This is a genomic window from Rathayibacter sp. AY1B7 (assembly GCF_002932735.1).
Classification (GTDB): domain Bacteria; phylum Actinomycetota; class Actinomycetes; order Actinomycetales; family Microbacteriaceae; genus Rathayibacter.
This window is the reverse complement of record NZ_PSWK01000014.1, coordinates 1-55936: the sequence shown is the minus strand read 5'-3', so window position 1 is coordinate 55936 and position 55936 is coordinate 1. Positions and strand designations below refer to the sequence as shown.

Here is a 55936-nt window from a genome sequence, read left to right as displayed (position 1 = left end):
GCGGACCGCCTGCCCGGGCATGATGAACGTCCGGCCGACGTAGCGGTTCTTGTAGAAGCCCTCGCGGTACTCGATCCCGAGCTTCTGCGCGACCTGCATCGCGGCGGGGCGGGAGGAGTCGGGGATCGGCATGACGACGTCGATCGCTCCGCCCGGGGTGTACTGCGCGATGGTGTCGGCGAGGCGGTCGCCCAGGCGCAGGCGCGCCTCGTAGACCGAGATGCCCGACATCACGGAGTCGGGGCGGGCGAGGTAGACGTACTCGAACGAGCACGGGATGAGTCGCGGGTCCTTCGCGCACTGGCGGCTGGCCATCCGGCCGTCGGGGGTGATGAAGACCGCCTCGCCGGGAGCGACGTCGCGGACGATCTCGAAGCCCTGCGCCTCGAGCACGAGCGACTCGGAGGCGACGACCCAGTCGTCCGGCGCCCCGGTGCTGCTGCGGCGGCCGACGATGAGCGGGCGGATCCCGAAGGGGTCGCGGAACGCCAGCAGCCCGACGCCGGCGATCAGCGCGATGGTGGCGTAGGAGCCCTCGACGCGCTCGTGCACGCGGGCGACGGCGTCGAACACCTCGTCGGCGTCGAGGTCGCGGCCCGACATCGAGGCCTGCAGCTCGTTCGCCAGCACGTTGACCAGCAGCTCCGTGTCGGAGGTGGTGTTGAGGTGGCGGCGGTCGATGCGGAAGAGCTCCTCGGTGAGCTCGCGCGTGTTCGTGAGGTTGCCGTTGTGGACGAGGATGATGCCGTACGGCGCGTTCACGTAGAACGGCTGGGCCTCCTCCTCGCGCTCGGCGTTGCCCTTCGTCGCGTAGCGCACGTGGCCGAGGCCCATGGATCCGAGCAGCGAGCGCATGTCGCGGGTGCGGAACGCCTCGCGGACCTGTCCCGCGGCCTTCTTGATGTGCAGAGTGCTGCCGTCGGCGGTCGCGATGCCGGTCGAGTCCTGGCCGCGGTGCTGCAGGAGGGAGAGGCTGTCGTAGATGGACTGGTTGACCGGTCCGGAGGACACGATCCCAACGATTCCGCACATGCCGGAGGGGCTCCCAAGGGGATAGCAGGGGGGTTTGACGGTCCATCCTGGCACGCGGGGGACTCATCCCCTAATGGTTCGCCGTGGGCGGATCCGTGGTCGCGGGGGTGCTCAGGGCGGCGTCGACCGGCGGATCGGCCGGGCGGTCGGTCGGGGAGCCGCGCGGCCGCTCAGCTGCTCGGAGCCGTCCAGGCGCCGGCGAGGCTGCGGTCCAGGACGCGGCGCCAGCCCTGCGGAGCCGCGGACTCGCGGCTGGTCGTGCCCGCCATCCAGAGCAGGGCCATCAGGTCGTCGTGGGTGAAGTCGGGGGAGAGGGATCCGTCGCGGTGGGCGGCCTCGACGAGACCCCGGCCGAGCTCGATCGAGCGGTCGCAGGCCTCGATGAGGGCGACTGCGTCGGGGAAGCGGCGCAGCATCGCGTCGTTGAGGGCGGGGTCCTCCAGCTGGAGGTCGATCATCCCGGAGACGAAGCGCTCCAGGCGTCCGCGGGAGGACCGCTCGGCGAGAGCGCGCTCGGTCAGGCCCTTCAGCTTCTCGCCGGCGACGGCCGGGACGACGGCGTCGATGAGCTCCTCACGGGAGCCGACGCGGTTGTAGAGGGTGCCGATGCTCACGCCGGCGTGACGGGCGATGTCCTCGAGGGGGGCGGCCAGGCCGCGGGAGCCGAAGACCTCGAGGGCGGCGGCGTGCAGCTTCTCGACGTTCCGCTGCGCGTCCCGGCGCAGGGCCTTCTGCTCGTCCACGTGATCCTCCCGATGATCTTGAGGCGCCACTCAACTTATGATCCAATGAGTGTTGAGGCTGACCTCAACTTAGCAGCCCCGCTCATCGCGCCCCGGGGCGCACGACGACAGGACCTCCCATGCCCCTTCTCACCGTCATCGGCGCGGGCCCCGGCCTCGGCCTCGAGATCGCCCGCGTCTTCGGCCGGGCCGGCTTCACCGTCGCCCTCGTCTCGCGGAACCAGGAGAAGCTGGACGGCCTGGCCGCCCGCCTCGCCGAGGAGGGCATCGAGGCGACGGGGTTCGCCGCCGACATCGCGCAGCCCGAGACCCTGACCGCCGCGCTGCGGGCGATCCGTGCCGACCTCGGTCCGATCGACGTCCTCGAGTTCTCCCCCGCCGACTCCGCTCTCACCCCGGTCGGCGTCCTCGACGTCACGCCCGAGAACCTGCAGCCGCAGATCGACTTCTACCTCGGCGGCGCGCTCCGCGCCGTCGGCGAGGTGGTTCCGGACATGATCGCCGCCGGCAGCGGGACGATCCTCGTCACCACCGGCGGCGGCTCCGTCTCCCCGCACGCGGCGCTGGCGAACATCAACATCGCCGCCGCGGGCCTGCGGAACTGGGTCCTCAACCTCCACTCCGCGCTCGAGCCCCGGGGCGTCTACGCCGCCCACGTGGCGATCACCGCACTCATCGACGGCGGCCACCCGGACGCGGCGGCCGAGGTCATCGCCCGGTCCTACCTCGACCTCCACCGCAGCCGCGACCGCGCCGAGCTGCACTACGTGGCCTGGGACTCGTGACCGCGGGCGCGGAGCGGGAGCCGCCGGTGCGGCGGACCCGGATCCGCGCCGCGGCGGGAGAGGGCAGTCGGTAGGGTCGTCGCGTGAGTGATGAGACGAGCAGCTACGCCCGCGCAGGAGTCGACACGGCGGCGGGGGACCTCGCCGTCGAGCTGATGAAGTCGGCGGTGTCGGCGACGCACGACAGCCGGGTCCTCGGCGGGGTCGGCGGCTTCGCGGGCCTCTACGACGTCTCCTTCCTCCGCGACTTCCGAGCCCCCCTCCTCGCGACCTCGACCGACGGCGTCGGCACCAAGGTCGCGCTCGCCCAGGCGATCGACAAGCACGACACCATCGGGCAGGACCTCGTCGGCATGGTCGTCGACGACATCGTCGTGGTCGGCGCCCGCCCCTTCTTCATGACCGACTACATCGCGTGCGGCAAGGTCGTCCCGGCCCGCATCGCCGACATCGTCGCCGGCATCGCGCGCGCCTGCTCCGAGACGGGCACCGCGCTCGTCGGCGGCGAGACGGCCGAGCACCCGGGCCTGCTCGGACCCGACGACTACGACGTGGCGGGCGCGGCGGTCGGCGCGATCGAGGCGGACCAGGTGCGCGGCGCCGACCGCGTGCGCGACGGCGACGTCGTGGTGGCGATGGCCTCCTCCGGACTGCACTCGAACGGCTACTCGCTCGTGCGCCACATCCTCGCCGAGCGCGGCATCGGCTTCACCGACCGCTCCGAGGAGCTGGGCGGCGTGGTCGGCGAGGTGCTGCTGGAGCCGACCCGCCTCTACACCCGGCCCCTCCTCGACCTGCTCGACGACGCCGAGCTCGGCCCGGCCGTCCACTCCATCAGCCACGTCACCGGCGGCGGGATCGCGGCGAACCTCGCGCGGGTGCTGCCGCGCGGCTCCTGGGTCGAGGTCGAGCGGGCGAGCTGGAGCCCGTCCGACGTGTTCCGCGCGCTCGCCGCGATGTCCGGCGCGACGCTCGAGAGCACCGAGGGCACCTGGAACCTCGGCATCGGCATGTTCGCCGTGGTCGCGGCGGAGGCGGCCGACGGCGTGATCGCGCGCCTCGAGCGCTCGGGCGTCCCGTCGTGGGTCGCGGGCCGCGTCTCGACGGCCGCGCGCGGTTTCGAGGGCTTCGAGCAGGGCGCGAAGGGCGTCGACGGCGGAGCGGTCCGCCTGGTCGGGTCCTACGCGGGCTGATCCCCGGAGGTGCCGCGGATCAGCGCGGTGCGGCGTGCGCGCGCTCCCAGGAGTGCTCGTGCCGGGTCAGCAGCCACGAGCCCGCCGCGCAGAGGGCGCAGGCGGCCGCGGTGGCGAGCAGGGCGGTCGCCCAGGTCGGGGCGTCGCGGCTGACGAGCAGGTTCGCGGAGGCGACCAGCACGCCGAGACCGGCGCCCGCGCTGGTGCCGAGCACGAACGGGCCGTCGCGGCGGCTCGCGACGCGCACCGCGACCATGCCGGCGACCGCTCCCGCGCCTCCGACGACTCCGATGCCCGCGCCGGAGGCCGCTCCCATGAGCAGGCCGAAGCTCACCAGCCCGGGCGGGCCGTCGGCGGCGAGGACGCCGGGCAGGTAGAGGACCAGGGCGACGGCGGCGCCGACCGCGCCGCCCACCAGGATCGCGCCGACCAGCAGGGCGGCGGTGACGTAGCCGACCCGCGCGACAGGCCGCGCGGATCCTCCGGGTTCGAACATTCGCGACTCCATCGACGCGGGCCCGCGGGGCAGCGGGCGGTCCTCGGACAGTACGCCCGAACGCCCCTCGGCGGAACCGCCGTCGGGGATCGGCGGGACTAGCGGCGGAGGGTCTCGCTCGGGAGCTCGCCGAACCGCGTCGCGTAGTGCTGGGCGAAGCGGCCGCCGCTGATGAACCCCCAGCGTGCGGCGACGTCGCCGACCACCAGCGAGCCGATCGATCCGGCCGAGAGCTCCTCGTGCGCGCGCTCGAGGCGGACGTCGCGCAGGTAGTGCCGCGGGGTCTCGCCGAAGGCGCGCTGGAACGCCAGCTGCACGCCGCGGACCGTGAGCCCCGCTGCGTCGGCGATGTCGGCCACTCCGAGGGGCAGATCGGCGTTGGCCTGCACGAACTCCACGGCCCGGCGGAGGCGCCGCGCGCTGACCGAGGGCGGCACGGCCGGCAGCGGGGCGATGCGGTGGGCGAAGGTCTGCAGGGCGGCGAGCGCGGCGATGCGGGCGACGCCGTCGCGCTGCAGCACGGTGGGCGTGTGCGCGGAGGCGAGGGTGTCGCGCAGGAGCCGGATCGCCGCCCACCAGGCGGTCGTGTCGCGCGCCACAGGGGCGAACCGCAGCGGGCCGGGCTCGGTGCCGTGCAGCTCCGCGGCGATCGCCTCGAGGTGGGCGGCCTCGAAGTGCACGAGCGCGTCGCGGTACTCGAGGGCCTCGAAGCCGAAGGGCCGGCCGCTCGGGAACATGGCCGGGCGGCCGACGACGAGGCGGTGCTCGTCGCGCCCCAGATCGAGGGAGGCGCGCCCGGCGGTCAGCCAGAGGGCGACGTAGACGTCGCTCGGGGCCACCGTGCCGCGCACCCGGCCCAGGAAGGAGGCGGAGTGGAGGCTGACGGGCCCGGGCCCGGTCGTCGTGTAGCGGAACGCGAACGGCACGACCGAGCGCTCGGCCCGGAAGCCGGAGCCGTTGTACGAGCCGGCGTAGAAGTCGCGCGCCTCGTCGAGGTCGTTCCCGCGACGCTCCGACCGCCACACGGGCAGCCGTGCGGGCGGGGAAGTGCTCATCCGGTCAGTGTCCCAGGGGGCACCGACATTCTGCACTCAGTGGCGGAAAGCGGGAGAACGTGCTCAGCCGAGCGACCCGCGCTCCAGGTCGGGTCGCTCGCCCGCCGGATCCCCGTCCGCACGCGAAACGGGGCCGCCCCGAGGGGGCGGCCCCGATTCACGGGAGGAGTCACGCACGCTTCTGGTGCGGCTCCTCGACGAGGTCCGTGTCGTCGCCGTCGTCCTCGGCGTCGATCCACTTCGAGTAGTCCGGCTCGTCCGGGTGGCTGAGCTCGCGCTCGAGCGCGCTGTAATCGACCGCCGGGCTGAACGACTTCAGCTCACGGGCGATCTTGGTGTTCTTCGCCTTCTGACGGCCGCGCCCCATGGGTGACCCCCTCACGATGACAGGCCAGACGGGCAGTGAGCCGGCTGGGGAAAAGAGCAGACAGGGAAAGTTGAAATCTACGCGGTAGTTTAGCAGACGGGGGACACGCCACCCCGGGCCTCGATCTGCCGGACGGCCGCCCATCCTCGACCGCGTCAGGAGCACCGTGGACAGCGTCGCCCCACCGCGTCCCGTCGTGGTGATCGGCGCGGGCCAGGCGGGTCTGTCCGTGGCCTACTACCTGCGCCGTCTCGGCCTCGTCCCCGGGCGCGACCTGATCGTCCTCGACCGCGGTCCGGAGCCCGGCGGGGCCTGGCAGTTCCGCTGGGAGGCCCTGCGGCTCGGCTCCGCGCACCGCGTGCACGATCTCCCGGGCATGGAGCGGATGGGGTTCTCGTTCCGCACGGCCGATCACCGGCGACCGGCACGGGACGTGGTCCGCGAGTACTACGGGCGCTACGAGGAGGAGCTCGGTCTCGAGATCCGCCGTCCGGAGTCGGTGCGGCGCGTCACGAGTGCGACGCCGCACGACACGGGGTCGCCGCTCGTCGTCGAGTCCGACCGCGCGGTCGAGCGCGCGAGCCTGCTCGTCAACGCGACCGGCACCTGGGGATCGCCCTTCGTCCCGCACTACCCCGGGCGCGACCGCTTCCGCGGCGTGCAGATCGACCCGACCGAGTACGTCCGCGCCGAGGACTTCGCCGGGAAGCAGGTGCTCGTGGTCGGCGGCGGCACCTCGGCGATCGGCTTCCTGCTGGAGCTCGAGCGGGTGGCGCGCTCCCTGACGTGGGCGACGCGGCGACCGGTGGTCTACCACGACGGCGAGCAGCTGGCGATGGAGTCGGCGGTGGAGGCGGTGGCCGAGCAGGACCGCGCCGCCCGCGCCGGGCTGCCCCTCCCGAGCATCGTCCGCGGCACGGGCGTGCAGCGCACCCGCCGGGTGGTCGCCGGGATCGAGCGCGGGCTCCTGCACGAGCGGGGGATGTTCTCGTCGATCGAGGAGGAGGGCGTGCGCTGGCCGGACGGCTCCTTCACGCGCGCCGACGCGATCATCTGGGCGACGGGCTTCCGGCCGGAGCTGCGCCACCTCGCTCCGCTCGGGCTGCGCGAGCGCGAGGGCGGCATCGCGGTCGCCGACGGAGCCTCGCTGACGGATCCGCGCGTCTTCTTCGCCGGCTACGGCCCGACGGCCTCGACCATCGGGGCGAACCGCTCGGGCCGGCGCATCGCGCGCGCGGTCGTGGCGCGCCTGCCCTGAACGCGCCTGCCCTGAGCCGGCCTGATCTGAGCCGGTCCGCCCTGAGCGGCGCGGCGCCTCAGATCCTGCCGTCCCAGTCCACCGGCACCACGGAGCCGCGGTAGCGGATCCCGTCCACGCGGATCGGCCCGGCGAGCGCGGGCGAGAGCGGCGCGACGACCAGGGTGTCGCCTCCGGGAGCGAGCCCCAGCGCCGCCGACAGCACGGCGACGGAGGCGGCCGCCGACCAGGCCTGCGGTCGGCAGGCCGCCGGGTACGGCACCGGCGCGTGCACCTCGGCGGCGGGGTCGCCCGAGTGCAGCTCGGGCATCCGGTAGCCGAAGCCCTCGGCCGCGGCGATCAGTCCGCGCGAGAGGGTCGTCGCCGCCGCCCCGAAGCCCTCCCGGGCGAGCCCGGTGACGGCGATCGCGGTGTCGTGGGCCCAGACGGAGCCGCCGTGGTACGACAGCGGCCAGTAGCCGCCCGAGCCGGTGTCCAGGGTGCGCAGGCCGAAGCCCGAGTCGAGCCCGGGGGAGACCAGCAGCTCGGCGACCCGGGCGGCGTGCTCGGGGGAGAGGATGCCGGTGCCGAGGAGGTGGCCGAGGTTGCTGGTGATCGTGTCGACCGGGCGCCCGGCCGCGTCGAGCGCGATCGCCGGGTAGCCGCCGTCGGCGTCGTCGATCCAGAACGCCTCCGCGAAGCGCGCCTTCAGCGTCGACGCCGCCTCGCGCCACTCCGAGCCGTCACGGCCGAGGTGCTCGAGCAGCGCCGCTCCGCCGACCATGGCCTCGTGGGCGTAGGCCTGCACCTCGCAGAGCGCGATCGGACCCTCCGCGAGCGTGCCGTCGCGCCACTGGATCGAGTCGCCCGAGTCCTTCCAGCCCTGGTTGGCGAGCCCGTGCCCCGTGGTGTCGACGTACTCGAGGAACCCGTCGCCGTCCGGGTCGCCGTCGTCGCGGAGCCAGCGCAGCGCCGCCTCCAGAGCGGGCAGCAGCTGGGCGCCGGCAACCACTACCCGCTGCAGCTCGCGGCCGCGGTGCTGATGTCTATCCCGGTGGCCGTGCTGTTCTTCGTCTTCCAGCGGCGGATCATGAACACGACCGAGGGCGCGGAGAAGGGCTGACGCGGGTGCTCGGCGCGGGGTCCCGATGAGCCGCGCGTTCGGCTCTCGACCGGCAGGTGCCGGCGTCCTGATCGGGCAGTCGGAGCGCCCTCGCCGAGGCTGATGCGCGGCATCACGAACAGCGATCGGCTGCGAACTGTCATGCCCGTACAGTTTCCTCAGCACTCGAGGAGGAGAGCATGACGAGCAGCACGAGCACGAATCCGATCGCCGTCCTCGGCGCGGGCCCCGCCGGCATGGCCGCGGCGCTCGGGCTGAGGAAGGCGGGCCACGAGGTGGTCGTCTACGAGCGCTACCGGCGCGCCCGTCCGGCGGGCAACATCCTCAATCTCTGGCCGCCGCCCATCAAGGCGCTCCAGGACATGGGCGTGGACATCGTGGACCTCGGCGCACCGTGCCACACGACCTTCCGCAACGCGAAGGGCCGGGTGCGCGCCGACGTCGATCTGCCCGCGCACGTCGTGGACCAGTACGGAGGCGGATTCATCGGGATGCTCCGCCCCGACCTCTACGAGCGGATGCTCGCCGCGATGCCGGCGGACACCATCGAGTTCAATCGTCAGGTCGACAGGATCGACGACCACGGGGACGGGGTGACCATCACCTTCTCGGACGGAGTCCGCGTCGAGACGCCCCTTCTCATCGGCGCGGACGGCATCGACTCGATGGTCCGGCGCGGGCTGTGGGGAGCGACTCCGAAGCGCCCCCACGACCTGCACATCATCGGAGGGTTCACCTTCGCGGACTCCGTGGAGGCCGAGCCGAACGAGGTGGTGCTGAGCCACAACCGGACGGTGCAGGGGACGTACACCTCGATCCGCAGCCGTGGTCGCTCGGGATACCAGTGGTGGGTCCTGGAGGCCTGGGGCGACGACCAGGCGGCGCCCGCCGATCTGCGCGCTCACGCCGCCGCCCTCGCGGCAGGGTTCTCCGGTCCGCTGGCGCAGCTCGTCGCCGCCACGCCCGGCGAGAACCTCCAGCGGTGGCCGATCCGCGACATCGAGCCGCTGGCGCAGTGGTCGAAGGGACGCATCACCCTCGCCGGCGACGCCGCCCACGCGAGCTCCCCCTACGCGGCGTACGGCGCGGGCATGTCCATCTGGGACGGGTACTTCCTCGGGCAGCTGCTCGCCGGCGTCGACCTGTCCGACAGCGCGGCGGACGGCGGTGCTCTCAGCGAGTACGACCGCAAGCGGATCCCGCACACGAGGGAGCAGGTGCAGTCGGCGTACATGCTCGGCAGGCTCTTCCATCACGCGCCGGCGCCGCTGCGGCCGATCCGCGACTTCCTGCTGGACCACACGCCGTTCCTGCAGAAGCAGGTCGGCGAGCGCAATCCGCGCGAGATCATGGCGCAACTGGAGGAGATGGGCGGCGGCATCCTGTCGCGGGCATGACCGGGACTCCGAGTGCGGTCCGGCCGCCGCTGCAGGACCGCAGCCGCGCGAGCTGGGCCCGAGTCCTCGACGCGGGCCTCGCACTCCTCGAGGAGGACGGCGCGGACGCCCTCACCGTCGCTGCAGTGTGCCGGCGCGCACAGATCTCGCCTCCCTCGCTCTACGCGCGCGTCGACGGACGGAGCGGCCTGTTCCACGCCGTCTACGAGCACGGCATGACGGGCGTGGCGCGGTCGGAGGACGAGCGGCTGCGAGCCGTCGACGGATCCGCTCGTGCTGTCGTGGACGCCGTCACCGCGGTCTTCGACAGGCACCGGGCCTTCCTCCGTGCGGTGATGGTCGCCTCGTCGAGCGACCGCGCGCTGCTCGAGCGGGGCGCCCAGGAGTCCCGCCGCTTCGTGGACCGGGTGGCGCAGGTGCTCCCGACCGCCGACCCCGAGGCGGGGCGATCGGCCGCTCGGGCGCTCTACGAGGCGAACTCCTTCCGCACGCTGCACGGCGATGCGTTCTGGAGCCCCGGCGGAGAGCATCGAGACGCGTTCATCGATCGGACGACCCGGCTCGTGGACACGATCCTCGGCTGACGCGCTCCTACCGCCGGACCTGGGCAGGCCGTTCGCCGGACCTCGCCGTGCCCCGACGCCCCTCCTGGGCTGCTCGACCGGCAGAGGCCGCTCACGCTGATCGAGCAGCGCGCGCAGCGCGCGTATCGAGATCCGCTTGTGTGCAGCGGATCTCGATACGCGCCTGGGGGGCTGCTCGACAAGCGTGCGCGGAGCGCCGCCCCTACTTCGCGAGGAACTCCAGGACGACGCGGTTCCACTCCTCCGGGTGGCTCACGGTCACTCCGTGCGGGGCGCCGTGGACGACGTGCAGCTCGGAGCCGGGGATCGCCGCGTGCGTGCGGGCGCCGGAGCCCTCGAACGGGACGGTGCCGTCGCCGTCGCCGTGGATGACGAGCGCGGGCACGGAGACGTTCGGCAGGTCCTCGCGGAAGTCGGTGGTCGCGAACGCCGTCATGCAGGCGAGGGCCGCGTGCTTGGCCGACTGCTTCGCCAGAGCGATCGCCTCCTGGCGCTGCTCCTCCGTCACCTTCAGCACGCCGTCGACCGAGAAGAAGTCGGTGGTGAACTGGTCGTAGAAGTCGTCCTCGCTCTTCGTGAGGCCCGCGGTCATCTGCGCGGCCTGCGCCTTCTCGAGCGGGCCGTCCGGGTTGTCGTCCGTCTTCATCAGGTACGGCGGGACGGCCGAGGCGAAGACGACGCTGTGCAGGCGATCGGCGCCGTACTTCGTGAAGTAGCGGGCGACCTCGCCGCCGCCCATCGAGAAGCCGACCAGGGTGACGTCCTGCAGGTCGAGCTCGGTGAGGAGGGTGTGCAGGTCCTCGGTGAGCGTGTCGTAGCTGTAGCCGGTGAGCGGCTTGTCGCTGCGCCCGAAGCCGCGGCGGTCGTAGGTGACGACGCGGTAGCCGGCCTCGGCGAACGCGGGGACCTGCTCCTTCCACGACTCGCCCGAGAGGGGCCAGCCGTGGATGAGGACCACGGGGCGGCCCGATCCGCCGGTGTCGTCGACGTGCAGGTCCGTGTCCTTGAAGAGTCCGTGGTGGGCGGTGATCTCGGCCATGGCGAGTGCTCCTTCCGGCGCCGACGATCGGCGTCACTTGATGTTCGAGGACGTCCCTGCGAGCGGATGGCCGGGGCGGGGAGGGTTGACAGCTCCCGTCACTCCGCGACGACGGCCGCGGCGAGGCCCCGCAGCGCGGTGTGCAGCCCGGGGCTCATGGGCAGCCCGGCGTCGAGCACCGCGTTCGCGGCGGCGACCAGCACCGGTGCCGCGGGGGAGGAGACCACGGTGAGGCCGGCGGGCGGATCCGCGTCGCCCGAGGGCCGCACGACCAGGACGAGCCGGGAGCTGGGAGCGCTCGTGCTGATCGTCGCTCCCGATCGGGCGGGCAGCACCGCGAGGGTGCCGCGACCGACGAACTCGCGCTCCTCCCGACTGGCGACGGTGAACGCGCCCTCGAGCGGGAGCAGGAGCACCACCGACCCCGGGTCGGCGCGGGGGCTCGGGCGGAAGTCGATCGTGCCGGCCGTGTGCCAGATCCGCCGGAGGAGCACGCCCTCGGTGGCCGCCTCCTGCCCGGTGACGGCGAACGCGGGGTCGGGCCCGGCCTCGGCGTGGCGGGCCCGCAGCCAGTGCCGGGCGGAGTCGCCGCGGAGGGGCATCGGGCGGATCAGCGGATCGGACACGGCGGCTCCCGAGGAACGCGGACCTGAATCGGCCGAGACAGTGAGGAACCATCATCCTAGGAGCGGCGGGAGGCGTCGTCTCCGGAGTGGCGCGTCCTCACATGCCGATGCCGCCCCGGCCGCGCTGAGCGCGACGCCGGAGCGGCATCCGAAGGGTGGTGCGGACTACTGGAATCCGCCGCCACGGTCCTCCGGGTCCTCGATCGGGTCGGAGTCGGGAGTGTCGATCGAGTAGGTCACGTGGACCGCCTCGCCGACCTCCTTCGCGGAGACGGCGTTGTACACGAGGTGCGTCTCCTGGCCGTCGACGGCGGCGTAGACGTCGACCTCCTTCTCGTAGCCCCCCTCGGTGCTGACGCGGTTCTCGGTCTGGCCGTCGAACGGCCCGCCCTGGAAGAAGGCGAGGTAGCTCTCGCCCTCGGCGAGTGCGCGGATGTCGTTGCTCATGCCCCCAGGTCTACCACTCGGCGCCTTCCCGCCGCTCGGCCTTGCGCTCGGCGGGCGGAGGAGGGCCGGGAGCGGCGGCGGCCGTGCCGCGAGGTGGCACTGCTCGACGGGATCTCTCCGCACGCGCCGTCAGGGCACGAGCCGCTGCGTGATCGAGGCCGTCGGCCCGCTCAGCGCGATCTCGGCGAGCGCGCCGTTGACCAGGGGCATCTGCGGCGGCTGGTGCCCGGTGTCGACGTCGAGGATCACCGGCACACCGAGGTCGCCGAGAGCGCGCCGCACCGCGTCCTCCTGGCTCAGCTCGGGCAGGGACGCGCCCTCGGTCCGGCCGATCAGGACGCCGGTCGCCTGCTCGAACCACCCCGCGAGCCGGAGGGAGGTGAGCATCCGGAGCACCGAGACGGAGTCGGACCCGGCCGCCTCCAGGTAGACGACGGTGCCCTCCGGCGCGTGCCGGCGAGCGAAGCCCGGAACGTCGCCGTAGGGCGTGCCCGCGAGCAGGGACACCGTCTCGAGGCATCCGCCGATCAAGCGGCCGGACATCGCCGCGTCCGCTGACCCGTCGAGCGAGCGCCAGCGGGTCGGCTCCTCGTAGGCCCGATCGCGGTCGAGCGGCTCGTCCGCCCACGCACCCCACGGACGGCTCCGGCGTCGCGGCGCGGCGTGCTGCGTGAACGCGGCTCCGGGCTCGAGGCCGGCGACCTCCGTCCAGCGGTGGAACCCGACCGGCAGCTCCCACGGCTCGTCCATCAGATTGGCGCCGTGGATCGTCGCGAGCCCGGTCGTCGTCGTCAGGGGCAGGAGCAGCGTCGAGACGTCCGACCAGCCGACGAACCAGGGCCGGGCCTCCGCGAGGGCGTGCCAGTCGAGCCTCTCCAGCAGCTCGACGGCGAGCTCGCCGCCCCACGGAGGAAGGACCGCGTCCCCGCTCCGGAAGGCGTCGTGCAGGTCGGCCGCCCGATCCGCGGCGGACGCCGGAGCGAGTCCGCCGAGGAGGGCGTGCGGCCGGACCCGGACGTCGTATCCCGCCGAGCCGAGTCGGCGCGCGGCGTCCTGCAGCCGGTCGTGCAGGTGCGCGGGGACTCCCATCGAGGGCGCGGGCACCTCCACCCGGCCTCCGGCGCGGAGGGGCGAGGGGTACGTGATGCTCGCCATCCGACGACGCTAACGCCCCTCGCGGTGACGGGCTTCGAATGCTCCGTCCGGCGAGTACCTCCGCGCCCTTCCTGCCCCGACTCGCGGGCGGCCGCTGAGCGCGATCGCGAGAGGGGTCGGCGCGAGTGCCGCGCCGCCCACCCACCCACTCGTGCGCAGCGCCGCCCGCCGGGAAGAAAGATGGGGCCAGGAGGCGCACCGGAACGTGACGTCCCGGTCTCGCGCAGGCGTCTCGGCTCCGCTGCTGCCTGCGGCGATCAGCGCCACGCGGCGCCTTCAGATCGTGAGGCGGCCGATCTCGTCCTCGGAGAGGAGGCGGTCGGAGTAGAGCACGATGCGAGCCGCGGGGTCGTGGCTGTGCGCGTCGGGGCCCTCCCACCTCCGTTCGAGACCGAGTCGAGCGACCGTCCGGTGCGATCGCTCGTTCCGTTCCGCGACGACCGCGGTCACGGGGAGCTCCGGCCGGAGCCGCCGCGCCCGCGCGATCCCTGCGGAGGCGACCTCCTGGGCGTACCCCCTGCCCCAGTGGTCCGGATGGACGGTGAATGCGACGTTCCAGGCCGTGTCGGTGAGGAGAGTGCAGCCGCCGACCCCGATCGCACCGTCCGCGCCGCCCTCGGGACTCCGCAGCCGGACGACCCAGCTGCTGAGGTCGTCCCGTTCCCGCTGCGCCGTCCGGCGGGCGTGCACCGCCCGGGTCTGCTCGACGGAGCCGTGTCGGAGGAGGGGGTCGCCCGCCGCGATCCGCTCGTCGGAGTACAGCCGCCACAGCTCGTCCAGATCGCTCTCGGCGGGACGGAACAGCCGGAGCCGCTCGGTCGTCTCGTCGGGGCGATCACCGGCGCCGATGCTGCTGCCGCTCGCTCGAGGCGGGACTCGGGGCCATCGGGGCGGTCGCCGAGGAGTGAGGCGAGCGCGGTGACCGCGCCTGGACGTCCACCCGCTCAGCCCGTGATCAGGCCGGTGAGGCGGTCGGCGGCGGCTCCGACGGTCGAGACCGCATTGACCGTGACGAGGCAGGCGATTCCCCAGAACCAGGTGCGACCGGGTGCCCCGGCGCTGCGCCGCTCGAAGGCGAGCCACCAGGCGCCGACCACCGAGACGCACGCCGCGACCACCGAGCCGAGCGCCATGCGGACGTACTCCTCCGGTCCGGGGGAGGACCAGGCCGTGGTCGCGAGGACGATGAGCAGCGGGGCCACGATCATCCCCAGTGCGCCGAGCAGCACCGCATGGAGGTGACTGCGGAGAGGGGCCCCGGTCGTCGTCGTCGCGGTCCGCGTCCGGGTCGTGTCCATGCCGCGTCCCCCGTCGCCGCGGTCCGGTCCGCGCTGCCCCGACGCTATCCGCTCGCCGTCCCGCCGTCACCCAGCACCTCGAAGTGGGCCGCGTGCCCGGGTGGGGTCAGCACCGCGCCGCCCCGGCCGAACGCCGAGAACGTAGGATGTCCGGGATGACGATCGGACGCCGCCTCTTCCTCTCGGGAGCCGCCACGGGAGTCGGGCTCCTGGCCCTCGCGGGCTGCACGCCGTCGCGTCCGACGCCGACCCGCTCGGTCACGAAGGCCCCCGTGCCCACGCCGAGCACCACCGCCGTCCCCGCGCCGGCCGCCTTCGTGCGCTCCGCCTGGGCCGAGGATCCGTACGCGCTCGGCTCCGTCTCCTACCTGCCCGTCGGCGCCACGCCGCAGCACCGCACCGACCTGGGCACCGCGGTCCTCGACCGCGTCTTCCTCGCGGGCGAGGCCACCGACACGGAGGCGCCCGGCACGCTCCAGGGCGCCTGGAGCTCCGGGGTCCGCGCGGCCGCCGAGATCAGCGCCGTCGCCGACGAGGGCGAGCGGATCGCGATCATCGGGGCCGGTCTCGCCGGAGCGGTCGCCGCGCGGCGCCTGTCCGACGCGGGCTTCGACGTCACCGTGGTCGAGGCGCGCGAGCGCACCGGCGGCCGCATCGCCACCGCGACTCCGGACGGCTGGCCGATCGCCGTCGAGACCGGAGCCTGGGCCCTCACCGGCGCGGGAGCCGCCCTGCGCGAGAGCATCGCGGACGCGGGCGTGGTCACGACCGCGGTCGACCTCGCCGACGTCCGCTCGAGCGACGCCGACGGCGCGGCTCTCGACACCGGCACCACGGGTGCCGACGCCCTGACCCGTGCTCTCGAGTGGGGAGCGGAGCAGCCGGAGGACCTGGCGCTCGCCGAGTCGTTCGCCGGCTCCGGAGCGCCCGATCCCGCCGAGGCCGAGCCGGGCTCCGGCGACGGCGACGCCGCCCGCGTGGCGGCGCACCTCGCCGGGACGACCGCGCTGCGCACCGGCGCCGCTCCCGAGGAGCTCTCCTCCTGGTACGGACTGGGAGACGCCTCCGCCGCCACGACCGCGGAGGAGCTGAGCGACGACTCCGGCGACGCGCTGCTGACCGACGGGCTCGCGCCGCTGGTCGACACCTTGCTCGCTGACGTCGAGGTCTCGCTGCGCGCCGTGGTGAGCGGCATCGGCTACACGGAGACCGGCGTCAGCATCCGCCTGGGTACCGGCGAGTCGTTCACAGCCGACCGGGTGCTGGTCACCGTGCCGATCGGGGTGCTCCAGACGGACGCGATCGCCTTCGACCCGCCGCTCCCGTTCGCGCAGCGCGCGGCCGTCGCGGCCCTCGGCTCCGGTGTCGTCGAGACGCTGTGGCTGCGCTTCGACGAGGCGTTCTGGGAGGCCGACGCCCCCGCGCGTTGGTCGCTCGTCGGCTCCGAGGCGGGCATCACCGAGTGGCTCAACCTCCAGCCGTCGACCGGCGAGGCGGTGCTCGTCGGGCTGGTCGGAGCGGATCAGGCCCTCTCGCTGCAGGATCTCAGCGACGACGAGCTGGTCACCCTCGCGCAGACGGCGCTCGAGCCGTTCGCCGTCGTCCCCGGCTGACGAGCTCGCGGAGCCGAGCCAGCGGCCCCCGCCACTCCGACGCGTGCGCCGCCCCGAGCGGCCGCACCCGGCTGAGCGCGAGGACGAACGCGGCGATGCCGGAGATCAGGCTCAGCACGATCACGTCGTAGAGCACGAACATCACGGGTCCGTCGACCTGGCCGGGGTCGAGGAAGAAGTACGGGTACCAGCCGATGAGGGCCCCGCGGACCAGGGTGATGACGCCCCAGACGATCGGGAAGCCGAGCACGGTCAGCGCCCCGCGCCAGGCGACCGGGCGGCGGCCGGGTCCGAGGATCCAGTCGAGGATCGCGAGCGTCGGGATCACGAAGTGCAGGAGCGCGCTCGACCAGGGCACGTCGACCCGCACGCCGCGGTTGTTGGCCTCCACCGCGATCAGCCCGAAGACGATCCCCGACACGACCATGTAGGTGAGCACGAGCGCCCGCACGGTGCTGAGCCAGCGCGGCTCCCGCTCGCGCGCGAGGGCGACCAGGCCGGACAGGCCCAGCACCACGACCCCGGCCATGTTCGACTGCGTCGTGAAGTAGGCGAAGAAGTTGTCGATCTGGAACGCGCGGAAGCCCAGGGTGTAGAAGAAGTCGCCGACGAGTCCGACCGCGCCCAGCCCGGCGAGGGCCAGGCGGAGGATCGCGAACGCCTTCCGCACACCCGCTCCGATCCGTCGCCGCTGGGCCCGGAGGGCCGGACTTCCGGACGATTCTACGGTCGCCGCGCTCGGAGCTCCCCGAGCGCGCGGCTCCGCCGGACGGGGGAGGCGGGCCCCGCGGAGGCGATCTAGCGTGGAGGGATGGCGCGCGCACAGGACGGGAAGGGTTCGGGTCGGATGTCGTCGGAGGAGGCGTCCCGGCGCTGGAACGCGGTCACGGGTCCGCTGTTCCTCGCGGCGGGAGCGGTCTTCGCGGTCCTCGGGAATCCGGTCTGGCCGGTGTTCCTCGTCCTGGGGATCACGTTCCTCGGGCTGACCGCCGGCCCCGGGAGGCCGACGAGCCGGAGCGGAGCGCAGGAGCCGGACCGCGATCGGTGACGCGCGCTTCGCGACGCGGACACTCGCCGGTCGCGTTGCCGGGATAGCGTGCGTGTCATGCCCTTCACGCCGAGCCACGCCGTCGTCGCGCTCGCGTTCTCGAACGGCCGGATCCCCGCCGCGGCCGTGGCCATCGGCGCGATGGTCCCGGACATCGGCATGTACCTCCCGATCGCCGTCGCCCGCGAGTCCACCCACTCCCTCCTCGGCGTCGTCACCGTCGACCTGCTGCTCGGGATGCTCGGCCTCGCGCTGTGGAGCGCGGTCGTCGCTCCGGCCTGGCGCGACCTCGCGCCCGCGCTGGTCCGCTCGCGCCTGCGTCCCCGGCGCTCGCCGCCCCGCGGGGCCGCCGCGTGGATCCGCGTGCTCGTCTTCGCGGCCGCCGGCATCGCCATCGGAGCCGCCAGCCACGTGATGTGGGACGGCTTCACCCACCGGGGCGGCCTCTTCGTCTCGGCGATCCCGCTGCTGCAGCAGGAGCTCGGGCCCTTCCCCGGCTTCCGATGGGCGCAGTACGCGAGCGGCGTGCTCGGGCTGCTCGGGCTCGGGATCGGCGCGGTGGTCTGGTACGTCGGCCGCCGTCCCCGGAAGCTCCGCTCCGACGGCCGGCAGCCGGTGCGCATCGCGGCCACGGCCGTGGTGCTCGCGGCCGCGGTGGTTCCCGCCGGGATCGTGCTGGCGGGGGCGGGCATCGATCCGCTCGACGCCGCCTACCGGGCGCACGTGGTGCGGGCGGCGATCCTGCTCGTGGGCGGCGGCGCTGCTGCCGCGGTCGCCGTCGCGGCGGTCTGGTGGCTCACCGGCCGAGGGGTGCGCGGGGCCGTCGTCTGAGACGACGGAGGACGAGCCTGTCGTCTCAAGGGAGCACGGGCATCCGTCGCGAGGAGGATGCGCCGGTGCATAGCCCACCGATAGCGTCGGACACGGCCCGTTGGGGCGGGCCGCCTTCGGGGGAAGGCACTAAGGGGAAATCGGGGGCTCGCGGCACACGCCGCGGGCCCTCTACCCGTTTCCGGGCCGCTGCCGGCAGCTCCCGTCGCCTCAGCGCCGCTTCGAGCGCGGCCGGTTCTGCGCGGCCGGGCGCTGCGGGATGCGCGGAGCGCCCTCGCCGGCGGCTCCCTGGGGGAGCGAGGACGCGGGCGGGATCGGGCGGCGGGTCACCGGGCGCACCGGCTCGCCGCGGCGCGTCTGGCCGGGGATCGGCCGGGAGCGGCGCCCGTAGATGAGCTCGGACGAGTCGAGCAGCCACGGCACCAGCGCCACCGTCACTCCGTGCACCAGCAGGAGCTTCTGGCGGATCCGCCGCGACTTGTGGTTGTGGAGGAACGCCTCCCACCAGTGCCCGACGATGTACTGCGGCATGTAGACCGTCGTGATCTCGGAGCCGTGCTCGAGGCGGTGGGCCTTGATGTACTTGATCAGCGGGTACGAGATGTCGCGATAGGGAGAGGCCACGCAGCGCAGCGGCACCTCGATGTCCATCTGCGCCCAGTCGGCCTTCAGCTGCGCGGTCTGCGCGTCGTCGATGGAGGAGTGCACCGCCTCCAGCGTCTCGTGCCGCGCCGCGATGGCGTAGTCGAGCGCCTTCAGCGTGGGCTTGTTCATCCGGCCCACCAGCACGATCGCGTGGTCGCCGTTGGCGCCGAAGGTCGTGGTCGGGTCGACCTCGATCTCCTTCTCGACGTCGCGGTAGTAGCGGTAGACGCCGGCCATCAGGACGCCGAGGATCGGCATCACCAGGTAGACGAGCCAGGCGCCGTGGGTGAACTTCGTGATCGTGACGACGACGAGCACCGCGAACGTCAGCGTCGCGCCGAACAGGTTGATGGCCAGGCTCGTGTAGACGGTGCGCGAGCCCTCGCCGTTGCGGATCATCCGCACCCAGTGCTTGACCATGCCCGACTGCCCGAGCGTGAACGAGACGAAGACGCCGATGATGTACAGCTGCACGAGGCTCGTGAGCGAGGCCTGGTAGACGAGCAGGATGATCGCGGCGACGAGCGCCAGGATGATCACTCCGTTGGAGTAGATGAGGCGGTCGCCGCGGGTGTTCAGCGACTTGGGCGCGTAGCCGTCGCGGGCCAGCACGGAGCCCAGCAGCGGGAAGCCGTTGAACGCGGTGTTCGCCGCGAGGAGCAGGACGGCGGCGGTCGCGGCCTGGATGATGAAGAACAGGATCGTGTTGTTGCCGAACGTGGCGGCGGCGACCTGCGCGATCACGGAGCGCTGCGGGGTCGTGGCGCAGTCGGCGAAGCCCACCAGGTGGCAGGCGTTCTCGGCGTAGTGCACGTTCGAGAGCAGGGCGAGGGCGGTCAGGCCGACGAAGAGCACGATCGCGATCGTGCCCATCGCGACGAGGGTGCGCTGGGCGTTCTTGACCTTCGGGGCGCGGAACGCGGGCACACCGTTCGAGATGGCCTCGACGCCCGTGAGCGCCGCGCAGCCGCTCGCGAAGGAGCGCAGCAGCAGGAGGACGACGGCCGCCTGCGTGAGCTGCTCGCCCTGCACGGTGAAGCCCGCCGACTCCGCGACCGGGGTGTCGCCGAAGGCGGTGCGGACCAGGCCGACGACGACCATGACGAAGACGCTCGCGACGAAGAGGTACGTCGGGACGGCGAAGGCGCGGCTCGACTCCGAGACGCCGCGGAGGTTCACGGCCGCCAGCAGCACCACGAAGAGGATGGCCAGCTCGACCCGCAGCGGCGCCAGCTCGGGTACTGCGGAGATGATGTTGTCGACTCCGGAGGCGACCGACACGGCCACGGTGAGCACGTAGTCCACGAGGAGGGCGGCGGCGACCGTGAGGCCCGCCGTCTCGCCCAGGTTGGTGCGGGCGACCTCGTAGTCGCCGCCGCCGGACGGGTACGCCCGGATCAGCTGGCGGTAGCTCAGCACCACCACGACGAGGAGGACGACCACGCACGCGGCCACCCAGGGGGCGAAGGTGAGGAAGGAGAGTCCGCCGAGCAGCAGGATCATCAGCAGCTCCTGCGGCGCGTAGGCCACGGAGGAGAGCGGGTCGCTGGCGAAGATGGGGAGCGCGAGCCGCTTCTGCAGCAGCTGTCCCTCGAGCTTGTCGCTGGGGAGCGGCTCGCCGATGAAGAAGTGCTTGGCGGTGCGCAGCTCGGTCGCGTCGGCCGATGATCCGTCCGCGGCGGACGGGGGGCCCTCGTGTGTCACGAGCGATGACACTACTCCGTGCGAGGGGGCAGTCAAGACGGCCGGGAGCAGGCCGAGCGGAGGCTGATCCCGCGCTGTGACCGGGAGTTTCCCGGTGCGGCGGGGAGCGACGGCCGGCGTCCTCGCGGCCGGCGCCCCGAGCGGGGGGTCAGCGGCCGTCGCGGGTCGCGGCTCCGATCAGGCCGGTGAGGCTGTCGCGGAGCGCGGTGAGCTCCTCGAGGGGGACGTCGAGCCGCTCCACGATCTGCGGAGGAACCTGCAGGGCCTGCTCGCGGAGGGCCGCTCCGGAGGGGGTCAGCGCGACGTCGAGGCGGCGCTCGTCGTCGCTGCTCCGGGCGCGCGTGACGTGGCCGCTCGCCTCCAGGCGCTTCACGAGCGGGCTGAGCGTGGCCGGCTCGAGGCGGAGCGCGGAGCCGAGGTCGGCGAGCGAGCGGGGGCTCCGCTCCCAGAGCGCGAGCATCACGAGGTACTGCGGGTGCGTGAGCCCGAGCGGCTCGAGCACGGGGCGGTACAGCCCGATGACGGTGCGCGCCGCGACGGCGAGGGAGAAGCAGACCTGGTTCTGGAGGGCGAGCGGGTCGGTTTCCACGGCGTCATCCTCTCATCGTGCCCTGATGGTTAGTACACTAAGGAAATGACGCGGAAGAAGACCGGCTCCCTCTACCAGCGCTTCAACGCGCGGCTGTTCCCCTGGATCGGCCCGCCGCCGCTCGGCCCGTACGACCAGCCCGAGCAGGAGGCGCCCGCGGGGCAGGCATGCCCGCTCTGCGGCCGGCCGATGTCCGAGCACGTCATCGACCGCTCCGGTCCGCGCACCCAGCTGTACTGCCCGAGCGACCCCTCCTGAGTCGCACGCCCCCGTTCGGGGGTCGGGGGCTTCGGGCGGCGGGGGCGGATGATGAGCGCATGTCCCGTCTGAGCCCCACCGCCGCCCGCGTCGTCCAGTACAGCCGTTTCGGCGACGCGGACGTCCTCGAGATCGCCGAGGTCGAGCGGCCGAAGCCCGGGGCGGGCGAGGTGCTGGTCGAGGTGCTCTCCGCCGGGGTGAACCACATGGAGGCGTTCATCCGGCAGGGCCAGTTCGACTCCGACCACTCCGCGGCCTTCCCGATGCGCCAGGGCACCGACTTCTCGGGCGTCGTCGTCGCCCTCGGTGAGGGCGTCACCGACATCAAGCTCCGCAGCGACGTGGTCGGCCACGCGCTCGTCGGCTCCCACGCGACCCACGTCGTGGTGCCGCGCCGCAACCTCGTCGCCAAGCCCGCCTCCGTGAGCTGGGAGGTCGGCGGCGCGCTGTTCCTCGCCGGAGTGACCGCGTGGCGCGCGCTCGAGGCCACGCACGTCGGACCCGACGACACCGTCCTCGTCTCCGCGGCGGCCGGAGGAGTCGGCAGTCTCGAGATCCAGCTGGCGAAGCTCCGTGGCGCGACGGTGATCGGCACCTGCGGCGAGCGCAACTTCGACTACCTCCGCCAGATCGGCGTGAAGCCGGTGGTCTACGGCGACGGGATCGCCGACCGCATCCGGGCCGCGGCGCCCGGCGGGGTCACGGTGTTCCTCGACAACTTCGGCGGGGAGAACGACGCCCTCGCCGACGAGCTCGGCATCGCGGCGGGCCGCTTCCACTCCAGCGACGACCGCAAGGAGATCGAGCTGCGCGCCGTCTGGCCCGACGCCGAGACCGCCCAGCGCGACACCGAGATCCTCGGCGAGCTGGTCGGCCTCGTCGGCGAGCAGAAGCTGCGGGTGCTCGTCTCGGGCTTCTACCCCTTCGACCAGGTGCAGGACGCCTTCGACGACCTCGAGAAGCGGCACTCGCGCGGCAAGATCGTCCTCGGCATGAACCCGGTGGACCCGGCGAAGGTCACCAAGGCGCGCGACATCCACGAGGCCGGCCGCTAGCCGCATCCTCCCGGCGGCTGTCCGGGCTGCTCTCCGGGCGGCCACAATGGGGCCGTGGCGCGCGGACGCCCGGGAGGAGTGACGCGATGGAGGAGCCCGTCGTCGCGATCGTCTGGATCGTCTCGTTCGTGGTGGTGACCGTCCTGGTCACCGGGCTGTCGGGGCGGGTGAACTGGTCCGCTCCCGTGGCGCTCGTCGCCGTCGGGGCTCTCGCCTCCTTCGTCCCCGGGATCCCGGAGGTGGTGGTCGAGCCGGACGTGGTGCTGTTCGGGATCCTGCCGCCGCTGCTCTACGCGGCGGCGATCCGCACCTCCGTCCTCGACGTCCGCGCTCGCGGCGACAGCATCCTCCTGCTGTCGGTCGGGCTCGTCGTCTTCACGGTCGCGGTGGTCGGCGCGGTGGCCTGGATGGTCGTCCCGGCGATCACGGTCGCCGCGGCCCTCGCGTTCGGCGCGATCGTGGCGCCCACGGACGCGGTGGCGGTCACGGCGATCGCGGGGCGGCTCCGCCTGCCGCGGCGCATGCTCACGGTGCTCGAGGGCGAGAGCCTCCTCAACGACGCGACCGCGCTGGTGGCGCTGAACGCCTCCCTCCTGGCGATCGTCAGCACGGTCACTCCCGGGCGCATCGCGCTCGACTTCGTGCTGGCCGTGGCGGTGGGCGGCGGGGTCGGGATCGGCATCGCCGTGCTGCTCGGGTTCGTGCGCAAGCAGGTGCAGTCGTCCGTACTGGACACGAGCCTCTCGCTGGTGACGCCCTACGTCGCGTTCATCCCGGCGCAGCTGCTGCACGGCTCCGGGGTGCTGGCGGTCGTGGTCGCGGGGCTCTACCTGGGCTACCGGGCGCCGGTCATCCAGTCCGCGCAGGCGCGGATCGCGGAGTCGCTCAACTGGCGGACGATCCAGTTCCTGCTCGAGAACGCGGTGTTCCTCTTCATCGGGCTGAGCCTGTCGTCGGTGGTGGAGGCGACGGCTGACTCGGGCATCGGGGTCTGGCAGACGGTCGGCATCGGCGCGGCCGTGCTCGCGGCGCTGGTCGGGAGCCGCGTGGCCTGGATGTGCATGACGACGCTGCTGTTCCGGCACGGTCCGCGCCGGCTGCAGCAGCGCGGATGGACCTGGCCGACCGCGATCGGGGTGTCGTTCGCGGGCATCCGCGGCGTGGTCACCCTCGCCGCCGCGTTCCTCCTGCCCGCGGAGACGCCGCAGCGCGCGTTCCTGCAGTTCCTCGCCTTCATCGTGGTGGCGGGGACGCTCGTCGAGGGGCTCGCGCTCCCGCGGCTCGTCCGCGCCCTGAAGCTCCCGGCCCCGAACGAGATGCAGGAGCACGTCGAGAAGCAGATGCTGCTCGCCGAGGCGCAGGCCGCCGGCCTCGCCCGGCTCGACGCGGAGCCGCAGGACGGAGTGGAGGACCGCGTGCTCGACCGGCTGCGGCGGAACGCGACGTTCCTCGCCGACGCCCTGGAGAACCCGCCGGAGGGCGAGGGCGTGGAGCCGCTCCCGCAGGCCTACAACCGGCTCCGGCGCGTGATGATCGCGGCCGAGCGGGAGGCGGTGCTCCGCGCGCGCTCCGAGGGGCGGTACCAGGAGCCGGCGGTGGTGAGCGCTCTGGCGTTCCTCGACGTGGAGGAGGAGGCGCTGGCGGTCGGGCGGCAGTAGCGCCGGGAGGGCGGGGACCCCGGGCGGGATCCCCGCCCTCTCGGCGGTACGGTGTCTGGGCTCAGTCCAGGGTGGAGCGGACCGAGGTGCGGGCCTCGTCGAGCGCGGCGCGCAGGGCGTCGACGCTCGCGGTCGTCACGGATCCCGAGGAGGCGGCGGTGCGCAGCTCCGCGCGCAGCTCGTCGCGGAACTCGGTGAGCAGCACCTCGGCGTCGCGCAGGGCGATCCGCGAGGCGGTGCGCGCGTCGGGCGAGGCCGGTGCGGCCTGCTCCGGCGCGGGCTGCTCGGAGGGGGTGCCGGACGTGTCCTGCGGGCGCGGCTCCTCGGCGGAGTGCTCCGGTCGGCGTCCGGGCTCCCGCGAGTCGCGCGCGGCGCTGGCCAGGTCGGCGCGGAGGCTCTTCATCGCCTCCGCGACGCCGAGGCGGACCTCGTCGGCGAGCCGGCGGACGGAGTCGGTGAGCTCCTCCTCGATGTCGCCCAGGTCGGTCGCGCGGTTCGCGAGCTCGGCGCGGCCGGCGTCGGTGATGGAGTAGACGGTCTTGCGGCCGTCGGCCTCCTTCGTGACGAGTCCCTCCTCCTCGAGCTTCGCGAGGCGCGGGTAGACCGTGCCGGCGCTGGGCGCGTAGGTGCCGCCGAAGCGCTCGCTGAGCGCCTGGATCAGCTCGTAGCCGTGGCGCGGCGACTCGGCGAGGAGGTTGAGCAGGTAGAGGCGCAGGCGGCCGTGCGCGAAGACGGGGCTCACAGCGAGCTCCCGTCCATCGGGCGGCGGTCGTCGGCGGGGCCGGTGCCGGGGGAGCCCCAGCCCTCGCCCACGGAGGCGGAGGACGCGGCGACGGACCGGCGGACGACGACCACGTCTCCCGAGACGGAGTTGGCGGCGACGTCGACCCACTTCGAGTCGAGCGAGCCCGTGGTCGAGGTGAAGCCCCGGCCGAAGGTGCCCTTGACGACGGAGCCGTCGAGCTGGAGCGTGCCCGAGACGGTGTTGATGCGGTAGCGGGCGCCGAGGCCCTCGTCGACGCGGATCGTGAGGTCGCCGCTGACGGTGTTGGCCTGGATCCGGTCGGGGGTGCCCTCGGCGTCGACGAACACGCTGCCCGAGACGCCGTCGACGGTGAAGCGGGTGAGCTCGCCTGTCGCGGTGACGTCGCCGGAGACGGTGCGCGCGGTGACGCGGCCGGTGTGGCTGCGGACCGAGAGCTCGCCGTGGACGGTGTTCACCTCGATGTCGCCGTGCAGGCCGTCGACGACGATGTCGCCGCCGACCGTCGAGACGCGGGCGTCGCTGTGGAGGCCCGAGACCAGGCCGTCGGCCGAGACGGTGTCGAACTTGAGGTCGACGCCGCGGGGGACGAGGAGGCTGATGTCGGCGCGGTCGCCGCGGCGGCCGAGGCCCTTCACGACGTCGACGATGGTGTCCCAGCGGAGCTGGACGTGGTCGATCTCGAGGCGGTCGCCGTCCATCGAGACCTTGAGCGGGCGGCCGTCGACGCTGTGGACCTCCACGCGGGCGGTCGGCTCGTCGTGGGCGATGACGTCGATCTGGCCGCCGACGAGGGCGACCTTGACCGAGCGGACGACGTCGAGGTCGATGACCTTCGTCTCGCCGGCCTGTACGAGCCATTTCTCGAGGGACATGAGCTCCTCCTCCTGCACCGGGGTGCCTTTCTGAAACGCGATACATCGCGAGTGGACGAGAGTCACGATATATCTCGATCGTTGCGGTCGGCAACGGGGCTCGGCCGGTTCCCAGCGTCGAGGGGCCGGGACCGGGGCGGGGCCGAGGCGGGATGAGGCCGGGGGCCGGAGCCGAGGCCACCGTCGAGGGGGTGAGGCCGCGGCGGGCGCCGTGGTAGACCGGGCGCATGGACCCGATCGCGGCACTCGAGGAGATCGCAGCACTGCTCGAGCGGGAGCGGGCCTCCCGCTACCGGGCGAAGGCGTTCCGCCGCGCGGCCGCGGTGCTGGAGGGGATGGCGTCCGCCGAGCGGGACGACCTCGCCCTCGTGCGGCGGGCCTCCGGGATCGGCGACACGACCTTCACGGTGATCGAGCAGGCGCGGTCGGGCCGGGTGCCCGACTACCTCGCGGAGCTGCGCGGCTCGGCTCCTCCGCCCGCGAGCGCGCTGCGGGGACGGCTGCGCGGCGACCTCCACAGCCACAGCGAGTGGTCCGACGGGGCGACGCCCGTCCTCGCGATGGCGGACGCGGCCCGCGCGCTCGGCCACGAGTACCTGGCGCTCACCGATCACTCGCCGCGGCTCCGGGTCGCCCACGGTCTCAGCGCGGAGCGGCTGGAGGAGCAGCTGGCCCATCTCGCGGGCCTCGACACCGGGCCCCTGCGCCTGCTCAGCGGGATCGAGGTCGACGTCCTCGAGGACGGCGCGCTCGACCAGACGGACGAGCTGTTGGACCGCCTCGACGTGGTCGTCGCGAGCGCCCACTCGAAGCTGCGGCTGCCCTCCCGCGAGATGACCGCCCGGCTGGTCGCGGCGGCCTCGGATCCGCGGACCGACGTCCTCGGCCACGTCACAGGGCGGCTGGTGTCGGGCGAGCGCGGCACCCGCCCGCCGTCGACCTTCGACGCCCGGGCCGTGTTCCGCGCGTGCGCCGACCACTCCACCGCGGTCGAGATCAACGCCCGCCCCGAGCGCGAGGACCCGCCGGACGAGCTGATCGCGCTCGCGCTCGAGGAGGGCTGCCTGTTCTCGATCGACAGCGACGCGCATGCTCCGGGTCAGCTGGGCCTGCTCGACTACGGGGCGGAGCGGGCGGAGCGGCTCGGCGTCCCGGAGGAGCGGATCGTGACCACCTGGCCGGTCGAGCGGCTCCTGGAGTGGACCCGCGGCTGAGGATCCTCGCGCGTTGCGCAAACGAACTGCGGCCATCACCCCCTTGACAGGAGGCCGTACCGCGGGAGGAGATCCGACGCAAGTGGCGAAATCCCAGCCGCCCACGCGGCATGCTCGGTACCGGTCCGCTCCTCCTGGGCCGCTCCAGCGGTCGGGAGTCGCGCTCCGTCGTACTCTCCGCTCCGACAGACCAGGTGAACCATGGCCACGCAGACCGCTCTCGACGCCGTGCGCGCCGCTCCCACTCTGCTCGAGGCCGTCCGGATGGCGGACGAGCTGACGGTCGCCGCGGTGAGCGACGGCGGCGGCCGCGCGGTGCGCCTGCTCACCCGCGCAGCCCTGGACCCCTCGGACCAGCTCACCGCGATCGCGGCCGTGCACTCGCTCGCGCAGGTCTTCGACGAGGAGGCCGACCTCGCGCTGCTGATGCTGCTCGAGGACGAGCGCCCGTACCTCCGCGAGCACGCCGCCTGGGCCTTCGGCGGGCGCCTGCCCCGCCCCGCCGCGCTCGGACCGCTGCTGCGCCTGGTCCGCGACGGCGGCTTCTCCGGCATGCTCGCGCAGCGCACCGTCCTGCTCTGGGCCTCCTCGACCCCCGACCTCGTCGCCGTCGCGCTCGAGGGCGCGCTGCTCGGCGAGCGCGAAGCGGCGGCCCGGGCACGGCTCGTCGAGACCCTGGGCCTCGTGCCCGGCACGATCGCCGAGCGCACCCTCCTGCACGTGGCCGCCGATCGCACGGAGGGGCTGGAGGCGCGGGCCGCCGCGACGGACGCGCTCGGCGAGCGCGGCTCCCACGACGCCGAGCTCCTGCTCACCGGCCTGGCCGAGGAGGCGGCGCCGATCGGGCCCCTCGCCCGGCTCGCCCTCGGCGACCTCGCCCCCGCACCGGCCGTGGAGGCCGGGCCGACGGTCGCGCAGCTCTTCGTCCACGCCGACATCGACGGCACCCTGACGCGGGTGGGCGCGGGCGACAACGGCGGCATTGCGACCCTGCTGGTGCGCCTGGGCGACTCGCTCGTCGAGCAGGAGGGCATCGACCGGGTGCTCACGCTCTCGCGCGGGACTCCGGCCGAGGCCGAGCGCGCGCTCGGCGAGCTGCCCGACTCCGGCCACGGCTTCGCTCCGGTCCCGTTCGTGGGGCCGCCCGTGGCCATGCCTCAGGCGTGGAGCCGTCGCATCGCCGCCGAGCGCGGCATCCGCCGGATCCTGCGCGCAGCCGGCCGGGTCGACGTGCTGCACCTGCGCATGGCGGACGTCGGATCCCTCGCGGCGGCCGCGGTCGCCCGGGAGCTCGAGATCCCCGTCGTGTTCACCCTCGCTCCGGACCCGCACGCCCTGATCGCGGGCCTGGACGCCTCCGGCGCCCTCACCCGCGCGGACTTCGGTGAGCGCGACGCCGCCGAGCACTTCTGGTTCCGCGTGCGCCTGGTGCAGCGCCTGGCCGCCGACGCCGCGCACACCGTCCTCTTCCCGCGGGAGGAGCTGGCGGCGACCATCCGCGAGCTGATCGGCGTCGACATCACCGCGCACCCGGAGCGGCACACGATCGTCCCGGAGGGGATCGACGTCGGCCTGGTCGAGCGCGGCGAGGCGGCTGCGCGCGCCTCCGCCGCCGGTGAGCCGGTCGCGCTGGACGAGGGCGGGGACCTGGCCTCGCTCGACCTCCTGCTGGAGGAGCTGCCCGAGCACCGCCGCGGCCTCCCGCTGCTGCTCAGCGTGGGCCGCCTGCACCGGGTGAAGGGGATGGCTGCGCTCGCCGAGGCCTGGGCGTCCGACCCCTCGCTCCGGGAGCGCGCCAACCTGCTCCTGGTCGGCGGCGACCTCGCCGACCCGAGCCCCGACGAGCGCGAGCAGCTCGACCGCATCCGCGCCGTCGCGTCCGACGGGCTGCTCCTGGCCGGCCACCGCCCGAACGGGACCGTGGCCCGCTGGCTCGGCGCGATCCGGCACGGCCGACCGGGGCTCTCTGTTCCGGGAGGCGCCTACGTCTGCGCGAGCGTCAAGGAGGAGTTCGGCATCGCCCTCCTCGAGGCGCTCTCCGCAGGACTGGTCGTCGTCGCTCCGGCGACAGGCGGGCCCGCGACCTACGTCGAGGAGGGGGAGACCGGCTTCTTGGTCGACACCGCCGACCCCGCGGCGCTCGCCGCCGGCGCCGCCGCCGCACTGGATCTCGCAGGAGGGCCTCTCGGCGAGCACGCCGCGGCCCGCGGGCGTGCGATGGTCGCCGAGCGCTACACGGTGCAGGCCATGGCTCATGCCCTCTCGGGCGTCTACGCGCACGCGACCGCGGACCAGGAGCGTCCTCTCCGCTCGCCGCTCGTGCTGGGGGCCTCGTGACCCTGCTGATCATCAGCCCCGACTACGCGTCGCACCTGCTGCCGCTGGCGACCCTCGGCACGGCGTGGCAGGAGGCGGGCGAGCGCGTCGTCGTGGCCACCGGCGACGCGACGCGCTCCATCGTGGACGGCTTCGGATTCGAGCACGTCGCGCTCCGGCTGGGGCGCGGCTCCAACCCGGGCACGATCCGCGCGGAGGAGCAGGCGCCCGACGAGGGCGCGTCCCTCCGCGGCTTCTTCGACGCCACCCGGCGCGGGATGGTCCCGACCCTCGCCTACCAGGCACGGGAGCGGCTCACCGACCTGCTCTGGGATCCGGCCGGCGTCGCCGCGCGCCTGCGCGTGATCCTCGACGAGGTGCAGCCCGACGCGATCGTGGTCGACCACCTCGCCTTCACCGCGCGCGTGGCGCTGAAGGCACTCCGCGTGCCCTACGGCGACGTCGTGCTCGGCCACCCCAGCGCGCTCACGGTGCCCGGCGAGGTCTACGGCTTCCCCCCGGTCTGGCCGGACGCCTTCGCTCCGGAGCCGGACGACCTCGATGCGCTCCGCGCCCTCTGCGAGCGTGTGCGCGACTCCTTCACCGCGGAGTGGAACGCCGCCCTCACCACCCTCGACCCCGGGGCGGCGCCCAGCGCCGACGCCTTCGCCGAGAGCGGCGACGTCCTGCTGCTCAACTACCCGGGCGAGCTCCACGACTCGGCCCGCACCGCTCAGCTGCCGCCGCACGCGTTCCTCGGCTCCGCCGTCCGCGAGGAGCCCGACGACGCGGAGGTCGAGGAGTGGCTCACCGCGTCCGAGGATCCGGTCGTCTACGTGAGCTTCGGCAGTTTCCTCTCGGTGCGCGACGACGTGCTCGCCCGGGTCGTCGATGCCCTGGCCGGCGTCGAGGCCGGGGGCAGGCCCGTCCGCGTGGCTCTCGCCTCCGGCGCGACCGAGCGCGCGGCTCTGGGCGAGATCCCCGAGGGCTGGCTGGTCCGCGGCTTCCTGCCGCAGGTCGCGCTCCTGCGCCGGGCCGCGCTCGCGGTCAGCCACGGCGGCAACAACAGCGTCACGGAGGCGATGACCGCGGGCGTGCCGCTCGTCGTCCTCCCGTTCTCGACGGACCAGTTCGCGGGGGCGGCCGCACTCGAGGACGCCGGGTTCGCCGCCGTGCTCGACCCCAACGCCGCCTCCGCGCGACAGCTCGCGGAGGCTGCGCGGCGAATGCTCGCACTCGACGATCCCGCCCGGGAACGGCTGGCGGCGCTCGCCGAGGGCCTCGCCCGCGAGACGGGACCGCAGCGGGCCCTCTCCGCCCTGAGCGGAGCGACCGTCCAGCGCTAGCCTGGGCCGATGGTCGAGCCGACACCCCAGGACGCGCCGCTGCGTGCCGAGCGGAACGCCGCGCGGGCGGAGCCGATGCTGGCTGCTCTCGGCGCGTTCGGGCGCTTCGAGGGGATCGTCCCTCCGCTGTTCGAGGCGGCCGTGCGGATCCTGCACCCCTCCGACGACCCGCCCCGGCGGTGGCGCGAGGTCGCCGAGCGGGAGGGGACGCTCCTGCATCCGCTCGCGCAGTGGGACTCGCTCACCGGCGAGCATCCCGACGAGTACGCGGAGCCCCGCCTCGGAGTGCTCCCGCTCGACGAGCTCGCGGCCGTCGCCGCCGTGCTCGCGGAGCACACGAGCGCTCCCGAGGACTGCCTGGCCGTGTTCTGGGAGGGGTTCGGCGTGCTGAGCGGCGGGTCGCGAGTCCTGATCTCCCGCTCGGACGCCTCGGACGAGCTGCCCGAGTGGATGAGCGACACCCGGCCGACCGGCTGGGAGCACCCCGAGACCGCCGCCGCGGCGACGGTCGAGCTGCCGGGGCGGGAGGGGCCTCTGCTCTCGCTCGACGTCAGGGTGCTCGAGGACACCGCGTGGGCGCGCTCGGCGGGCTTCGCCGACGCCTCCGGGCTCGTCGTGCAGACTCCGCTCGCGCTCTGGCCGGAGGACCGGGCCTGGTACCTCGCGAGCGAGGTCGACTTCGACTCGACGCTGATCGGCGGCTCGCGCGCCCTCGTCGACGACCTGCTGCGGCTCTCCGCCGCGGGGCGGATCGAGGCGCTCCTCCTGCCGGATCAGGTGGACCTCACGAGCACCGGTGACCGGCTCAACCCGAGGCGGCGGTGACGGAGTGAGCGACGAGGACGACGAGCGCTGGCTCGTGGTGAAGGGCCGCCGATGGCGGCGCACCGACCCCTCTCTGCCGGAGGACGTGGTCGCCGGCCTCACCTCGCACCTCGGGCGCGGGCGCTCGGGAGTGCGCTCCGCCAGGATGCACGAGGACGCGGAGGCGGAGGCGCTGGCGCGCAGGAGGGTCGGGCTCGCCAAGCACGGGCTGGGCGAGCGCGGACCGGCATGGTGGGACGAGCCCGAGGCCGATCGGCTCGAGCGCGCCCGCGAGGCGTTGCGGGCGCTCGAGGAGCTCGACGCTCCGGAGGACTGACTCGGCTTCTGCATCCCCCGAGCGTGCTCGTCGGGCGAGGCGGGCGGGGAATGCCCGAGCGGATCCGGGGAGAGCGCGCGGAACCGCGGCCTGTGGAGGAGGACCGCCCCCGCGGAGGCCGCCGACCGAGGCCGCCCGCCGAGGCCGCGAGCCGAGCCCGCCCGCCCCTAGCGGAACCTCACCACGAAGCCGTCCTCCGGCCCGGTCGGGAAGCTCTGCAGGCTCACGCGCAGATCCTGCCCGTCCTCGACGTCGTACGGGTGCCCCGCGGCCAGGAGCTCCAGCGCCGCGGACAGCAGGTCGACGGTCGCCGGCTCGCCCGGGCACCGGTGGTCGCCTCCGTAGTGCCCGCCGCCCTGGGCGATGAAGCCGTTGCGGTCGACCGGCGACCGGAACCGCTCCGGATCGAAGCGGCCCGGCACCTCCCAGTGCGAGCCGTGGTCCGTCGCGTAGAGGTCGAGCAGCATCCACTGCCCCGCGGGAAGCGTCTCGCCGCGGAAGTCCAGCTCCCGGCGGGCCCTTCCTCCGACCATCGGGAAGAACGGGTAGAAGCGCCGCACCTCGTTCGCGAACGCGACGCGCTCCTCCTGGTCGGCGAGCCGCTCCCGCCACTCCGGATGCCGGTGCAGCGCGAGCGCCGCCAGCACCACGAAGCGCCCCACCGCGACCGTGGGCCGCAGCAGGTTGATCAGCTCCACCGCGGCGACCTCGACGGGGAGGAGGCCGCCGTCCTCCTTCTCGTGCGCGATCCGGTGCAGGGGAGTCGGGGAGGGTCCGGCCGTCCGGCTCGCCTCGATCAGGCCGCGCGCCCACCGCTCGGTCGAGCGGCGGCGGAGTCGCGCGGCCCAGTTGGGCGGGCCGAAGCGCCCGGCGTTGTCGATCATCGCCCGGAGCTCGTCCGTGCGCCGCAGCACCTCCTCCTCGTCGGCCTCGATGCCGGCCCAGGACAGGACCGCGCGGCCCAGGACCTCCGCGGCGACGTCCTGGAGGCGGACCCGCTCGCCGGTCAGCCGGGCGGCGGACGCCTGCCACTCCCGCGCGAAGGCCGAGACCAGCCTCGACCGCTGCTCGGGCGTCTCCACCAGATCCAGGAACATGCGCTTCCGCCTCCGGTGCGGCTCGTCCTCGAGGGTCTGCACGCTGCCCTCGTCCTGCAGGAGGTGCAGCACGGAGCCGGGCAGCGCGCCCTCGCGGTCGAAGCGCCCGCCCTCGTAGAAGAAGCGCGCCGCCTCGATGCCGCGCGCCATGATCACGGGCCGTCCGAGGATCCGGGTGCGGAACGCGTCCGCGCCCACGTCGTCGAAGCGCCGCGTCCCGAAGAAGTAGCCGTCGGCGAGGACGGCCGCGCTGCTGTCGACCGCGGGGAGGACGGGGATCGAGGCGGCGATCAGCCGGCCGATCCCTCGGTGTCGTCGCCCTCGGCCTGCGAGGGCTTGTCGACGCCCGCGTCGTCGACGTGGTCGTGGTTCTGCGGGTTCTCCTGCGGCTGCTCGGTCCGGTCGGTCATGGTGCTCCTCTCGCGTCGGCGCGGTGCGCGCCTCGCGGCCACGGTAGGAAGAGCGTGGCGGACCCGGGTACCCCGTTGACTCGCGGGGGAGGGGCGGGCAGACTCCGCCGCCCTCAGCGCCTCCGCAGGAGGACCGGCGCGGTCGCCCAGACCACGGCGAGCAGCAGCAGCACGCCTCCGCCCGCCCAGAGGCCTGCCGGCCCGCCCAGCACGACGTCGAACACGAAGCCCACGACTCCGACGAACAGCAGCGATCCCGCCGCGAGGCACACCGTGACCACCCGGTTGCCGAACCGCACCAGCTCGGCCTTCCTCCGCCGCTGGAACAGCAGCCGGTGGGCGATGACGGGCGCCAGCGCCAGGATCGTGACGCACGCGGCGAGCAGGACGAGCACGAGGTAGAGCGCCACGTCGGGCGGCGCGAGGTCGGCGAAGCGCTGCTGGAAGCACAGCGTCAGCAGGAAGCCGCCCAGGATCTGCGTGCCGGTCTGCACGACCCGCAGCTCCTGCAGGATCTCGTTCCAGTTGCGGTCGGATCGCTCCTCCACCGTCTCGTCGCGACCGGAGTCGGGGGCGGAGGGGTCGACGGGTCGGTCGCTCATGGGACGAGGGTAGAGCTCAGGCGAGCAGGGACTCCGCCAGCGAGATCGCCCCGCGCACCCCGGACTCGTCGCCGAGGGCCGGGCGCACGATGCGGATCCGCCCGCCGCCCGTCCCCGTCGCTCCGGGCGCGCCCATCAGCCGCTCGACCTCGGCCTCGACCGCGGGGACGAGCCCCGGCGTCTTCGACACGCCTCCGCCGACGACCGCGAGCCGCACGCCCGCGACGTAGGCGAGCGTCGTGACCAGCTGCGCGAGGTAGTAGGAGCTGAAGCGGAGGTTCGCGGCCGCCTCCTCGGTGCCGAGGCGGGAGCCGTCGACGCCCCAGCGCGCCGAGATCGCGGGACCGGCGACCAGGCCCTCGAGGCAGTCGCCGTGGAACGGGCAGGTGCCGGCGAAGCCGTCCTCGGGGTGGCGGCGGGGCAGCAGGTGCGCGACCTCGGGCCAGCCGCTGCCGGCGAGGAGCCGTCCGCCCGCGATCACGCCGCCGCCGACTCCGGTGCCGACGGTCAGGTAGACGAAGTCGTCGACTCCGGCCCCGGCGCCCCAGCGGGCCTCGCCCAGGGCGGCTCCGTTGACGTCGGTGACCAGCGCGAGCCGGGCGCCCGGTGCGGCCGCGCCGATCGGGCCGAGGACGTCGGTGCCCTCCCAGCCGAGCTTCGGCGTAGAGGTGAGGTGCCCGTAGGTCGGCGAGCCGGGATCGATGTCGAGCGGGCCGAAGGAGGCGACGCCGACCGCGGCGACGGTGCCGTCGACTCCGTGGCCGCTGACGAAGCCGGCCAGATCGGCGAGAGTCTCGGCGGGCCCGCGGGTCGGCAGGGTCGTCGTCGCGAGGATCCGCTCGGGATCAGCGGCGTCGGCGACCGCCGCGACGACCTTCGTGCCCCCGGTCTCGATGCCGACGAGGAGGGGACGGTCGGCGGTGGCGCTCATGGATCTCCAGGGCTCGTGCGGTGCGTCTCGGGTCTCAGCAGGCGGACAGCGAGCGCACCTGCGCCGACAGGGTCAGGGGGCTGCCGAGGAGCAGCACCTGATCGAGGTCGTGGCCCTGCATCTTCACACGGGTGCTGCGCGGCAGGCAGGTCGGCTCGCTGAGGTAGAGCGGGGCGCCCTGCTTCGCGGCGACCGGGCCGACGGCCAGCGCGTCGGCGAAGCCGGTGGCGGTCGCGAGGTAGACGGTGTCGCCCAGCTCGGACGGCGGGAAGACGTCGTTGAGGTGTCGGCTGGTGTCGTGGCGGTCCGTCCCGGCGATGCGCGACACGGTGTCGGCGATCTTCGCGGCGCGGAGGTCGGCCTCCACGGCGGTCGAGATCGACGGCGCACCGCCGAGCAGCTGCACGGAGGAGGGGTCGAGTCCGGCGAGGGTGTCACGGGTCGGCTGGTCGAGGCGCGAGCGGGCGCCGTCGACGAGGAGGACGGGCTCGGCGCGGCGGCCGGCGATCGGCGCGACCGAGAGGGCGTCCGGGAAGTTGGTGCCGGTCGCGACGAAGACGTTCTCGTAGCTGCCGTCGGGGAAGGCGTCCTCGACGATCCGGCGCGAGGTGTCGTAGCGGTCGATGCCCTCGATGCGCTCGGTCGGGATCCCGAGGGCCTTCACCTGCTGGAGTACCGACTCGCTCACGGAGAGGGCGCTGCCGACCACGACGATCCGCTGCGGGGCGAGGCGGCGCAGCTCGGCCGCCACCACGGCGGGCAGGACGCTCGGGTCGGTGAGCAGGAGGGCGCCGCCCTGCTTCGCGGCGGCGGGGCCGGCGCTCAGCGCGTCCGGCCAGTTCGCTCCGCTGGCGAGGTAGACGACGGGGGCGCCGTCGGCGAATCCGGAGGCGGTCACCGCGACGGCGGTCGCGTACCGGTCGGTCCCGGCGAGGCGGGCGACGTCGGAGGAGTAGGCGGACGGGAAGAAGTCGATGCCGCTGCGGCCGCCCGGCGGCACAGAGACGACCGCGCGCTCGTCGAGGCGGGCCAGGCGCGAGAAGTACTGGTCGTCGTAGGCGGGGTACCCCGGCTCCACGAGGCGCAGGAGGTAGTCGCCGGCGGGCAGGGCGAGGTCGCCCGTGTCCCACGCGCGGGCGGCGCCGGGGGCTCCGGTGACGGGGACGGTGTCGAGCAGCGAGTACGTCCCTCCGTCGACCCACCAGGCCTGCACGTCGAAGGAGGGGGAGGAGACGCCCGGGACCGCGTCGGCGGTGACCGATCCGGACAGCTCGGCGCTGCGCAGGAGGGAGATGGCGACGGACTCGTCGGTCCCCCGGGTCGTCCTCGCGGCCTCGGCGACCGGGGTGTCGCCGAACCAGGTCGGGTACCAGTCGTCGCTGCCGATCAGGTTCGCGCGGACGGTGAGGGGCTCGCCGCCGGGAACGGGGAGGGAGAAGTCCGCGCCCGTGTTCGCCTGGGCGACCACGTCCCCTTCGGCGTCCTCGACCTGGACGTAGAAGTACGGGTTCTCGGGGGCGGGGTGCTCCTCATCGGCGTCGCGGAGCGCGATGGTGCCGGACAGGACGACCTCGGCGGCCGCCTCCTGCGCGGCGCTCGCGCCCGGGAGATCGGGGGCGGCGACGGCTGGACCGGCGGCGAGGCCGGCCAGCAGGAGAGCGGAGACGCCGATCGCGGCGAGGGGGCGTGCGGGCACGGCGGGCCTTTCGGCAGGATCCGCGGGAGGCCGCGGCGGACACGGTGTCTGAATGCTAGCCGCCGCCCGCCTCCGGGCGAGGGCGGGTGTCGGCGGGATGGGCCCCCGTCCGGGGGACGGTGGTGGTGGATTCCCGGGGCCGCCGGAGGAGTCCGCGCGAGCAGGCTCCCCCGGCGACCCGGGTCGGATCCCCTACTTGACGACCGCTGCGGTGGCGGCGGAGGTGCGCGTCGCCGTTGTGTAGTCGGCCTTCTTGCCGGTGACGGTCACCGTGATCTTCTTCCCCACCGTGGCGCTGGTCGGCTTGTAGGTGGCGGAGGTCGCCCCGGAGATCGCGGTGCCGTTCGCTTTCCACTGGTAGGTGAGGGCCACCGGCGAGGGACCCCACGTGCCCGGCTTGGCGGTCAGGGTGGAGCCGACCTTCGCGGTGCCGGTGATCGTCGGGGTCGCGGCGGAGAGGGTGCCCGCCACCACGGCGCTCGTCTTCGCGGAGGTCTTCGTAACAGCGGTGAATCCGGACTTCGACCCCGTGACCGTCACGGTGATCGTCTTGCCGAGAGTGGCGCCGGTCGGCGTGTACGTCGCGGACGTCGCCCCGCTCAGAGCGGTGCCGTTCGCCTTCCACTGGTAGGCGAGGGCGACGGGGGAGGGACCCCAGGTGCCGGGCTTCGCGGTGAGGGTCGAGCCGACCTTCGCCGTGCCGCTGATGGTCGGCGTCGCGGCGGTGATCGCGCCGCCGGTCACGGCAGCGGTCCCGGAGGAGACCCGCGTGGTCGAGACGTAGCCCGACTTCGAGCCCGTGACGGCGACGGTGATCACCCTGCCCGCGTCGCCCGCGACCGGACGGTACGTGGTGCCGGTCGCCCCGCTGATCGCGGTGCCGTTCGCGCGCCACTGGTACGCGAGTGCCACGGGGGAGGGACCCCAGGTGCCGGCGCTCGCCGTGAGCGTCGAGCCGACCGCGGCGGTGCCGGTGACGGTCGGCGTCGCGGCGGTGAGGGCGGTGCCGCCGATGCGCACGACGGTCGATGCCGCCCCGCTGTCGCCTCCGGCGTTGATCGCGCTGACGCTCATCGTGTAGGTGGCGCCCGCCGCCAGGTGCGTGAACGTGAAGGAGCGGGCGGTGGCGGCGACCGTCGTCGACCACGGACCGGCGCCCGCGTTGTCGACGCCGTTGCGCGAGACGCGGTAGCCGGTGATCGCCGGGTTGCCGGCCGACTCCGGAGGCGCCCAGGAGATCGTCGCGGATCGCACGCTGTCGTTCGTGGTGCCGGCGACGCGCGTGGGAACGGAGGGGGCGACGTAGGGGTCAGCGGTCTGGACGAAGGTCGTCGGGGAACTGGTGCCGAGCGCGTTGATGGCCTGGACGGTGAAGGTGTAGGACGTGTTGGGCCGGAGGTTCGTGAAGGTCTGCGAGCGGCGGTCGGCCGAGACGACGGTCGACCAGGGGCCGCTGCCGGCCGCGTCGGTGCCGTTGCGGCTGACTCTGTAGCCCGTGATGGGGCTGCCGCCGTCGTAGTACGTGGGATTCCAGGTAAGGGTGATGGAGGTGCCCGACGGGTAGGCGCGAAGCCCGCCCGGCGCATCCGGGGCCGACGGCTCGGCTCCGAACGAGGTGCAGGAGACAGGGGAGTCGGAATAGGAGCGGTATTCCGAATCGTAGGATCGCTCGTCCTGCGAAGACGCCCAGATGCAGAACTCGTACCTGTGGACAGGCAGGTAGGGGAAGTCGATGGACGCGTCCGAGACGGGGATGCTGCCGTCGAAGTAGCCGTGGTCGGACGGGTCGTCGGACGACGAGAGATCGTCGATCGTGTAGTGGTACTCGTCGAAGTTGCAGGCTTGGCCGTTCGCGGCCGGTCGCGCCCAGCGGGCGGATGCGAGATAGACGGACGGGTCCGCCGCGACGCTCACGTTGCCGGGTGCGGGAACGTTCCAGAAGTGGCGGAACGTTGCCTCGATGGGCGCGCTCTGACTGGAAGATGCGGCGAGCGGTTCGCCGTCCGCGCCGCCCGTGAAGGGTGCGCGGAAGTCGGACACGCTGGACACCTGGAAGTAGTAGTCGTCGTACGAACGGGGGAGATCGAGCGTCGCGTTCGTGGTCCGTCCCGTCTCGATGAGACTCAGCGAGTAAGTGCTGTAGTAGCCCTCGCCGTAGTAGTCCGTATCTCTGGCATATACGTGGATCCGATATCCGGCCGTCGCCGACGCGGACGGCGTCCAGGAGACGGTGACCGCATCGGTGCAGTCGTTGTCGGTCACGGTCACGTTCGTCGGCGCGGCCGGCGATCCTGCGGCCTGGGCCGGGGTCGCGACGAAGAGGGAGAGGAGCAGGGCGAGGAAAAGGGAGACGCTGAGGGTCTTCGTTCGCATGGAGGAGGGCATCCGGATTCGTCGGAGCGAGAAGGCCGACGACTGTCGGGCCGGAGGGATCGTCCCATGCCGCTTATCGCTGCACTAAGTCCCCCATTCAGGGCGGAATTCGACGGATTCGACAGATGTCATCAGCGCGATGACAGGCGAGAGGGAGAAGGCCTTCTCCCCGAGAGGCGCAACGACGTCCCTTCGAAAGCCCCTGCCTGAGGGCGAGAGAAAGGAGCCGCGACGGCATCACAGCGCCCCGCGCGAGAGCCGCGGCGGTTTCCCGCGCCGCACCTGCTGTCCACGCGCGTTCCGTGCGCCCCACGGCGAGAACCGCACGATCGGCGCGTGCAAGACTGGGCGCGAGCGTGCTCCATCCCGCTGCGTCATGCGCGGGGCACGGAGCCACTGGACCCGGTCCGCTCATCCGCATCCTTTCGCAGGAGGACTCGAATGACCGATACCGCCGTGCTCGCCGAGGCACCCGCCCGAACCCCCGTCGCGAAGACGATCCTGATGTGCCGTCCCGAGCACTTCACCGTCGTCTACCGCATCAATCCGTGGATGGACCCGCAGGTCCCCACCGACACCTCCCTCGCCGTCCGGCAGTGGCAGACCCTCTACGACACCTACGCCGATCTGGGCTTCACGATCGAGCTGATCGAGCCCGAGGCCGGACTGCCGGACATGGTCTACGCGGCCAACGGCGGATTCGTGATCGACGGCATCGCCTACGGCGCCTCCTTCACCTACCCCGAGCGCCAGCCCGAGGGCCCGGCGTACATGGACTGGTTCCGCTCGGCCGGCTTCGACGTCCGCGTCCCCGAGGAGGTCAACGAGGGCGAGGGCGACTTCCTCCTCGTCGGCGAGCGGATCCTCGCCGGCACGGGCTTCCGCTCCGCCTCCGACTCGCACGCCGAGGTCGCCCGCGTCTTCGGCCGCGAGGTCGTCACGCTCGAGCTCGTGAACCCGTCGTTCTACCACCTCGACACCGCGATCGCCGTGCTCGACGACACGAACATCGCCTACCTTCCGAGCGCGTTCAGCGAGGAGGGCAACCGCACCCTCCGCGAGCTCTACCCCGACGCGATCCTCGTCTCGGAGGAGGACGCGTCCGTGCTCGGGCTGAACTCCTTCTCCGACGGCCTCAATGTCGTCATCGCGTCCCGTGCGACGGGCTTCGAGCGCCAGCTGCGCGAGCGCGGCTACAACCCGATCGGCGTCGACCTGTCCGAGCTGCTGCTCGGCGGCGGCGGCGTGAAGTGCTGCACCCTCGAGCTGCGCCGCTGACCCACTCCCCGTGGTCGGCGATCAGCAGCGCCGACCCACCCTCCACTGTCCACGATCCGTCGCACTCGACGCCGAGTGCGACGACTCCTGGAGAGTCGATCGTCCCCTCAGGAGGAACGACATGAGCATCACCGACACCGACACCGCCCGCTCCGCCGCCCTCATCGCCGCGGAGGAGGAGCACGCCGCCCACAACTACCACCCGCTGCCCGTCGTCGCGGCCACCGGCGAGGGCGCCTGGATCACCGACGTCGAGGGCGTCCGCTACCTCGACTGCCTCGCCGCCTACTCCGCCGTGAACTTCGGCCACTCGCACCCGGTGCTGCTGGAGGCGGCCCGCGAGCAGCTCGGCCGCGTCACCCTGACCAGCCGCGCGTTCCACAACGACCGCCTCGGCCCGTTCGTCACGGCGCTCGCCGCGCTCGCCGGCAAGGACATGGTCCTGCCGATGAACACGGGCGCGGAGGCGGTCGAGTCGGGCATCAAGGTCGCCCGCGCCTGGGGCTACCGGGTCAAGGGCGTCGCTCCGGGCCGGGCGAACATCGTCGTCGCGGCGGGCAACTTCCACGGCCGCACGACCACGATCATCTCGTTCAGCGACGACGCGGAGGCGCGCGACGGCTTCGCTCCGTTCACGCCCGGATTCCGCACGGTCCCGTTCGGGGACGCGGAGGCCCTCGAGGCCGCGATCGACGACGACACCGTCGCCGTGCTGATCGAGCCGATCCAGGGCGAGGCGGGCATCGTCGTGCCGCCGGCCGACTACCTCCCGGCCGTCCGCGAGATCACCGCGCGCCGCAACGTCCTCTTCATCGCGGACGAGATCCAGTCCGGCCTCGGCCGCACCGGCGCCACCTTCGCCTGCGACCTGGTCGGAGTCGTCCCCGACGTCTACCTGCTCGGCAAGGCGCTCGGCGGCGGCATCGTCCCCGTCTCGGCCGTGGTCGCGGACGCCGACGTGCTCGGCGTCCTGCAGCCGGGCCAGCACGGCTCCACCTTCGGCGGCAACCCGCTCGCCGCGGCCGTCGGCCTCGCGGTCGTCGAGATGCTCGCGACCGGCGAGTACCAGGCCCTCGCCCGCGAGCGCGGCGCCCAGCTGCACGCCCGCCTCGAGGCGCTGATCGGCCGCGGAGTGGTCGCCGTCCGCGGCGCCGGACTCTGGGCCGGCATCGACATCGACCCGCGGCTCGCCTCGGGCCGCGCCGTCTGCGAGGCCCTGATGGCCCGCGGAGTGCTGGCCAAGGACACGCACGGCTCGACCATCCGCGTGGCGCCGCCGCTGGTGGTCACCGCCGCCGAGATCGACTTCGCCGTCGACGAGCTGGAGGCCGTGCTCGAGTCGCTGCGCTGAGGCGCACCGTCCTCCCCCCGCGAGATGCCGTTCCGGTCCGCGACACGCTGTGTCCGGCGTGCCCGAACGGCATCCCGCGGGAGGGGGAGGGACGTGTTGAGACGGGACGTCTCGATGTCGCGGCAGGCCGTCGCCGCTCTGCGATACTCGCGCGATGAGCACACCTCTCCCGCCGGAGAACACCCCGCCCTCGTCCCCCGACCAACCCGCCGCAGGCCCCGCCTACGGCACGGCGACCCTCCCTCCCCGCCCCCGCGCGACCGGCCCGGCCGGCCTCGCCATCGCCGCACTCGTCGTCGGCATCGTCGCGTTCCTCGTCGGCCTCGTGCCGGTCTTCGGAGCACTCGTCGGGATCGCCGCCGTCGTCCTGGGCATCCTCGCCCTCCGCCGCGGTCAGTCGAAGGCGATGTCGATCACCGGCGTCGTCCTCGGCGGTCTGGCCGTCCTCGCCTCGCTCCTGACGACGATCGGCTTCGGAGCCGCCGTGAACTCCGCCTCGAGCGACCGCCCGGCGGCCGTGATCGTCGAGTCGTCCGAGCCCACGACCGCTCCCGTCGTGCCGGCCACGGAGGAGGCGGAGGTCGTCGAGACGGCGGAGCCCGCACCCGTCGAGACGGCGGAGCCCGCACCCGTCGAGACGGTCGCCCCTGCCCCGGCGCCTGTCGAGACGGCGGCTGCTGCGCAGGTCTCGCCCGAGTTCGCCTCGGCACTCATCAAGGCGCAGAGCTACTCCGAGATGCTCCACATGAGCAAGGCGGGCCTGTACGGCCAGCTCACCTCCGAGTACGGTGAGCAGTTCTCGCCCGAGGCCGCGCAGTACGCGGTGGACACCGTCTCCGCCGACTGGAACGCCAACGCGCTGGCGAAGGCCAAGGACTACCAGGCCCAGATGGCGATGGCGCCGGAGGCCATCCGCGATCAGCTGACCAGCGAGTACGGGGAGCAGTTCACGAGCGACGAGGCCGACTACGCCATCGCGCACCTGAACGACTAGTCCCACTCGGACCGTCGCGGCACTGCGCGGCCACTGAGCAGGTCCTCCCGGAGCGCGCCGCCGTCCGTCGCCCACGACCCGGGCGACGGAGGGCGGCGGACCACCGGAGCCGGTTCAGGCCAGGACGGCGAGGGTGACGGGGAGCGCCTCGCTCCACCTGCCGGTCAGCCGCTCCTCGCCCTCGAGGAACGGCGGCGCGAGGACCCGCGCGAGGACGAGCGTCAGACCGTCGGCCGAGGTCGTGGTGGTCCGTGCGTCGCTGCGGACGAGCACCGTCGACGGCGGCCCGGACGCTCCGGCGCCTGATCCGCTGCCCTGCACCGTCGCGGTCGGCGGGCGGACGATGCGCTGCCCGTCCTCCTCGAAATGCTGCTCGACCTCCCGGGCGCCGGTGCGGATCGCCGTGGCGAAGGCGGCGATCGCGACGGGGTCGCCGGCACCGTCGTAGACCCAGCGACGACCGAGGACGGTATGCTCGACGGTCGCGAGGAGATGCGCGTCACCGCCGGCGAGAGGCGAGCCGCGGTAGGTCAGCGGCACCTGGAGCGGCGGCTGCCCGGACGACTGGACGATCAGCGTCTCCACTCCCACCTCGCCATCGGGGTCGTCGAACCGGTAGGCGCCGAGCTGCGTGAATCCGCCGCCCTCGCACCAGGGCTGCGTCGGCGCCCATGCCTCCACGATCTCGAGCTTCCCGGGGGTGATCGTCGCACGGTGCAGAAGGGCCATGCACCGAGAGTAGAGCCGGCCGATCCGTCCGGAGGAGTGCCCGTCAGCGAGCGGCGCCCGCCGTCGCCGACTCGGGCAGGCTGCTCATGGGGAGCGTGTACTCGCCCTTCAGCGCCGAGATCCAGACGGTGGTCGGGGCGACGGCGGCGAAGTTCGAATTGAGCAGCGCCATCAGCGTGGTGTGCAGGGAGTGCGCGTCGATCGAGCCGGCGTCGTTCGCGATCGCGATCGCGCCCGTCGCGTCCGAGAGGACCTCGGCGCGGAGCCCGTGCGTCTCGGCCTCGGCGGCCGAGGCGAGGATGCAGTTGTTGGTCATGTAGCCGACGAGGGTGATCGTGTCGACGTCGTGCTCGCGGAGCCAGTCGAGCAGGTCGGTCCCCGCGAAGACCGTGCCGAACTGCTTCGTGACGTTCTTCCACGAGTCCGAGCGGCGCTTCTCGATCTCCGGGTGCAGGGCGAAGGACGGACCCGACGGGTCGAAGATCGGCGCTCCCTCGCCCGCGCTGTGCTGGACGACGGCGATCGGGAGGCCCGCGGCGGCGGCGGAGTCGAGGGCGGCGGCGATCCTCGGCAGCGACTGCGCGTGCGGCGGGTACTGGATCTCGAGCGGACCGCTGAAGTACTCCTGCTGCACGTCGACGAGGATCAGTGCGCGGCGCGGTGTGGTCATGAGGGGCTCCCATCGGTGGCGGACGTCCCCGATCCTCCCGCCCGGGGCTGGGAGCGGCGGTCAGCCACGCGGCCCGCGACCCGGTCGTGGGCGCAGGCCCACACCTCCTCGTGCTCGAGCGGAGTGAGGACGCCGGCGTCGAGCAGCCGGTCGGCCCGCCGCAGCGCGGCCGCGATCGCCGCCTGCTCGGCGACGGCGGGGGAGTCGACGTCCGCGATCACGAGCCGGCGGGCGCAGGCCCGGCGGAGGCGGCGGGTCGAGCGGGCCGAGAGGAGCAGGAGCGACGCGGTCGGCAGGGCGAGCGCGGCCAGCAGGAGGAGAGGCAGCCGGTCGAGCGCGAGCGTCCCGACGGCGCCGGCGGCCGTCACGGCCACGACCAGCTGCGGACCGGCCGCGTGCAGGCGGAGGCGCCTCCGCTCCTCGACGGAGATGCCGGGCGCGAAGACGATGAGCTCGCTCCGGACGACGCCGTACCGGCTCGCACCGACGGTGTGGCGGCCCCAGCGGGGGCCGGCGTCGAGGAGGCGGAGGAGCAGGTGCACGAGCGCCATCGTCGGCCCGCGACGGCAGGTGGGAGGGGATCCTGACGGAACGCGGACGCGTACCGGGCCGATCCGCACGGTCCGCTCGCGCGAGGCTCACGACCCCCTCACGACGCGGGATCGCGCGTCGACGTCCCTCCCCAGCCGATTACCCGTGAGGAAAGCGTGAGGATCCGCTCATTCCGGGCGGGCGCGCTCCTCACGGCGAGTAGAAACATCCAGTGACCTCTTCCGTCGTCCGTGGCGACCCCGACGCCCTCGAACCCTCCCCTCTCTCCTCCGCGCGCGCGGGCGGGGTGAAGGCGTGGCTCCTCGAGGGCCTCCGCGACGACTCCGGAGCCCACCCCGGCCCCCACGCGGCCACCGGCAGGACGCACTCCTGGTGGCGCGTCATGTGCCTCACGGGTGTCGACTACTTCTCCACCCTCGGCTACCAGCCGGCGATCGCGGCGCTCGCCGCCGGCCTGGTCTCGCCGCTCGCGACGATCGTCCTGGTGGTGCTGACCCTCCTCGGCGCGCTCCCCGTCTACCGCCGCGTGGCCCGCGAGAGCTTCCGCGGCGAGGGGTCGATCGCGATGCTCGAGCGCCTGCTGCCCTGGTGGGGCGGCAAGCTCTTTGTGCTGGTGCTGCTGGGGTTCGCGGCCACCGACTTCATGATCACGATCACCCTCTCGGCGGCCGACGCGACGGCGCACGCGGTCGAGAACCCGTTCGCCCCCGCCTGGTTCCACGGGGCGGAGGTGCCGCTCACGCTGGGGCTGATCGCCCTGCTGGGGATCGTGTTCCTCCGCGGGTTCCGCGAGGCCATCTCGATCGCGGTCGTGCTCGTGGCCGTGTTCCTCCTGCTCAACGCGATCGTGATCGCCGTGGCGATCGGGCACGTGGCCGAGAACCCCGTCGTCATCGGCGACTGGTGGTCGGCGCTCACGACCCAGCACGGGAATCCGCTGATCATGGTCGGCATCGCGCTCATCGTGTTCCCCAAGCTCGCGCTCGGGCTCTCCGGCTTCGAGACCGGGGTCGCGGTCATGCCGCAGATCCGCGGCGACGCGGGCGACACCGAGGACGCCCCCGTCGGCCGCATCCGCGGGGCGAAGCGGCTGCTCATCACCGCCGCCGTCACGATGTCGGCGTTCCTCATCACCTCGAGCTTCGTCACCACGCTGCTCATCCCGCAGGCGCAGTTCCAGCCGGGCGGCGAGGCCAACGGCCGCGCGCTGGCCTACCTCGCGCACGAGTACCTCGGCGAGGGCTTCGGCACGGTCTACGACGTCGCGACGATCTGCATCCTCTGGTTCGCGGGCGCCTCCGCGCTGGCCGGCCTGCTCAACATCGTCCCGCGCTACCTGCCCCGCTACGGCATGGCGCCGCAGTGGGCCGGCGCCGTCCGTCCGCTCGTGCTGGTCTTCACCGTCGTGGCCTTCGTCATCACGATCCTCTTCCGCGCCGACGTCGACGCGCAGGGCGGCGCCTACGCGACCGGCGTGCTGGTGCTGATCACCTCCGCGTCCGTCGCCGTGTTCCTCTCGGCGAAGCGCAGGAAGCAGCGCAAGCGCGCCGTGGGCTTCGCGGTCATCGCGCTGGTCTTCGTCTACACGACGGTCGTGAACGTGGTCGAGAGGCCCGACGGCGTGAGGATCGCGGCGGTCTTCATCGTCGGCATCCTCGCGGTCTCGCTCGTCTCGCGCGTGCACCGCTCGTTCCAGCTGCGCGCCACCTCCGTGGTGTTCGACGCCGCCGCGATCGACTTCCTCACCACGGACGCCGACGACTACGGCGTGATCCGCATCCTCGCGAACGAGCCCGACGACGGCTCCGAGGCGGAGTACCGGGACAAGCTGGCGGAGGAGCAGCGCGACAGCAACCTGCCGATGCGCGGCCCGGTGCTCTTCCTCGAGGTGCACACCACCGACTCCTCCGACTTCGAGGAGGACCTGGTCGTGCAGGGCCGCGTCTGCCACGGCTTCCGCGTGCTCACGGTGACCAGCGGCAACATCCCGAACACCATCGCCACGGTGCTGCTCGAGATCCGCGACCTCACCGGCGTGATCCCGGACGTCTACTTCGAGTGGACCGAGGGCGGCCCCATCTCGAACATGTTCCGCTTCCTCATCACCGGCACCGGCGAGGTCGCCCCCGTCACCCGCGAGGTCCTCCGCCGCGCGGAGTCCCGCCGCGACCGCCGGCCGGGCGTGCACGTGGGCTGACGCCTGCTGCGCGGCGGGGGAGTGGCGGCGCGGAGGTGCCGCTCCTGCTGCGGGATGGCGCCGAGACGCCGCTCCGTCATCGAGTCATCGCTGCAGGAGCGGTGCGTCGGCGGAGGAGGCGGTGTCCCGGCGCGCGGCGGCCCCGTAGCGTGGGCGGCGGGCGCCCGTCGGGGCGCCGACACCGACGAACGGACGACGATGACCCTCGAGGACCAGCGCGCGCACATCCTGACCGGCGCCGTGTACGACGACATGACCCCCGAGCTGGTCGCCGCGCGCGAGCGGGCGGTCCTCGCCTCGAACGCGTACAACGCGAGCTTCGGGCGTCCCCCGGTCGAGCGGGAGGCTCTGCTCCGCGAGCTCGTCGCCTCGGTGGGCGCGGACGCGCACCTCGAGCCGACGTTCCGCTGCGAGTTCGGGTTCAACATCACGATCGGCGACCGCTTCTACGCGAACTTCGACTGCATCCTGCTCGACGGCGCCCCCATCACGATCGGCGACGACGTGCTGTTCGGCCCCCGCGTCGCGATCTACACGTCGAACCACGCCCTCGACCCGGCCGAGCGCGCCGCCGGCGCCTGCACTGCGAAGCCGGTCGTCGTCGGCGACGGCGTCTGGATCGGCGGCGGCGTCACGATCAACCAGGGCGTCACCATCGGCGACGGGGCCGTGATCGGCTCGGGCAGCGTCGTCACCCGCGACGTCCCTCCGCTCACCATCGCGGCCGGCGTCCCCGCCCGCGTCCTCCGCTCGATCACCCCCGACGACCGGACCGGCTACCGCCCGGCCCACTGACGCCGGCCCACGCCGGCCCCGAGACGCCGGCTCCGAGACGCCGCGGGACTGCTCACGGCCTCGCGGCGATCCGCCCTCAGGACTTCACGGTCGACAGGGGCTCGGTGATGCTCTCGAGGCTGCGGCGCTCGGCGTCGACGCCGAAGATCAGGGCGATCACGCCGCCGAGGATCATCACGGCGGCGCCGACGAAGTAGCCGATCGTCAGCGGGCCGCGGTCGCTGCCGTCGCCGATCAGGGCGCCGTAGAGGGCGGGGGCGACCGCTCCGGCGATCTGGCCGAGGGTGAAGAAGTACGAGATCGCCTGGCTGCGCAGCTCGAGCGGGAAGATCTCGCTCACGGTGAGGTAGGCGCTCGAGGCTCCCGCGGAGGCGAAGAAGAACGACACGCACCAGAGGATCGTCTGCGTCGTCGCGGTCAGGACGTCCATGCTGAAGAGGACCGCCGAGACGGCCAGGACCGCTCCCGAGACACCGTAGGTGAGGAAGATCATCTTCCGCCGGCCCCACACGTCGAACAAATGGCCGAGCACCAGCGGCCCGACGAGGTTGCCGATCGCGAACGGGAAGAAGAAGTACGAGATCGCGCTCTGCTCGACTCCGTAGAAGTTCTCGAGCACCAGCGCGTAGGTGAAGAAGATCGCGTTGTAGAGGAACGACTGGGTGATCATCATCGTCGCGCCCACCAGCGTCCGCTTCGGGTACTGCCGCAGCAGCACCCGGGCGATGGTGCGGAACGGGATGCTCTCCGTCGCCTTCACGGTGATCGCCTTCGCGTCGTCGACCGGCTCGAGCACGCCGCCCTCCGCCTCCACCCGGCGCTCGATCTCGTCGACGGTGCGCTCCGCCTCCTCCTCGCGGCCGTGCGTCATCAGCCAGCGCGGGCTCTCGGGGATGTGGCGGCGGAGGTAGATGATCGCCAGTCCGAGGATCGGGCCGAGGAAGAAGCCGAGGCGCCAGCCGACGTTCTCGGCGAAGAGCGCGTCGTTCAGGAAGAACAGGTTGGCCGCGGAACCCAGAGCCGCGCCGCCCCAGTAGGTGCCGTTGATCGCGATGTCGACGCGGCCGCGGTACTTGGAGGGGATGAGCTCGTCGATCGCGGAGTTGATCGCCGCGTACTCGCCGCCGATCCCCATGCCCGCGAAGAAGCGGAACACGGCGAGGAAGACGTAGTTCGGCGCGAGCCCCGCCAGGCCGCTGGCGACCAGGTAGATGACGAGCGTCAGGATGAACAGCTTGCGCCGCCCGAGCTTGTCGCTCAGCCGCCCGAAGATCAGGGCGCCCGCGATCTGGCCGCACAGGTAGATCGTGCCGAGCAGGCCGACCTCGAAGGCCGAGAGCCCGAACTCCTTCGCGAAGCCGGCGGAGGCGACGATCTGGATCTCGAGGCCGTCCAGCACCCACGAGAAGCCGAGGCCGACGACGATCGACCAGTGGAAGCGGGTCCAGGGGAGCCTGTCGATGCGGGCGGGCACGAGGCTCCGGACCGGGCCGCGCGGACTGGTGGATGTCGACATGGCGAGCGCCTTCCTGTCGCCCCGGCGTCGTTGCGGAGGAACGCTGTCCCGAGCGCGGCGAGACGACACTAGACCCGCGGGCGGCTCCATATCGCCGGGCTATTCACCCCTTGTCACGGACCGCCGAGCGGGTGTATTCCGGGGACCGGTGCCCACCCGGGGGCGGAGCGCGGCGCGGAGCTCATCGGTCCGGATCCGGAGCGAGGCGCGGTGGACGCGAGCCCGGATCCGTCCCGCGGGGCCTGACACCGCCCGCCTCCTCCGCCTAGCGTGGAGGCATGATCGACGCGACGCCCGCGGGCACCCCCACCTACGTCCTCAGCGAGGGGCCCGTCTGGGATCCGGACACCGCCCGCCTCACCTGGGTCGACATCGAGGCCGGCGCGGTCCTGTCCGCCCCCGTCACCGCGGAGGGGATCGGAGCGATCTCGCGCACCGACGTCGGCGAGCAGGTCGGCGCCGCGCTGCCCCTGGGCGACGGGCGGACGCTCGTCGCGCTGACCCGGCGGCTCGCGATCCTGGAGGTCGACGGCTCCCTCACGCGCGGCTCCGAGCTGCTGCCGGAGGGGCACCGCTTCAACGACGGCACGATCGACCAGCAGGGGCGCCTCCTGGTCGGCTCGCTGACCCTCGGCGAGTCGGCGGGCGACGACGTCCTGCTGCGCATCGAGCACGACGGGTCCGTCACCGTGCTCGACGACGACCTGCGGCTCTCGAACGGACTCGGCTTCTCGCCGGACGGCTCTGTGCTGTACTCGGCCGACACCGAGTCGGGCGTGATCCACCGCCGCTCCTACGCGGACGCCGAGCACGGCCCGCGCGAGCCCTTCGTTGAGCTCGAGGAGGGCGTGTTCGCCGACGGACTGACCGTGGACGCCGACGGCCGCGTGTGGGTCGCGGTCTGGGGCGGGAGCGGCGTCCGGGTGTTCGAGGCCGACGGCAGCCCGGTCGAGGGCGAGGGCATCAGGATCGACGCCCCGCACTCCTCCAGCATCGCCTTCGCGGGCGAGGACCTGGACATCGCGGTCGTCACCTCCGCATCACGCGACCTCTCGGCGGACGAGCGGGCGCGTCATCCGCACGCCGGCGGACTGTGGATCGCGCAGCCCGGAGCCCGCGGCCGCGCCGCCACGCGCTGGGTGGAGGGCCCTCTGCCCTAGGCGCGGCCGGTCGCCCGTCAGACGGCGGGCGCCGTCGGCGGGCTCGGCTCCGACGCGGGCTGCGGCACGAGGGTCAGCCGCGAGATGCGGTAGCGGTCCGTCTCGGCCACGCGGAGCAGGTGGTCGCCGACGAGCACGGAGTCGCCCACGACGGCCACACGGCCGATCCTGTCGAGGACGAATCCGCCGACCGTCTCGTACGGACCCTCGGGCAGCTCGATGCCCAGCTGCTCCGCCAGGTCCTCGAGGATCATCCCGCCGTCGACGTCGTGCAGCTGCTCGGCCGCCTTCGCGTCGACCGCCTGGCGGGCGCCGTCGTACTCGTCGTAGATCTCGCCGACGAGCTCCTCGAGCAGGTCCTCCAGCGTGATGATGCCGTCGGTTCCCCCGTACTCGTCGATGACGACGGCGATCTGGTGGCCGTCCTGGCGCATGGTGCGCAGGGCCGCGAGCACCTTCGTCGTGCCGGGGACCGCGAGGATCGGGCGGGTGATGTCGGCGACGCTGCTCGCGGTGCCGGCGCGACCCGCCTCCGGGAACGCGGACATCAGGTCGCGCACGTGGACGAAGCCGAGCACGTCGTCGAAGTCGTCGCCGACCACCGGGTAGCGCGAGTGCGGCTGGTCGAGGACCGCCGCGTAGCCCTCGGCCACGCTGAGCGCGCCGCGGAGGAAGTCGACGTCCGGCCGCGGGCGCATCACCTCGGCGACGCGGCGGTCGTCCGCGCGGAAGATGTCGGTGAGCAGCCGGCGGCTGTCCTCGTGGATCTCGGTATTGCTGGAGATCATGTCGCGCACCTCGTCGGCCGAGACGCTCTCGCCCTTCTCGCGCGGGTCGGCGCCGAGGAGGCGGACGACGGCGTCGGTCGAGACGGACAGCAGCCAGATCACGGGGCGCATCAGGCGCGCGAGGGCGTTGAGCGGGGGTGCGAGGGCCTTGGTGAACGCGACGGACTTCTGCATCGCCAGGCGCTTGGGGACCAGCTCGCCCAGCACCAGGGAGAGGTACGCGATGACGAGGGTCATCAGGATCAGGGCGACGGTCGAGGCGGCGGAGGCCGAGAGGCCGAGCGACTGCAGCGGCGGCACGAGGTCGGGCGCGATGGTCGAGGCGCCGTACGCCGAGGAGAAGAAGCCGGCGAGCGTGACGCCGATCTGGACCGCGGAGAGGAACGTGTTGGGGTTGCGGACGAGCTCGGCGATGCGCCGGCCGCGCTCGCTGCCGGCCTCGATCGCGCGGACCTGGCTCTCGCGGAGGCTGACGATGGCCATCTCGGTGCCCGCGAAGACGCCTCCGAGGAGGACGAACAGCACGACGAGGCCGATGTTGAGGAGGGTGTCGAGATCCACGCCGACCAGAGTAGGGATGCCGGCCGTGAGAACGCCTCGTGGACTCTCAGGGAGTGGGTCGGGCGGGGCGACGCCCCGCCCGCCCGCCCGCTCAGGACGCGTCGGCCGGGCGCACGCCGATCGTGAGGATGAGGTTCGCGTAGATGCGGCGGTCGCCCGAGGCGATCGTGAGCGCGACGTCGGGGGTGCGCGCTTCGGCGTAGAAGGCGTGCCGCTCGAGCGAGGTGAAGGGGACGCCGTCGAGGGATCGGCGGAAGGCGTCCTGCGCGGGGACGTCGATCCCGGGCGCGGGGGTCATGACCGTCGCCTCCTCGACGACGATCGCCGAGAGCAGGGCGTCGAGGATCTCGTCGACGGTCAGCATGTCGGGCCGGAGGTTCAGGTGCACCAGGGCGGAGTTCGGTCCGAGCGTGGTGCCGACGGGGTAGTTGCCGTCGGCGATGAGGACGCGGGAGCCGTGGCCCGCGCGGGCGAGCGCGTGCAGGATCTCGGGGTGGAGGAGGGTCGTGGTCAGCAAGAGGAGCTCCTAGAGGTCGTGGAGGTGGGCGACGGACGAGCCGGCGAGCAGGCGGCCGGGGAGCCTCCGCTCCTGGGGGCCGGGCTGCTCCGCCCCGGAGTCGAGGCGGAGGCGGACGAGGGCGGCGGCCTCGGCGGCGATCGCCTCCGTCGGCTGGGCGATCGTGGTCAGGTGCGGGCGGACCACGCGGGCCAGCTCGACGTTGTCGAAGCCGACGACGGAGAGGTCCGTCGGCACGCGCAGTCCGGAGTCGCCGAGGGCGATCAGGGCGCCGACCGTCAGCTCGCGGTTGCTCGCGAACAGGGCGGTCGGCCGGGGGCTCAGAGCGAGGACCCGCTCGACGGCGGCGACCCCGCTCTCGACCGTCAGCGGGCCGCGCACCACGGCGTCGGCGGCGGGGTGGACGCCGCGCTCGGCCAGGGCGGCGAGGAAGCCGGCCGTCCGCTCCCGGGTGGAGGACACTCCGTCCTCCCCGCCGAGCACCGCGATCGAGCGGTGGCCGTGGTCGAGGAGGTGGCGGGCGGCGGAGGCGCCGGCGCCCGCGTTGTCGAGCGCGACGCGATCGGTGACCAGTGCGTCGTCGATCCAGTCGACGGCCACCACGGGGGTGCCCTGCTCGGAGGCGCGGCGCAGCGCGTCGACGTCGCCCGCGGACGGCACCGCCACGATCCCGTCGACCATCTTCTCGAGCAGCAGGTCGACCGCGGCTCCCGGCTCGGGGCGGCTCACGCCGACCAGCACGCCGATGCCCTCTCCGCGCAGGGCCCGCTCGAGGCCCGCGATGATCGAGAGGTGGAACTCGTTGTCGAGGGCGGGCAGCAGCACTCCGACCGTGCGGGAGCGCCGCGAGCGCAGGCCTCGAGCGAAGCCGTTGACGCGGAAGCCGACCTCGGCGGCCGCCGCCTCGATCGCCGCCCGGTTCTCGGGGCGCACGGGGAGCCCGTTGTAGTGCTTCGAGATGGTCGAGAGCGAGAGGCCGGTCAGCCGCTGCAGGTCCTTGTAGGTGGCCACGTCACAGGGTGGCGCGGGGCGAGCCGTAGCCGCTCCAGCCCGGGATCGTGCCGTCGGCGTCCCACAGGTCGAGCCAGCCGGTGCTGCCGGGCCAGAGGAAGACCTGGCCCTTGATCAGCCGGTTGTTGCGCTCGGCGCCGCGCAGCGCCTCCTGCTCCTCGGCCGTGAGCACCAGGGAGGCGGCGGCCAGGTTCGCCTCGATCTGCTCCGGCTTCACCGCGAACGGGATCGGGATCTGGCCGCGGTTCACCGCCCAGGCGAGGCACACGACGGCCGGATGCACGCCCCGCTCGTCGGCGATCGCCCGCACCGCGGGGTGCTCGATGTCGACGATGTCGCCCTCCACCCGATCGCGCTCGGGCCGCGACGGCGAGCCCAGCGGCGAGTAGCCGATCGGCTGGATGCGGTGGTCGAGGCAGAAGCGGAACAGCTCCGGCTGCTGGAAGCAGGGGTGCAGCTCCATCTCGTTCAGCTGCGGGGCGATGCGGACGTCGGCGAGGATCCGCTCGAGCTTGGGGATCGTGACGTTGGAGGTGCCGAGGTGCCGGACGAGGCCCCGGTCGACCATGCTCTCGAGCGCGCGCCAGGTCTCGAGGAACGCCTCGTGGACGTACGGGCGGGCGTGCGGATCGCGAGCGTCGGTCTCGGCGTGCGGCGGGTGGTGGTTCGGGAAGGGCCAGTGCACGAAGACGGCGTCGAGCACGTCGAGGCCGAGGTCGGCGAGCGAGCGCTCGACGGAGGCGACGGCCGCCGCGGGCTCGTGCGCGTCGTTCCAGATCTTCGACATGACGAAGAGCTCGTCGCGGTCGACTCCGGAGTCGGCGATCGCCCGGCCGACGCGCGGCTCGTTGCCGTAGACGGTGGCGCAGTCGAGGAGGCGGAAGCCGGCGCGGAGGGAGTGCTCGACCGCGAGGCCGACGGTCTCGGCGTCGTAGCGGTCGGAGCCGAACGTGCCGGCGCCGATGGCGGGGATGCGGCTGCCGCTCGCGAGGACGCGGTGGCTCGGCGGAGTGGGGGCCATGCGGATCCTCCTGGTGCGGCGGCGGGGGCGAAACGTTGCGCTCCACGGTAGGCGGGGGAGGGTTGCGGCGTCAACGATGCTGTGGACCGATGTGCGTAACGTTTCGTGCGGTGGGTGCCTTCGTCCTCCGTTCCTGCCCCGCCCCCCTCGAAACGCCAATAGTTGTCACTCTCGTGCGCGACTGCGACGACTACTGGACTGTCGAGAAGAGCCCCGCCCCTCCGCTCAGACCAGCCGGCGCGACTCCTCCGTGACCACGCGGAACCAGCGCGCGCCGTAGCCGTCGAGGGGTACCGACACGGCGCCGTCCTCGCCGAGCGGGAGCGACTCGCCGCCGAGGGAGTCGACCAGCCGCGCCCCGGCGGGGGTGTCGGGGAGCGTCAGGTGCGCCGTGCGCGGGTTCGACGCCAGGTTGTGCACCGCGACGGTCGTGCCGGTCGACGCGGACATCCGGTGCGCGAGCACGCTCGGCTCGTCGCAGGGGAGGTGCGTGTACTCGCCCCAGCCGATCTCCGGCGACCGCCGGTACAGCCAGGCGAGGCCCTTCACGTGGGCCAGGAGGGAGTCCGGATCCTGGAGCTGCGCGGCCGCGTTCACGTGCTCGGGTCCGAAGCCGCCGCCGGGAGGGGTGGCGATCAGGTCGGAGGCGTCGGCACGCGAGAACCCGCCGTTGGCGGCGCTGCTCCACTGCATCGGGGTCCGCACGGCGCTGCGGCCCGGGATGTCGGCGTTCTCGCCCATCCCGATCTCCTCGCCGTAGTAGAGCACCGGGGTCCCGGGCAGCGAGAAGACCAGGCTGTGGACCAGGCGGACGCGGCGCGGGTCGCCGTCGACCATCGGCGGGAGGCGGCGGACGATGCCGCGCCCGTGGATCCGCTGCGACTGCTCCGGAGCGAACGCCGCGAAGACCTCGTCGCGCTCGTCGTCGCTCAGCTGGTCGAGGGTGAGCTCGTCGTGGTTGCGCGCGAAGTTCGCCCACTGGCTGCCGACGGAGATCTCGGGGCGGCTCGCGAGCGCCTCGACGAGCGGCGCCGCCTCCTCCCGGGCCAGCGCGAGGTAGAGGCGCTGGTTGCCGATGAAGTCGAACTGCATCGACAGCTCGTCCGCGTCCTCGCCGCCGAAGAAGCCGAGCTGCTCCTCGCGGGTCACGTTGACCTCGCCCAGCAGCATCGCCTCGCCGGAGCGCCGCGAGACGAAGCGGCGCAGCAGGCGCAGCCACTCGTGCTCGTCGCGGGCGCCGGGCTCGATCAGGTAGGGCACCGCGTCGACCCGGAAGCCGTCGACGCCCAGCTGCAGCCAGAACCCGATGAGCTTCGCGATCTCGTCGCGCACGGCCGGGTTCTCGGTGTTGAGGTCGGGCTGGTGCCGGTAGAAGTGGTGCAGGTAGTACTGGCCCGCCTCCTCGTCGCGGAACCAGACGCCGTCCTCCGCGTCCGGGAACACGTTCGCGGGCTGATCGGCGGGCGGCTCGTCGCGCCAGACGTAGTAGTCGCGGTACGGGCTGTAGGGGGAGGAGCGGGCGGCCTGGAACCAGGGGTGCTGGTCCGAGGTGTGGTTGACGACGAGGTCGACGATCACGCGCATCCTGCGGTCGTGGGCGGTCCGGATCACCTCGACGACGTCGCCGTGGTGCCCGAAGCGCTCGTCCACTCCGTAGAAGTCGCTGATGTCGTAGCCGTTGTCGCGGCCGGGGGACCGGTAGAACGGCGCGAGCCAGAGGCAGCTGACGCCGAGCTCGGCCAGGTAGTCGATCCGGTGGACGAGGCCCTCGAGGTCGCCGACGCCGTCGTCGTCCCAGTCCATGAACGTCTTCACGTCGAGGTTGTAGAAGACGGCGGTGCGCCACCACAGGTCGCTGGTGTCGGTGACCCTCATGCGCGGGGCTCCGGGCGGGAGGAGGCGGAGGGTGCGGGGAAGAGGGGCGCGGGGGTGAGGGGCGCGGGCGCGGGTGTGAGCGTGCGCCTGGGCGGTGATCGCCGCGGCGTCGGCGAGGAACCCCGAGCGGTACGCGACGTGGCTGAGCAGCACCAGCGCCGTCCGCTCGCCGAGCACCG

53 protein-coding genes and 1 pseudogene (1 of these 54 cut by a window edge) are annotated in these 55936 nt (G+C 73.3%); 23 read left to right on the top strand and 31 right to left on the bottom strand.

Annotated elements, in window-relative coordinates:
* Together purF and C5C95_RS09450 are read right to left on the bottom strand one after the other, a co-directional pair.
* Positions 1–1032, bottom strand: the 5' portion of a protein-coding gene (gene purF / locus C5C95_RS09455; RefSeq protein ID WP_104324308.1) for an amidophosphoribosyltransferase. The gene continues 426 nt to the left of window position 1, outside the view; only the first 1032 of its 1458 coding nucleotides appear in the window; the start codon lies at positions 1030–1032; its stop codon lies beyond the left edge, outside the window.
* Positions 1033–1202: 170 nt separating this feature from the next.
* Positions 1203–1775, bottom strand: a complete 573-nt coding sequence (locus C5C95_RS09450; RefSeq protein ID WP_104324307.1) for a TetR/AcrR family transcriptional regulator — start codon at positions 1773–1775, stop codon at positions 1203–1205.
* Between the two features lie 119 nt (positions 1776–1894).
* Here C5C95_RS09450 and C5C95_RS09445 point away from each other — a divergent pair, with 119 nt between their 5' ends.
* The gene (locus tag C5C95_RS09445) at positions 1895–2560 is read left to right on the top strand and encodes an SDR family NAD(P)-dependent oxidoreductase (RefSeq protein ID WP_104324306.1); all 666 of its coding nucleotides are present in this window, start codon (positions 1895–1897) and stop codon (positions 2558–2560) included.
* Between the two features lie 83 nt (positions 2561–2643).
* Positions 2644–3753, top strand: a complete 1110-nt coding sequence (gene purM / locus C5C95_RS09440) for a phosphoribosylformylglycinamidine cyclo-ligase (RefSeq protein ID WP_104226815.1) — start codon at positions 2644–2646, stop codon at positions 3751–3753.
* Between the two features lie 19 nt (positions 3754–3772).
* On the opposite strand, the gene C5C95_RS09435 is transcribed toward purM, so the two are convergent.
* From C5C95_RS09435 to C5C95_RS09425, 3 genes are all read right to left on the bottom strand, one after another.
* Positions 3773–4249 carry a hypothetical protein gene (locus C5C95_RS09435; RefSeq protein WP_104226816.1) on the bottom strand — a complete coding sequence of 159 codons (477 nt, stop codon included), beginning with the start codon at positions 4247–4249 and terminating at the stop codon, positions 3773–3775.
* A 98-nt stretch (positions 4250–4347) separates the two neighbouring features.
* A complete protein-coding gene (locus C5C95_RS09430; protein WP_104324305.1) occupies positions 4348–5304 on the bottom strand; it encodes an AraC family transcriptional regulator in 957 nt (318 codons plus the stop codon).
* 169 nt (positions 5305–5473) lie between these two features.
* Positions 5474–5671, bottom strand: a complete 198-nt coding sequence (locus C5C95_RS09425; protein ID WP_097167615.1) for a DUF3073 domain-containing protein — start codon at positions 5669–5671, stop codon at positions 5474–5476.
* Positions 5672–5837: 166 nt separating this feature from the next.
* Here C5C95_RS09425 and C5C95_RS09420 point away from each other — a divergent pair, with 166 nt between their 5' ends.
* Positions 5838–6929, top strand: coding sequence for an FAD-dependent oxidoreductase (locus C5C95_RS09420; protein ID WP_104324304.1), 1092 nt, complete (start codon positions 5838–5840; stop codon positions 6927–6929).
* Positions 6930–6987: 58 nt separating this feature from the next.
* Here C5C95_RS09420 and C5C95_RS09415 read toward each other — a convergent pair whose 3' ends face one another.
* On the bottom strand, positions 6988–7920 hold the full coding sequence (locus C5C95_RS09415; protein WP_374954313.1) for an amylo-alpha-1,6-glucosidase: 933 nt from the start codon (positions 7918–7920) through the stop codon (positions 6988–6990).
* Between C5C95_RS09415 and C5C95_RS17830 the strand changes: the two are divergent.
* The 3 genes and pseudogenes from C5C95_RS17830 to C5C95_RS09400 form a co-directional block, all read left to right on the top strand.
* Positions 7885–8031, top strand: a pseudogene (locus C5C95_RS17830) (carbohydrate ABC transporter permease); the annotation flags it as partial. The gene C5C95_RS09415 and the pseudogene C5C95_RS17830 sit on opposite strands and share 36 nt — an antisense overlap.
* A gap of 179 nt (positions 8032–8210) precedes the next feature.
* On the top strand, positions 8211–9428 hold the full coding sequence (locus tag C5C95_RS09405; protein ID WP_104324303.1) for an NAD(P)/FAD-dependent oxidoreductase: 1218 nt from the start codon (positions 8211–8213) through the stop codon (positions 9426–9428).
* Positions 9425–10012 carry a TetR/AcrR family transcriptional regulator gene (locus C5C95_RS09400; RefSeq protein ID WP_104324302.1) on the top strand — a complete coding sequence of 196 codons (588 nt, stop codon included), beginning with the start codon at positions 9425–9427 and terminating at the stop codon, positions 10010–10012. The genes C5C95_RS09405 and C5C95_RS09400 overlap by 4 nt, the downstream gene beginning before the upstream one ends.
* A gap of 202 nt (positions 10013–10214) precedes the next feature.
* Here the strand turns inward: C5C95_RS09400 and C5C95_RS09395 are convergent, their stop codons facing one another.
* From C5C95_RS09395 to C5C95_RS17825, 6 genes are all read right to left on the bottom strand, one after another.
* On the bottom strand, positions 10215–11051 hold the full coding sequence (locus C5C95_RS09395) for an alpha/beta fold hydrolase (RefSeq protein WP_104223760.1): 837 nt from the start codon (positions 11049–11051) through the stop codon (positions 10215–10217).
* 98 nt (positions 11052–11149) lie between these two features.
* Complete coding sequence (locus C5C95_RS09390) at positions 11150–11677, bottom strand: hypothetical protein (protein ID WP_104324301.1); 528 nt, start codon at positions 11675–11677, stop codon at positions 11150–11152.
* Positions 11678–11842: 165 nt separating this feature from the next.
* The gene (locus C5C95_RS09385; protein WP_104223758.1) at positions 11843–12124 is read right to left on the bottom strand and encodes an oligoribonuclease; all 282 of its coding nucleotides are present in this window, start codon (positions 12122–12124) and stop codon (positions 11843–11845) included.
* Positions 12125–12253: 129 nt separating this feature from the next.
* Positions 12254–13279 carry a S66 peptidase family protein gene (locus tag C5C95_RS09380; protein WP_104324300.1) on the bottom strand — a complete coding sequence of 342 codons (1026 nt, stop codon included), beginning with the start codon at positions 13277–13279 and terminating at the stop codon, positions 12254–12256.
* Positions 13280–13555: 276 nt separating this feature from the next.
* A complete protein-coding gene (locus C5C95_RS09375; protein WP_258072650.1) occupies positions 13556–14083 on the bottom strand; it encodes a GNAT family N-acetyltransferase in 528 nt (175 codons plus the stop codon).
* Positions 14084–14223: 140 nt separating this feature from the next.
* Positions 14224–14577, bottom strand: coding sequence for a hypothetical protein (locus tag C5C95_RS17825; protein WP_258072646.1), 354 nt, complete (start codon positions 14575–14577; stop codon positions 14224–14226).
* A gap of 155 nt (positions 14578–14732) precedes the next feature.
* On the opposite strand from C5C95_RS17825, the gene C5C95_RS09370 reads away from it, so the two are divergent.
* A complete protein-coding gene (locus C5C95_RS09370; RefSeq protein WP_181110606.1) occupies positions 14733–16190 on the top strand; it encodes an NAD(P)/FAD-dependent oxidoreductase in 1458 nt (485 codons plus the stop codon).
* Here C5C95_RS09370 and C5C95_RS09365 read toward each other — a convergent pair.
* Positions 16141–16860, bottom strand: coding sequence for a Pr6Pr family membrane protein (locus C5C95_RS09365; RefSeq protein WP_104233845.1), 720 nt, complete (start codon positions 16858–16860; stop codon positions 16141–16143). The genes C5C95_RS09370 and C5C95_RS09365 overlap by 50 nt on opposite strands.
* A gap of 141 nt (positions 16861–17001) precedes the next feature.
* Here C5C95_RS09365 and C5C95_RS09360 point away from each other — a divergent pair, with 141 nt between their 5' ends.
* Positions 17002–17238: a hypothetical protein gene (locus tag C5C95_RS09360; RefSeq protein WP_146076574.1), complete on the top strand. Its 237-nt coding sequence runs from the start codon at positions 17002–17004 to the stop codon at positions 17236–17238.
* Positions 17239–17295: 57 nt separating this feature from the next.
* Complete coding sequence (locus C5C95_RS09355) at positions 17296–18069, top strand: DUF4184 family protein (RefSeq protein WP_104324297.1); 774 nt, start codon at positions 17296–17298, stop codon at positions 18067–18069.
* 210 nt (positions 18070–18279) lie between these two features.
* On the opposite strand, the gene C5C95_RS09350 is transcribed toward C5C95_RS09355, so the two are convergent.
* Both C5C95_RS09350 and C5C95_RS09345 read right to left on the bottom strand, forming a co-directional pair.
* Positions 18280–20418, bottom strand: a complete 2139-nt coding sequence (locus tag C5C95_RS09350; protein ID WP_374952928.1) for an APC family permease — start codon at positions 20416–20418, stop codon at positions 18280–18282.
* 148 nt (positions 20419–20566) lie between these two features.
* Positions 20567–21007 (bottom strand): MarR family winged helix-turn-helix transcriptional regulator, encoded by a 441-nt coding sequence (locus C5C95_RS09345; protein WP_104223751.1) that lies wholly within the window; start codon positions 21005–21007, stop codon positions 20567–20569.
* 45 nt (positions 21008–21052) lie between these two features.
* On the opposite strand from C5C95_RS09345, the gene C5C95_RS09340 reads away from it, so the two are divergent.
* The 3 genes from C5C95_RS09340 to C5C95_RS09330 all read left to right on the top strand — a co-directional run bounded on the left by C5C95_RS09340 (position 21053) and on the right by C5C95_RS09330 (position 23978).
* A complete protein-coding gene (locus C5C95_RS09340) occupies positions 21053–21265 on the top strand; it encodes a hypothetical protein (RefSeq protein WP_104223750.1) in 213 nt (70 codons plus the stop codon).
* Between the two features lie 59 nt (positions 21266–21324).
* Positions 21325–22320 (top strand): NADP-dependent oxidoreductase, encoded by a 996-nt coding sequence (locus C5C95_RS09335; protein WP_104238704.1) that lies wholly within the window; start codon positions 21325–21327, stop codon positions 22318–22320.
* Between the two features lie 86 nt (positions 22321–22406).
* Positions 22407–23978: a sodium:proton antiporter gene (locus C5C95_RS09330; RefSeq protein ID WP_104223748.1), complete on the top strand. Its 1572-nt coding sequence runs from the start codon at positions 22407–22409 to the stop codon at positions 23976–23978.
* A gap of 61 nt (positions 23979–24039) precedes the next feature.
* Here the strand turns inward: C5C95_RS09330 and C5C95_RS09325 are convergent, their stop codons facing one another.
* Positions 24040–24720 (bottom strand): PadR family transcriptional regulator, encoded by a 681-nt coding sequence (locus C5C95_RS09325; protein ID WP_104324296.1) that lies wholly within the window; start codon positions 24718–24720, stop codon positions 24040–24042.
* Positions 24717–25616 carry a hypothetical protein gene (locus C5C95_RS09320; protein ID WP_244230533.1) on the bottom strand — a complete coding sequence of 300 codons (900 nt, stop codon included), beginning with the start codon at positions 25614–25616 and terminating at the stop codon, positions 24717–24719. Before C5C95_RS09320 ends, C5C95_RS09325 begins: the two co-directional genes overlap by 4 nt.
* A gap of 227 nt (positions 25617–25843) precedes the next feature.
* Between C5C95_RS09320 and C5C95_RS09315 the strand changes: the two genes are divergently transcribed.
* The 5 genes from C5C95_RS09315 to C5C95_RS09295 all read left to right on the top strand — a co-directional run bounded on the left by C5C95_RS09315 (position 25844) and on the right by C5C95_RS09295 (position 31633).
* A complete protein-coding gene (locus tag C5C95_RS09315) occupies positions 25844–26830 on the top strand; it encodes a PHP domain-containing protein (protein ID WP_104324295.1) in 987 nt (328 codons plus the stop codon).
* Positions 26831–27031: 201 nt separating this feature from the next.
* On the top strand, positions 27032–29167 hold the full coding sequence (locus C5C95_RS09310) for a glycosyltransferase (protein WP_104324294.1): 2136 nt from the start codon (positions 27032–27034) through the stop codon (positions 29165–29167).
* Positions 29164–30492, top strand: coding sequence for a glycosyltransferase (locus C5C95_RS09305; RefSeq protein WP_104324293.1), 1329 nt, complete (start codon positions 29164–29166; stop codon positions 30490–30492). Before C5C95_RS09310 ends, C5C95_RS09305 begins: the two co-directional genes overlap by 4 nt.
* A gap of 9 nt (positions 30493–30501) precedes the next feature.
* Entirely contained in the window at positions 30502–31317 is an 816-nt protein-coding gene (locus tag C5C95_RS09300; RefSeq protein ID WP_104324292.1) for a hypothetical protein, read from the top strand.
* A complete protein-coding gene (locus C5C95_RS09295; protein ID WP_374953735.1) occupies positions 31289–31633 on the top strand; it encodes a biopolymer transporter Tol in 345 nt (114 codons plus the stop codon). Before C5C95_RS09300 ends, C5C95_RS09295 begins: the two co-directional genes overlap by 29 nt.
* A 167-nt stretch (positions 31634–31800) precedes the next feature.
* Here C5C95_RS09295 and C5C95_RS09290 read toward each other — a convergent pair whose 3' ends face one another.
* The 5 genes from C5C95_RS09290 to C5C95_RS09270 all read right to left on the bottom strand — a co-directional run bounded on the left by C5C95_RS09290 (position 31801) and on the right by C5C95_RS09270 (position 38742).
* Positions 31801–32928, bottom strand: coding sequence for a cytochrome P450 (locus C5C95_RS09290; protein ID WP_104273210.1), 1128 nt, complete (start codon positions 32926–32928; stop codon positions 31801–31803).
* Between the two features lie 325 nt (positions 32929–33253).
* Positions 33254–33742 (bottom strand): DUF6328 family protein, encoded by a 489-nt coding sequence (locus C5C95_RS09285; protein ID WP_104223741.1) that lies wholly within the window; start codon positions 33740–33742, stop codon positions 33254–33256.
* Between the two features lie 16 nt (positions 33743–33758).
* Positions 33759–34673: an ROK family protein gene (locus C5C95_RS09280; protein WP_104247415.1), complete on the bottom strand. Its 915-nt coding sequence runs from the start codon at positions 34671–34673 to the stop codon at positions 33759–33761.
* A gap of 34 nt (positions 34674–34707) precedes the next feature.
* Positions 34708–36369 (bottom strand): cell wall-binding repeat-containing protein, encoded by a 1662-nt coding sequence (locus C5C95_RS09275; RefSeq protein ID WP_104324291.1) that lies wholly within the window; start codon positions 36367–36369, stop codon positions 34708–34710.
* A gap of 192 nt (positions 36370–36561) precedes the next feature.
* Positions 36562–38742, bottom strand: coding sequence for a fibronectin type III domain-containing protein (locus tag C5C95_RS09270; protein ID WP_181125632.1), 2181 nt, complete (start codon positions 38740–38742; stop codon positions 36562–36564).
* Between the two features lie 441 nt (positions 38743–39183).
* On the opposite strand from C5C95_RS09270, the gene ddaH reads away from it, so the two are divergent.
* The 3 genes from ddaH to C5C95_RS09255 all read left to right on the top strand — a co-directional run bounded on the left by ddaH (position 39184) and on the right by C5C95_RS09255 (position 42365).
* Positions 39184–40020 (top strand): dimethylargininase, encoded by an 837-nt coding sequence (gene ddaH, locus C5C95_RS09265; protein WP_104226838.1) that lies wholly within the window; start codon positions 39184–39186, stop codon positions 40018–40020.
* A 121-nt stretch (positions 40021–40141) separates the two neighbouring features.
* Positions 40142–41371 (top strand): ornithine--oxo-acid transaminase, encoded by a 1230-nt coding sequence (gene rocD, locus C5C95_RS09260; RefSeq protein ID WP_181125630.1) that lies wholly within the window; start codon positions 40142–40144, stop codon positions 41369–41371.
* Between the two features lie 154 nt (positions 41372–41525).
* A complete protein-coding gene (locus C5C95_RS09255; protein WP_104292544.1) occupies positions 41526–42365 on the top strand; it encodes an Ltp family lipoprotein in 840 nt (279 codons plus the stop codon).
* 114 nt (positions 42366–42479) lie between these two features.
* On the opposite strand, the gene C5C95_RS09250 is transcribed toward C5C95_RS09255, so the two are convergent.
* From C5C95_RS09250 to C5C95_RS09240, 3 genes are read right to left on the bottom strand one after another with little or no spacing between them, the layout of a single operon-like run.
* Entirely contained in the window at positions 42480–43094 is a 615-nt protein-coding gene (locus tag C5C95_RS09250; RefSeq protein ID WP_104315744.1) for a hypothetical protein, read from the bottom strand.
* Between the two features lie 43 nt (positions 43095–43137).
* Positions 43138–43764: an isochorismatase family protein gene (locus C5C95_RS09245; RefSeq protein ID WP_104233860.1), complete on the bottom strand. Its 627-nt coding sequence runs from the start codon at positions 43762–43764 to the stop codon at positions 43138–43140.
* A complete protein-coding gene (locus C5C95_RS09240; RefSeq protein ID WP_146087066.1) occupies positions 43761–44306 on the bottom strand; it encodes a DUF6611 family protein in 546 nt (181 codons plus the stop codon). Before C5C95_RS09240 ends, C5C95_RS09245 begins: the two co-directional genes overlap by 4 nt.
* A 221-nt stretch (positions 44307–44527) precedes the next feature.
* Between C5C95_RS09240 and C5C95_RS09235 the strand changes: the two genes are divergently transcribed.
* Together C5C95_RS09235 and C5C95_RS09230 are read left to right on the top strand one after the other, a co-directional pair.
* Positions 44528–46513 (top strand): amino acid permease, encoded by a 1986-nt coding sequence (locus C5C95_RS09235; RefSeq protein ID WP_374953291.1) that lies wholly within the window; start codon positions 44528–44530, stop codon positions 46511–46513.
* 198 nt (positions 46514–46711) lie between these two features.
* Positions 46712–47308, top strand: a complete 597-nt coding sequence (locus C5C95_RS09230) for a sugar O-acetyltransferase (RefSeq protein WP_104258293.1) — start codon at positions 46712–46714, stop codon at positions 47306–47308.
* A gap of 76 nt (positions 47309–47384) precedes the next feature.
* Here the strand turns inward: C5C95_RS09230 and C5C95_RS09225 are convergent, their stop codons facing one another.
* Positions 47385–48824, bottom strand: coding sequence for an MFS transporter (locus C5C95_RS09225; RefSeq protein ID WP_104225083.1), 1440 nt, complete (start codon positions 48822–48824; stop codon positions 47385–47387).
* Positions 48825–49102: 278 nt separating this feature from the next.
* On the opposite strand from C5C95_RS09225, the gene C5C95_RS09220 reads away from it, so the two are divergent.
* Complete coding sequence (locus tag C5C95_RS09220) at positions 49103–49984, top strand: SMP-30/gluconolactonase/LRE family protein (RefSeq protein WP_104324288.1); 882 nt, start codon at positions 49103–49105, stop codon at positions 49982–49984.
* A 17-nt stretch (positions 49985–50001) separates the two neighbouring features.
* Here the strand turns inward: C5C95_RS09220 and C5C95_RS09215 are convergent, their stop codons facing one another.
* From C5C95_RS09215 to C5C95_RS09195, 5 genes are all read right to left on the bottom strand, one after another.
* A complete protein-coding gene (locus tag C5C95_RS09215) occupies positions 50002–51333 on the bottom strand; it encodes a hemolysin family protein (RefSeq protein ID WP_104233863.1) in 1332 nt (443 codons plus the stop codon).
* A gap of 91 nt (positions 51334–51424) precedes the next feature.
* Positions 51425–51850, bottom strand: a complete 426-nt coding sequence (locus C5C95_RS09210; protein ID WP_104225080.1) for an RbsD/FucU family protein — start codon at positions 51848–51850, stop codon at positions 51425–51427.
* Between the two features lie 9 nt (positions 51851–51859).
* On the bottom strand, positions 51860–52861 hold the full coding sequence (locus tag C5C95_RS09205) for a LacI family DNA-binding transcriptional regulator (protein ID WP_104324287.1): 1002 nt from the start codon (positions 52859–52861) through the stop codon (positions 51860–51862).
* Position 52862: 1 nt separating this feature from the next.
* The gene (locus C5C95_RS09200) at positions 52863–53882 is read right to left on the bottom strand and encodes an aldo/keto reductase (RefSeq protein ID WP_104324286.1); all 1020 of its coding nucleotides are present in this window, start codon (positions 53880–53882) and stop codon (positions 52863–52865) included.
* Between the two features lie 225 nt (positions 53883–54107).
* The gene (locus tag C5C95_RS09195) at positions 54108–55757 is read right to left on the bottom strand and encodes an alpha-amylase family protein (protein WP_104324317.1); all 1650 of its coding nucleotides are present in this window, start codon (positions 55755–55757) and stop codon (positions 54108–54110) included.
* Positions 55758–55936 lie beyond the last annotated feature (179 nt).

Excerpts from the sequence above, each read along its gene's own strand:
- C5C95_RS09445 (WP_104324306.1), top strand. The coding sequence starts at position 1,895 with ATGCCCCTTCTCACCGTCATCGGCGCGGGCCCCGGCCTCGGCCTCGAG.
- C5C95_RS09435 (WP_104226816.1), bottom strand. The coding sequence starts at position 4,249 with ATGTTCGAACCCGGAGGATCCGCGCGGCCTGTCGCGCGGGTCGGCTAC.
- C5C95_RS09430 (WP_104324305.1), bottom strand. The coding sequence starts at position 5,304 with ATGAGCACTTCCCCGCCCGCACGGCTGCCCGTGTGGCGGTCGGAGCGT.
- C5C95_RS09425 (WP_097167615.1), bottom strand. The coding sequence starts at position 5,671 with ATGGGGCGCGGCCGTCAGAAGGCGAAGAACACCAAGATCGCCCGTGAG.
- C5C95_RS09405 (WP_104324303.1), top strand. The coding sequence starts at position 8,211 with ATGACGAGCAGCACGAGCACGAATCCGATCGCCGTCCTCGGCGCGGGC.
- C5C95_RS09400 (WP_104324302.1), top strand. The coding sequence starts at position 9,425 with ATGACCGGGACTCCGAGTGCGGTCCGGCCGCCGCTGCAGGACCGCAGC.
- C5C95_RS09395 (WP_104223760.1), bottom strand. The coding sequence starts at position 11,051 with ATGGCCGAGATCACCGCCCACCACGGACTCTTCAAGGACACGGACCTG.
- C5C95_RS09385 (WP_104223758.1), bottom strand. The coding sequence starts at position 12,124 with ATGAGCAACGACATCCGCGCACTCGCCGAGGGCGAGAGCTACCTCGCC.
- C5C95_RS09380 (WP_104324300.1), bottom strand. The coding sequence starts at position 13,279 with ATGGCGAGCATCACGTACCCCTCGCCCCTCCGCGCCGGAGGCCGGGTG.
- C5C95_RS17825 (WP_258072646.1), bottom strand. The coding sequence starts at position 14,577 with ATGGACACGACCCGGACGCGGACCGCGACGACGACGACCGGGGCCCCT.
- C5C95_RS09370 (WP_181110606.1), top strand. The coding sequence starts at position 14,733 with ATGACGATCGGACGCCGCCTCTTCCTCTCGGGAGCCGCCACGGGAGTC.
- C5C95_RS09360 (WP_146076574.1), top strand. The coding sequence starts at position 17,002 with ATGGCGCGCGCACAGGACGGGAAGGGTTCGGGTCGGATGTCGTCGGAG.
- C5C95_RS09355 (WP_104324297.1), top strand. The coding sequence starts at position 17,296 with ATGCCCTTCACGCCGAGCCACGCCGTCGTCGCGCTCGCGTTCTCGAAC.
- C5C95_RS09340 (WP_104223750.1), top strand. The coding sequence starts at position 21,053 with ATGACGCGGAAGAAGACCGGCTCCCTCTACCAGCGCTTCAACGCGCGG.
- C5C95_RS09335 (WP_104238704.1), top strand. The coding sequence starts at position 21,325 with ATGTCCCGTCTGAGCCCCACCGCCGCCCGCGTCGTCCAGTACAGCCGT.
- C5C95_RS09330 (WP_104223748.1), top strand. The coding sequence starts at position 22,407 with ATGGAGGAGCCCGTCGTCGCGATCGTCTGGATCGTCTCGTTCGTGGTG.
- C5C95_RS09320 (WP_244230533.1), bottom strand. The coding sequence starts at position 25,616 with ATGTCCCTCGAGAAATGGCTCGTACAGGCCGGCGAGACGAAGGTCATC.
- C5C95_RS09315 (WP_104324295.1), top strand. The coding sequence starts at position 25,844 with ATGGACCCGATCGCGGCACTCGAGGAGATCGCAGCACTGCTCGAGCGG.
- C5C95_RS09310 (WP_104324294.1), top strand. The coding sequence starts at position 27,032 with ATGGCCACGCAGACCGCTCTCGACGCCGTGCGCGCCGCTCCCACTCTG.
- C5C95_RS09300 (WP_104324292.1), top strand. The coding sequence starts at position 30,502 with ATGGTCGAGCCGACACCCCAGGACGCGCCGCTGCGTGCCGAGCGGAAC.
- C5C95_RS09285 (WP_104223741.1), bottom strand. The coding sequence starts at position 33,742 with ATGAGCGACCGACCCGTCGACCCCTCCGCCCCCGACTCCGGTCGCGAC.
- C5C95_RS09280 (WP_104247415.1), bottom strand. The coding sequence starts at position 34,673 with ATGAGCGCCACCGCCGACCGTCCCCTCCTCGTCGGCATCGAGACCGGG.
- C5C95_RS09270 (WP_181125632.1), bottom strand. The coding sequence starts at position 38,742 with ATGCGAACGAAGACCCTCAGCGTCTCCCTTTTCCTCGCCCTGCTCCTC.
- ddaH (WP_104226838.1), top strand. The coding sequence starts at position 39,184 with ATGACCGATACCGCCGTGCTCGCCGAGGCACCCGCCCGAACCCCCGTC.
- rocD (WP_181125630.1), top strand. The coding sequence starts at position 40,142 with ATGAGCATCACCGACACCGACACCGCCCGCTCCGCCGCCCTCATCGCC.
- C5C95_RS09255 (WP_104292544.1), top strand. The coding sequence starts at position 41,526 with ATGAGCACACCTCTCCCGCCGGAGAACACCCCGCCCTCGTCCCCCGAC.
- C5C95_RS09250 (WP_104315744.1), bottom strand. The coding sequence starts at position 43,094 with ATGGCCCTTCTGCACCGTGCGACGATCACCCCCGGGAAGCTCGAGATC.
- C5C95_RS09245 (WP_104233860.1), bottom strand. The coding sequence starts at position 43,764 with ATGACCACACCGCGCCGCGCACTGATCCTCGTCGACGTGCAGCAGGAG.
- C5C95_RS09230 (WP_104258293.1), top strand. The coding sequence starts at position 46,712 with ATGACCCTCGAGGACCAGCGCGCGCACATCCTGACCGGCGCCGTGTAC.
- C5C95_RS09225 (WP_104225083.1), bottom strand. The coding sequence starts at position 48,824 with ATGTCGACATCCACCAGTCCGCGCGGCCCGGTCCGGAGCCTCGTGCCC.
- C5C95_RS09220 (WP_104324288.1), top strand. The coding sequence starts at position 49,103 with ATGATCGACGCGACGCCCGCGGGCACCCCCACCTACGTCCTCAGCGAG.
- C5C95_RS09200 (WP_104324286.1), bottom strand. The coding sequence starts at position 53,882 with ATGGCCCCCACTCCGCCGAGCCACCGCGTCCTCGCGAGCGGCAGCCGC.
- C5C95_RS09195 (WP_104324317.1), bottom strand. The coding sequence starts at position 55,757 with ATGAGGGTCACCGACACCAGCGACCTGTGGTGGCGCACCGCCGTCTTC.